General features: G+C 67.3%; 43 protein-coding genes (1 of these 43 only partly in view). 23 read left to right on the top strand and 20 right to left on the bottom strand.

Translation table 11 applies throughout. The features are described from left to right. The 3 genes from ACFOYU_RS25930 to ACFOYU_RS25920 all read left to right on the top strand — a co-directional run. Positions 1–129, top strand: a 129-nt coding sequence (locus ACFOYU_RS25930) for a cold-shock protein (protein WP_377033349.1), incomplete at its 5' end; no start/stop codon positions are given. A 93-nt stretch (positions 130–222) separates the two neighbouring features. Next, positions 223–447 (top strand): hypothetical protein, encoded by a 225-nt coding sequence (locus ACFOYU_RS25925; RefSeq protein ID WP_377035759.1) that lies wholly within the window; start codon positions 223–225, stop codon positions 445–447. A 3-nt stretch (positions 448–450) separates the two neighbouring features. After that, entirely contained in the window at positions 451–717 is a 267-nt protein-coding gene (locus ACFOYU_RS25920) for a hypothetical protein (protein WP_377035758.1), read from the top strand. Here the strand turns inward: ACFOYU_RS25920 and ligD are convergent. Beyond that, on the bottom strand, positions 701–3,265 hold the full coding sequence (gene ligD / locus ACFOYU_RS25915; protein ID WP_377035757.1) for a DNA ligase D: 2,565 nt from the start codon (positions 3,263–3,265) through the stop codon (positions 701–703). The genes ACFOYU_RS25920 and ligD overlap by 17 nt on opposite strands. 4 nt (positions 3,266–3,269) lie before the next feature. Continuing rightward, positions 3,270–4,163, bottom strand: coding sequence for a Ku protein (locus ACFOYU_RS25910; RefSeq protein ID WP_377035756.1), 894 nt, complete (start codon positions 4,161–4,163; stop codon positions 3,270–3,272). Positions 4,164–4,487: 324 nt separating this feature from the next. On the opposite strand from ACFOYU_RS25910, the gene ACFOYU_RS25905 reads away from it, so the two are divergent. Next, complete coding sequence (locus ACFOYU_RS25905; protein ID WP_377035755.1) at positions 4,488–5,666, top strand: NAD(P)/FAD-dependent oxidoreductase; 1,179 nt, start codon at positions 4,488–4,490, stop codon at positions 5,664–5,666. A gap of 37 nt (positions 5,667–5,703) precedes the next feature. On the opposite strand, the gene ACFOYU_RS25900 is transcribed toward ACFOYU_RS25905, so the two are convergent. Together ACFOYU_RS25900 and ACFOYU_RS25895 are read right to left on the bottom strand one after the other, a co-directional pair. After that, positions 5,704–5,952, bottom strand: a complete 249-nt coding sequence (locus ACFOYU_RS25900) for a DUF6894 family protein (protein ID WP_377035754.1) — start codon at positions 5,950–5,952, stop codon at positions 5,704–5,706. 5 nt (positions 5,953–5,957) lie between these two features. Then, positions 5,958–6,236, bottom strand: coding sequence for a hypothetical protein (locus ACFOYU_RS25895; protein ID WP_226739721.1), 279 nt, complete (start codon positions 6,234–6,236; stop codon positions 5,958–5,960). A 181-nt stretch (positions 6,237–6,417) separates the two neighbouring features. Between ACFOYU_RS25895 and ACFOYU_RS25890 the strand changes: the two genes are divergently transcribed. The 3 genes from ACFOYU_RS25890 to ACFOYU_RS25880 all read left to right on the top strand — a co-directional run bounded on the left by ACFOYU_RS25890 (position 6,418) and on the right by ACFOYU_RS25880 (position 10,132). Then, complete coding sequence (locus ACFOYU_RS25890) at positions 6,418–7,071, top strand: helix-turn-helix transcriptional regulator (protein WP_377035753.1); 654 nt, start codon at positions 6,418–6,420, stop codon at positions 7,069–7,071. A gap of 171 nt (positions 7,072–7,242) precedes the next feature. Next, entirely contained in the window at positions 7,243–8,625 is a 1,383-nt protein-coding gene (trkA, locus tag ACFOYU_RS25885; RefSeq protein ID WP_226739718.1) for a Trk system potassium transporter TrkA, read from the top strand. 7 nt (positions 8,626–8,632) lie between these two features. Further along, positions 8,633–10,132: a TrkH family potassium uptake protein gene (locus tag ACFOYU_RS25880; RefSeq protein ID WP_377035752.1), complete on the top strand. Its 1,500-nt coding sequence runs from the start codon at positions 8,633–8,635 to the stop codon at positions 10,130–10,132. Positions 10,133–10,138: 6 nt separating this feature from the next. Here the strand turns inward: ACFOYU_RS25880 and ACFOYU_RS25875 are convergent, their stop codons facing one another. Next, on the bottom strand, positions 10,139–12,607 hold the full coding sequence (locus ACFOYU_RS25875) for an ATP-binding protein (protein WP_377035751.1): 2,469 nt from the start codon (positions 12,605–12,607) through the stop codon (positions 10,139–10,141). Positions 12,608–12,997: 390 nt separating this feature from the next. On the opposite strand from ACFOYU_RS25875, the gene ACFOYU_RS25870 reads away from it, so the two are divergent. Both ACFOYU_RS25870 and ACFOYU_RS25865 read left to right on the top strand, forming a co-directional pair. After that, on the top strand, positions 12,998–13,375 hold the full coding sequence (locus tag ACFOYU_RS25870; RefSeq protein ID WP_377035750.1) for a hypothetical protein: 378 nt from the start codon (positions 12,998–13,000) through the stop codon (positions 13,373–13,375). A 163-nt stretch (positions 13,376–13,538) separates the two neighbouring features. After that, positions 13,539–14,543, top strand: a complete 1,005-nt coding sequence (locus ACFOYU_RS25865; protein WP_377035749.1) for a sensor histidine kinase — start codon at positions 13,539–13,541, stop codon at positions 14,541–14,543. A gap of 14 nt (positions 14,544–14,557) precedes the next feature. On the opposite strand, the gene ACFOYU_RS25860 is transcribed toward ACFOYU_RS25865, so the two are convergent. The 4 genes from ACFOYU_RS25860 to ACFOYU_RS25845 form a co-directional block, all read right to left on the bottom strand. Continuing rightward, entirely contained in the window at positions 14,558–15,769 is a 1,212-nt protein-coding gene (locus ACFOYU_RS25860) for an FAD-dependent monooxygenase (RefSeq protein ID WP_377035748.1), read from the bottom strand. A 152-nt stretch (positions 15,770–15,921) separates the two neighbouring features. Then, positions 15,922–17,778, bottom strand: coding sequence for a glycoside hydrolase family 15 protein (locus ACFOYU_RS25855; RefSeq protein ID WP_377035747.1), 1,857 nt, complete (start codon positions 17,776–17,778; stop codon positions 15,922–15,924). Beyond that, the gene (locus ACFOYU_RS25850) at positions 17,775–18,833 is read right to left on the bottom strand and encodes an SDR family oxidoreductase (protein WP_377035746.1); all 1,059 of its coding nucleotides are present in this window, start codon (positions 18,831–18,833) and stop codon (positions 17,775–17,777) included. The genes ACFOYU_RS25855 and ACFOYU_RS25850 overlap by 4 nt, the downstream gene beginning before the upstream one ends. Before the next feature lie 144 nt (positions 18,834–18,977). Next, the gene (locus ACFOYU_RS25845; RefSeq protein ID WP_377035745.1) at positions 18,978–20,420 is read right to left on the bottom strand and encodes an aldehyde dehydrogenase family protein; all 1,443 of its coding nucleotides are present in this window, start codon (positions 20,418–20,420) and stop codon (positions 18,978–18,980) included. A 200-nt stretch (positions 20,421–20,620) separates the two neighbouring features. On the opposite strand from ACFOYU_RS25845, the gene ACFOYU_RS25840 reads away from it, so the two are divergent. The 5 genes from ACFOYU_RS25840 (at position 20,621) to ACFOYU_RS25820 (ending at position 26,977) form a co-directional block, all read left to right on the top strand. Beyond that, the gene (locus tag ACFOYU_RS25840; protein WP_377035744.1) at positions 20,621–21,670 is read left to right on the top strand and encodes a phosphotransferase; all 1,050 of its coding nucleotides are present in this window, start codon (positions 20,621–20,623) and stop codon (positions 21,668–21,670) included. A gap of 5 nt (positions 21,671–21,675) precedes the next feature. Then, on the top strand, positions 21,676–23,004 hold the full coding sequence (locus ACFOYU_RS25835) for an aspartate aminotransferase family protein (RefSeq protein WP_377035767.1): 1,329 nt from the start codon (positions 21,676–21,678) through the stop codon (positions 23,002–23,004). A 96-nt stretch (positions 23,005–23,100) separates the two neighbouring features. Then, positions 23,101–24,654: an acetolactate synthase large subunit gene (locus tag ACFOYU_RS25830; RefSeq protein ID WP_377035743.1), complete on the top strand. Its 1,554-nt coding sequence runs from the start codon at positions 23,101–23,103 to the stop codon at positions 24,652–24,654. Between the two features lie 39 nt (positions 24,655–24,693). Further along, entirely contained in the window at positions 24,694–25,740 is a 1,047-nt protein-coding gene (locus tag ACFOYU_RS25825; protein ID WP_377035742.1) for a histone deacetylase family protein, read from the top strand. A gap of 127 nt (positions 25,741–25,867) precedes the next feature. Beyond that, complete coding sequence (locus ACFOYU_RS25820; protein ID WP_377035741.1) at positions 25,868–26,977, top strand: hypothetical protein; 1,110 nt, start codon at positions 25,868–25,870, stop codon at positions 26,975–26,977. Positions 26,978–27,058: 81 nt separating this feature from the next. On the opposite strand, the gene ACFOYU_RS25815 is transcribed toward ACFOYU_RS25820, so the two are convergent. The 3 genes from ACFOYU_RS25815 to ACFOYU_RS25805 form a co-directional block, all read right to left on the bottom strand. Further along, on the bottom strand, positions 27,059–28,660 hold the full coding sequence (locus ACFOYU_RS25815; protein WP_226739692.1) for a catalase: 1,602 nt from the start codon (positions 28,658–28,660) through the stop codon (positions 27,059–27,061). Positions 28,661–28,932: 272 nt separating this feature from the next. Beyond that, a complete protein-coding gene (locus ACFOYU_RS25810; protein WP_226739690.1) occupies positions 28,933–30,045 on the bottom strand; it encodes a site-2 protease family protein in 1,113 nt (370 codons plus the stop codon). A 78-nt stretch (positions 30,046–30,123) separates the two neighbouring features. Continuing rightward, complete coding sequence (locus tag ACFOYU_RS25805; RefSeq protein WP_377035766.1) at positions 30,124–31,482, bottom strand: NAD(P)/FAD-dependent oxidoreductase; 1,359 nt, start codon at positions 31,480–31,482, stop codon at positions 30,124–30,126. 221 nt (positions 31,483–31,703) lie between these two features. Here ACFOYU_RS25805 and ACFOYU_RS25800 point away from each other — a divergent pair, with 221 nt between their 5' ends. Continuing rightward, complete coding sequence (locus tag ACFOYU_RS25800) at positions 31,704–31,871, top strand: YqaE/Pmp3 family membrane protein (RefSeq protein ID WP_226739688.1); 168 nt, start codon at positions 31,704–31,706, stop codon at positions 31,869–31,871. 4 nt (positions 31,872–31,875) lie between these two features. Here ACFOYU_RS25800 and ACFOYU_RS25795 read toward each other — a convergent pair whose 3' ends face one another. From ACFOYU_RS25795 to ACFOYU_RS25760, 8 genes are all read right to left on the bottom strand, one after another. Next, a complete protein-coding gene (locus ACFOYU_RS25795; protein ID WP_226739686.1) occupies positions 31,876–32,586 on the bottom strand; it encodes a DUF502 domain-containing protein in 711 nt (236 codons plus the stop codon). A gap of 18 nt (positions 32,587–32,604) precedes the next feature. After that, entirely contained in the window at positions 32,605–33,003 is a 399-nt protein-coding gene (locus ACFOYU_RS25790; RefSeq protein ID WP_226739684.1) for a Na+/H+ antiporter subunit G, read from the bottom strand. 11 nt (positions 33,004–33,014) lie between these two features. Beyond that, entirely contained in the window at positions 33,015–33,284 is a 270-nt protein-coding gene (locus tag ACFOYU_RS25785; RefSeq protein ID WP_226739682.1) for a K+/H+ antiporter subunit F, read from the bottom strand. Then, a complete protein-coding gene (locus tag ACFOYU_RS25780) occupies positions 33,281–33,769 on the bottom strand; it encodes a Na+/H+ antiporter subunit E (RefSeq protein WP_226739680.1) in 489 nt (162 codons plus the stop codon). Before ACFOYU_RS25780 ends, ACFOYU_RS25785 begins: the two co-directional genes overlap by 4 nt. Continuing rightward, positions 33,766–35,304 carry a monovalent cation/H+ antiporter subunit D gene (locus ACFOYU_RS25775; RefSeq protein WP_377035740.1) on the bottom strand — a complete coding sequence of 513 codons (1,539 nt, stop codon included), beginning with the start codon at positions 35,302–35,304 and terminating at the stop codon, positions 33,766–33,768. The genes ACFOYU_RS25780 and ACFOYU_RS25775 overlap by 4 nt, the downstream gene beginning before the upstream one ends. Continuing rightward, positions 35,301–35,648, bottom strand: a complete 348-nt coding sequence (locus tag ACFOYU_RS25770) for a Na+/H+ antiporter subunit C (protein WP_377035739.1) — start codon at positions 35,646–35,648, stop codon at positions 35,301–35,303. Before ACFOYU_RS25770 ends, ACFOYU_RS25775 begins: the two co-directional genes overlap by 4 nt. Before the next feature lie 14 nt (positions 35,649–35,662). Continuing rightward, positions 35,663–38,533, bottom strand: coding sequence for a monovalent cation/H+ antiporter subunit A (locus ACFOYU_RS25765; protein ID WP_377035738.1), 2,871 nt, complete (start codon positions 38,531–38,533; stop codon positions 35,663–35,665). Positions 38,534–38,685: 152 nt separating this feature from the next. Then, positions 38,686–39,720 carry a patatin-like phospholipase family protein gene (locus ACFOYU_RS25760; RefSeq protein WP_377035737.1) on the bottom strand — a complete coding sequence of 345 codons (1,035 nt, stop codon included), beginning with the start codon at positions 39,718–39,720 and terminating at the stop codon, positions 38,686–38,688. Between the two features lie 158 nt (positions 39,721–39,878). Here ACFOYU_RS25760 and ACFOYU_RS25755 point away from each other — a divergent pair, with 158 nt between their 5' ends. The 8 genes from ACFOYU_RS25755 to ACFOYU_RS25720 all read left to right on the top strand — a co-directional run. After that, entirely contained in the window at positions 39,879–40,901 is a 1,023-nt protein-coding gene (locus tag ACFOYU_RS25755) for a phosphotransferase (protein ID WP_377035736.1), read from the top strand. Positions 40,902–41,105: 204 nt separating this feature from the next. Then, positions 41,106–42,533 carry a protein adenylyltransferase SelO gene (locus ACFOYU_RS25750; protein ID WP_377035735.1) on the top strand — a complete coding sequence of 476 codons (1,428 nt, stop codon included), beginning with the start codon at positions 41,106–41,108 and terminating at the stop codon, positions 42,531–42,533. Between the two features lie 58 nt (positions 42,534–42,591). After that, positions 42,592–43,572, top strand: a complete 981-nt coding sequence (locus ACFOYU_RS25745) for an aldo/keto reductase (RefSeq protein WP_377035734.1) — start codon at positions 42,592–42,594, stop codon at positions 43,570–43,572. 63 nt (positions 43,573–43,635) lie between these two features. Then, positions 43,636–44,418 carry an ion transporter gene (locus ACFOYU_RS25740; protein ID WP_377035733.1) on the top strand — a complete coding sequence of 261 codons (783 nt, stop codon included), beginning with the start codon at positions 43,636–43,638 and terminating at the stop codon, positions 44,416–44,418. Between the two features lie 119 nt (positions 44,419–44,537). Then, entirely contained in the window at positions 44,538–45,233 is a 696-nt protein-coding gene (locus ACFOYU_RS25735; RefSeq protein WP_377035732.1) for a PRC-barrel domain-containing protein, read from the top strand. A 139-nt stretch (positions 45,234–45,372) separates the two neighbouring features. Next, a complete protein-coding gene (locus ACFOYU_RS25730) occupies positions 45,373–46,704 on the top strand; it encodes a DUF2254 domain-containing protein (RefSeq protein WP_377035731.1) in 1,332 nt (443 codons plus the stop codon). Positions 46,705–46,810: 106 nt separating this feature from the next. Beyond that, positions 46,811–47,245 carry a hypothetical protein gene (locus ACFOYU_RS25725; protein WP_226739660.1) on the top strand — a complete coding sequence of 145 codons (435 nt, stop codon included), beginning with the start codon at positions 46,811–46,813 and terminating at the stop codon, positions 47,243–47,245. A 107-nt stretch (positions 47,246–47,352) separates the two neighbouring features. Further along, positions 47,353–47,453 carry the 5' end (the start) of a DUF3297 family protein gene (locus ACFOYU_RS25720; RefSeq protein ID WP_226739658.1) on the top strand. 139 nt of this gene lie beyond the right edge of the window, so the window shows 101 of its 240 coding nt (coding positions 1–101); the start codon lies at positions 47,353–47,355; its stop codon lies off the right edge, out of view.

Raw genomic sequence — 47,453 nt, 5'->3', positions numbered from 1 at the left:
TTCGTCCACGCCACCGCTCTCGAGCGCGCCGGCATCCGCGGCCTTCGCGAAGGCCAGAAGGTGTCCTTCGACACCGCCGAGGATCGTCGCAGCGGCAAGGTCGCCGTCAACAACATCCAGACGGCCTGAGCACGAACCGGCGTAGGTGATCTGCGCCATCTTCTGGAGCCGCCCCGTCAGGGGCGGCTTTTTGCTTGGCATGAGGCCGGTGAAACCCGCTTCATGTCACCCACGATTGAGGGTGTGATGTACACGTTCCACAAATCCGCTCCCGCGAAGTCGGTCATGTTCCTCGTCACCTACACGGACGGACGCACGGCCTATCTCTGGTCGGAAGGGCACAGCAAGGGGGTCGACGATCTGCGCGTGAGCCTCATCGCGAAGGAGCAGCAGGATCAGGGGCTCATTCCTGCGGGCGCCATCGCCAGCATCAAGCGCGTCCGCTGAGCGATGGCGACGCGCAGCGAGCGACTGAACGAATTCGTGACGGATCGCGACCCGCCCTCGGGATGCTTCGTCGAGCTGCTGTGCGAGGACCATGTGGGAACCTATCTCATTCCCTTTCCATGCGAGCGCGCCGACGGGAAATGGATCAACGGGCGAACCGGCGACGCGATCGAGGCGGAGGTTCTGGGCTGGCGCAATGCGCGCATTGCCGAGAGGCCCGCTTCACCCGACCGAAACCAAGCCGCAGAGAGCCCTACAGACGCCGGATGAGGCGTTCCGTCAGGGATTGCGAAACGGCCGTCAACTCGTGCCACGGGTCTTCGCCCATGTGCTGCAGGCGCCCGGCCAGGTTGGCGACGCGGTAGTGCGATCCGTTCTGCAGGCTCGGAAGCTCGCTCCAGGACAGGGGCGTCGATACGGGTGCGCCTGAGCGCGCCCGCGTGGAATAGGGCGCCACGGCCGTCGCCCCGCGACCGTTGCGGAGATAGTCGATGAAGATGCGGCCCTTACGGGCGCGCTTCGCCAGGCTCGCGGTGTAGCGATCCGGCGCATCCTTCGCCATGGCCAGGGCGAGGCGTTCGGCGAAGGCCTTCGTCGCATCCCAGCCGGCCCTGGGCTTCACGGGGACCACCACGTGCAGCCCCTTGCCGCCGGTCGTCTTCACGAAGCTTTCGAGGCCCAGATCCTTCAGGCGCTGGCGCACCTCCTGTGCTCCCTCCACCACCGCCGGCCACGCGACGTTCTCCCCCGGATCGAGATCGAAAACGATCCGGTCGGGCTTTTCGGCGGCTTTCAGCTTCGACCCCCAAGGGTGGATTTCAAGCACGCCGGCCTGCACCAGGGCGAGAAGGCCGCGCAGGTCGCGAATGGCAAGCACTTCGTCGTCGCCGATGCTCACCCGCTGCACGAGGCTTTCGTCCAGCCCGGCCCAGGCGTGCTTTTGGAAGAAGCATTCCTTGTGGGAGCCCGATGGGCAGCGCAGGAGCGAGAGCGGCCTGTCGACGATGTGCGGCAGGATCCAGTCCGCAATTTCGGTGTAGAATTCCGCCAGCCCCAGCTTGGTCAGGCCCTCGTCCTCCCACAATACGCGATCGGGATGGGTGAGCCGCGCCGATGCGAGCGCTGGCGATGAGGTCGCGGGAGGCGCGCTTACGGTCCCGTCCTCGCGCACCACCTCGCGCGGGTCCTTGTCCTCCCGCAGGCCCTTGAAGGCCGCATGACGCAGATGCCCGTCATGGGTCCATCCGCGATACTCGACCTCCGCCACGAGTTCGGGCCGCACCCACCGCACGTTGCGCCGTGCCTCCGCGGAGAGCCGTGCGTGGAATGGCGAAGCCTGCATTTCGAGGGCGCTGATCTGCGCCCAGAGCGAACGCGCGGTCGCGGCCGTGAAGCCGGTTCCGGTGCGGCCGACATGCACGAGGTCCTCGCCGTCGTAGTAGCCCAGGACCAGGGAGCCCACGGCCTTGCGGCTGGTGGAGGAGGGGACGTAGCCCGCAACGACGAATTCCTGCCGCTGGGTGCATTTGCTCTTGAGCCAATGCTCGCCGCGCCCGGATTTGTAGGGCTGGTCCGCCCGCTTGGAGACGATGCCCTCCAGCCCCATGCGGCAGGCGTGGCGGATGAGAGAGGCGCCGTCCTCGGCGATGTGTTCGCTGAACCGGATCGTGCCCCCTTCCGGCAGATCGTCGAGCGCAAGCTGCAGAAGCGCCTTGCGGTCCTGCAGCGGGACCTGACGCAGGTCCTGCCCGTCGAGATAGAGCAGGTCGAACGCGTAGAAGATCATGCGATCCGTGCGGCCGGTCGACAGGTCCTGCTGCAGGGCCGAGAAGTCGGAGACGCCGCTCTCGTCCTCCACCACGATCTCGCCGTCGATCAGCGCGGAGGGCAGGCGCAGTTCCTTCAGGGCTTCGGCGATGGGCGAGAACTTCCTCGTCCAGTCCAGTCCTCTGCGCGTGAGCAGGCGGACCTTGCCGCCGTCGATGCGCGCCTGGATGCGGTAGCCGTCGAACTTGATTTCGTGCAGCCAGTGCGGACCCGTGGGCGCGCTCGCCACCAGCTTGGCGAGGCTCGGTTCGACGAAGGGCGGCAGGATCGCCTTTCTGGCGCCGGCGATCTTCGCCGTCTTCCGCCTGGCGTCCGGCCGGGATGCCTCCACCTCGATGCGGTTGCGGTGATCGCTCCGCAATTCGCCCTCGCGCGCCAGCTCCTCGATGGTGCGCCCGGAACGGATCGACGCCGCTTCCTCCTCCACGATCTCGGGCGCGCCCGGCGCGCGGGCGTGTTCGTCCTCGGATTTCAGCAGCAGCCATTGCTCCTTCGCCTCGCGCGGTTTCGGGCGCGTGCGAACGAGATGCCAGCGACCTTTCAGGCGCCGGCCTTCGAGGGTGAAGGTCAGACGGCCCTCGGCGTAGGCCTTGAGTGGGTCGCCCTCGGGCAACCAGCGGCCTTCGTCCCAGACGATCATGGTGCCGCCGCCATACTGACCGGCGGGAATGACGCCCTCGAAGGTGAGGTATTCGAGGGGATGGTCCTCGGTATGGATCGACAGGCGCTTCTCGCCAGGGACGAGACTCGGGCCACGGGTGACGGCCCAGCTCTTCAGGACGCCGTCGAGTTCGAGGCGGAGATCGAAGTGCAGGCGTCGTGCCGCGTGTTTCTGCACCGCGAAGCGGTTGCCCTTCACCTTCGTTCGCTTCGCTCGCGGCTCGGTGGTGACGGAGAAGTCGCGCTTGGCGTCATAGGTCTTGAGCGAGCCCGGCTCATGCGCGCGCTTAGGCACCGCGCGCGGCCGCTTTGCGGAGTTGCCTTTCGCCATGAGGTCAGCTCGCGCGCTTCATGCTCTTGGAGCGACCTGCGCCCGAACGCGCCTTGGCGGAATTGCGCCCGCCGGGTGCCGCCTTCTTGCGTTCCGAGGGCTTTGCCTTCTTCGTCGCAGGCTTCTCGGCCTCGATGCTCTTGCGCAGGGCGTCCATCAGGTTGACCACGTTCGACGGCTTGGGCGCGGAGACGGCTTTCGTCCCATGACCGTCCTGCTTGGAGCGCACGAGCTCGATCAGCGCGTTCTCGTAGCGGTCCTCGAACATCTTCGGGTCGAAATGGGCGGTCTTGCCTTCGATGATGTGGGCCGCGAGGTCGCGCATCTCCTTCGGGTATTTGATCTCCGGGATCTCGTCGAAGATGCTGCTCTCGTCCCGGACCTCTGCCGCGGAATGCAGCGTGGTTCCCATCAGTCCCTGGTCGACGGGTTCCAGCAGAAGCAGCCTTTCGCGCCGCGCCATCACGAGGCGGCCGAGGCCCGCCATGCCCTTGTCGCGGATGGCGTCGCGGATGACCGCGAAGGCCTCCTGCGCCACCCGGTCGTCGGGGGCGATGTAGTAGGAGGTGTCGAGATAGCGCTCGTCCACCTCGTCGCGCGGAATGAAGGCCTCGATATCGATGGTATGCGTGCTCTCGAGCTTGAGCGCGTCGAGCTCCTCGTCCTCCACGAGGATGTAGCTGCCCTTGCCGACCTTGTAGCCCTTCACCTGATCTTCCGGCTCCACCGGCTCCCCGGTCTCGGAATCGATATATTGCCGCTGGACGCGATTGCCGGTCTTGCGGTTGAGGGTGTTGAAACGGATCCGGCTCGATGAATTGGTCGACGGATAGATGGCCACCGCGCAGGAAACCAGCGATAGCTTCAAGTAGCCTTTCCAGATTGCCCGTGCCGCCATAGTAATACTCCGAACTATACTTGGACACGAGAGTCGTTTCGACTCATCGCTGATTCAATCCGCCGCAGGTTCGAATCAAACGCGACTCTATTTGAGTCGTTCCGAATCATTTTTTCTTGCATTTTTGCTTTCAGCCCGAAGGAAGACGGCGGATCGGCCCGTTTCGGAAAACCTATATTCTGCGGGGGAAGACGCTCGATCGGCCGGTGCTGCGGCGGACGCATTGGCGCAGGCCGGATGCGCAAACTTGCAAGGTCGTCTTTCCCTGCATTACGGAACTCTCCCGTCCGGGGCCTGTGGGACGTCATTGAAGGAAGCTCTCTGGTGGATGTGTTCGATGTGGTGGTGATCGGGGCCGGCGCGGCCGGCATGATGTGCGCCATCGAGGCCGGAAAGCGCGGCCGTTCGGTGCTGGTCGTCGACCATGCCGCAAAGCCGGGCGAGAAGATCCGCATCTCCGGCGGGGGGCGGTGCAACTTCACCAACCTCCACGCCGCTCCGCAGAACTTCCTGTCGCAGAACCCGAGCTTCGCCATTTCGGCCCTGCGCCGCTACACCCAGCGGGACTTCATCGCCCTGGTGGAGCGCCACGGCATCGCCTATCACGAGAAGACCCTGGGCCAGCTCTTCTGCGACGGCCCCTCGATGCAGATCGTCAATCTGCTGCTGTCGGAGATGAAGCTCCACGGGGCGGAGCTGCGCCTTTCCACGCACGTGGAGACGGTCGAGAAGACGGCGGACGGATTCCGTCTCGGCCTTTCGCACGGAATGATCGGGTGCCGGTCCCTCGTGGTCGCCACCGGGGGCAAGTCCATTCCGAAGATGGGCGCGACCGGCTTCGGGTACGATCTCGCCGCGCAGTTCGGCCTGAAGGTCACGGAGACACGGCCGGCCCTCGTCCCCCTGACCCTGGAGCCCACCATGCTGGAGCGGCTCAAGCCCCTGGCGGGTGTGGCGGTGGACGCGGTGGTGGCCTGCGGCAAGACCCGCTTCGCGGAGGCGATGCTGTTCACGCACCGGGGCCTGAGCGGTCCGGCGATCCTGCAGATCTCGTCCTATTGGCGCGAGGGCGGGGAAATCACGGTTTCCATGCTGCCGCAGGTCGACCTGTTCGAGGAGCTGCGGGCCGCCCGCTCCCGCAACGGGCGTCAGGCCCTGCAGACCGCGCTCTCCGCCTTCCTGCCCAAGCGCCTGGCGCAGCTTATCGCCGAGGGCGAGCCGGGCCCCGCCAATCTCGCGGATTTTTCCGACAAGCATCTGCGGCGGATCGAGGGCGCCGTGAACCAGTGGCGCTTCAAACCGGCCGGGTCGGAAGGGTACCGCACGGCGGAGGTGACGCTGGGCGGCGTGGACACGCGCGAGCTCTACTCCCGCACCATGGAGGCCAAGGCCGTGCCGGGGCTCTATTTCATCGGCGAGGTGGTGGACGTGACCGGCTGGCTCGGCGGCTACAATTTCCAATGGGCCTGGTCGTCGGGCTGGTGCGCGGGGCAGGTGGCCTGAGGCCCCGGCCGCTGCGTTCGACGGGTGTTCCGCAGCGTCATTTGCCGGGCTGGCGGTGCGATTTCAGGACGAGGGTGAAGGGCAGGGTGGCGACGCGCCTGCGGTTCTCGTCCTCGATCTCGATGGACCAGCGCGCCCAGTTGCGGAAGCGTCCTTCCTTGGTGATCAGGTCGAGCACGGCGACGACGGCGTGCTCCAGCGCATCTCCCGGGTCCGAGCAGGTCTCGCCCCGCGAATCGAGGACATGGAGATGTCCGTATCGAAGATTGAAGAAGTAACGAGGCACGGATGCTACAGCGTGATGGGCCCCGCCGGTCCGTTGTAGAGAATGGAGAATCCCCGCGACCGCAATGCGTGGAGAAGCGCGTTGGACCTGACATGTCCGGCCACGAGCCCCGGCTTCTGGGGGGACGTTTCCGCCAGCCCGAATTCCGCCGCTGCAATGAGCTTTGCCTTCTGGGAGACGGGCTCGATCGTCCAAAGCGTCTCGGTGCTGCGGGAGACCTGGAAATCGATCTCGAGTCCGCTTCGTCCTGCAGCCGCCCTTGCCGGCTGGTCTTCTGCTCGCATGATACCCCTCGGATCGTTGTGACGCTGAAACCCTCGTGATGGGCATGGCCGATTCGAAAGTGCTACGTCTCAGCTTCCGCTGGGTTACGCCTAAGTTTCATCCCCCGTTTGGGATAAAAAGAGGGTTGCCGGCGTTGTTTGTTTACAAACCGGCAGTTGTCGGCCAAGCTTGGCCCGTCACATGTCAAATACGCGCTCTGCCCCGGTCGCGGCATCGACCTTGGATTGCTTCGGTCGCATCTTCGATGCGCTGGGCTTCGGCACTCTCGTGATCGGCCCCGATCTGCAGATCCTTCACTTCAACCGCTTGGCGAAGCAGCATTTCGGGGCAGGGTTGCACATCAAGGCAGGTGGCCTGGCGGCGAGCGATCCCGCATCCGACAAGGTGCTGCAGAACATCCTCAGGGAGCACCGGGACGGCGCCTCCGAGGCAAGGAGTGCCCTCGGCCTGGGCCGAATCGACAGAAGACCCCTGATCCTGCGGATCGTCGACATCGCTGGCGACATGCGGCCGGTCTTCGAGGGAGCCGCGCGGGTCGCCGTCCTTGTCGACCCCGAGACGTGCCCCGAGCCGTCGCCTGTCCTTCTCCAGCAGCTCTTCGGCCTGACCAGGAAAGAGGCCCGGGTGGCCACCCGGCTCATGTGCGGCCTTACGGTTCAGGAGATTGCGAAGGAGGCGGGCGTGAGCGTCGGCACGATCCGCGCACAGATCAAGGCGGTCTTCGCCAAGACCGGAACGAAGCGGCAGGCCGAGCTCGTCGGCCTCATGACCCGGCTCGCGGTCATCTCGAAGGACGTGGAACGGACGCTTTCCACAGGGACGAAGCCAGCCTGACAAGGCGCCGGAGGCTCTACGCTCCGGCTTCCAAGCTTGACCTTCGCGGGCACGGACGGGAAAAGGGAACATGATCCTTTCCCGTGCATCTTCGTATCGAGATACATTCCGGACGTGCCGGGAGTTCGTCGCCATGGGCGCTCCGACCGGAATCCAGCGAGGGGAGGCAGCATGAGGGTGATCGTGTGCGGTGCCGGCCAGGTCGGCTCGACCATTGCACGCCATCTCGCCACCGAAGGCATCGACGTCACCGTGCTCGACATCTCTCCGGAACAGGCACGGCGCGTCGACGAGTCCTACGACGTGCGCGGCATGGTGGGGCACGCCTCGCATCCCGAGGTGCTCGAGCGCGCAGGCGCCCGCGATGCCGACATGCTGATCGCGGTCACCCGCTCGGACGAGGTCAACATGGTGGCCTGCCAGGTCGCCTATTCCCTGTTCAAGGTCCGCCGCCGCATCGCCCGGGTGCGCTATCACGGCTATCTGGAGCCGATCTGGCAGGGGCTCTATGCCAGCGACCAGATGCCCATCGACGTCATCATCTCCCCCGAGGTGGAGGTGGCGAACGGCATCGTGCGGCGTCTCAGGACCCCCGGGGCGTTCGATACCGTCTCGCTGGCGGACGGGCGGGTGCAGCTCCTCGGCATCCACTGCAATTCGGGCAATTGCGCCATGGCGGGGCGCCGCCTGAGCGACCTTCCCGCCATGGGGGCGGAGCCGGGCTTCGTGGTGGTGGCGGTGGTGCGCGGCGGGCAGGGCTTCGTGCCGCGGGGACACGACCGGATCGAGCGTGGCGACGACGTCTACGTGGTGAGCGAGCCCCGCCGGGTCGAGGACGTGATGCGGCTGTTCGGGCATACGGAGCAGGTGGCCCGCCGCATCGTGATCATCGGCGGCGGCAATGTGGGCCTCAACCTTGCCAAGCGCCTCGCGGCCAAGGCGCCGGGCCTGTCCCTGAAGGTGGTCGAGCATTCCCGCGAGAGGGCGGAGTTCCTGGCCCGGGAACTCGGGGACATGGCGGTCGTCCTGCACGGGGACGCGCTCGACAAGGAGGTGCTCGCCGAGGCGAATGTGAGCGCCGCCGAGACGGTCGTCGCCGTGACCAACGACGACGAGACCAACATCTTCACGTCAGTCCTGGCCAAGCACGAGGGCTGCCCGCGCGCCGTGACGCTGGTCAACAAGACTTCCTACGAGCCTGTCCTGCCGGCTCTCGGGATCGACGCGGTGGTCAGCCCCAACGCCATCACCATTTCCAGCATCCTGCGCCATGTGCGGCATCGCTCGGTTGCGGCGCTCTACACCCTGCGCGAGGATTTCGGCGAGGTGATCGAGGCCGTGGCGCAGCCCGGCGCGCCACTCGTGCAGGGAACGCTGCGCGAGATCGGGTTGCCGGAAGGAATGCTGATCGGCGCCATCGTGCGCAGCAACGAAGTGATCATTCCGACCGGCGAGTCGCGGGTCCTTCCCGGCGACCGGGTCATCGCCATGGTGACCTACCGGGTCCTGCGCCGGGCCGAGGCGATGCTCGGCACCACGCGGGCCGAAGGTTGAGGCCCGTATGTCACGCCCGCTTCCCGTGAATTCCGTCTTCCGAACCTGGTCGCCGCCGAAGCTGCGTCCGGTGCTCTATCTGATCGGCGGTATGCTGGTCGCGCTCTCGACCGCCATGCTGCCGCCGATGATCGCCGACCTGATTGCGCGCAATCCCGATTGGCTGGCCTTCTTCGTGTCGAGCGGCCTGACCTTCGCCTGCGGTGCCGGGCTCCTCTACGGCGCCCGCTGCCAGCTCTCGGGCGGACTTACCCTGCGCCAGTCCTTCGTTCTCACGCCGCTCGCATGGTCCACCATTGCGCTGTTCGGAGCCATGCCGCTCTATTTCTCGGATTATGCGCAGCTGAAGGACAGTTTCACGAACGCGTTCTTCGAGTCCATGTCGGGCCTCACCACCACGGGCTCCACGGTGATCGTGGGGCTCGACGCCGCCCCTCCCGGCATTCTCCTGTGGCGCGCGCTGCTGCAATGGATGGGCGGCATCGGCATCGTCGCGACGGCCATCGCCATCCTCCCGGCGCTCGGGGTCGGCGGCATGCAGCTTTTCCGCACGGAATCCTCGGATCGTTCCGAAAAGGTCATGCCCCGCGTGCGCGAGATCGCAACCGCCATCGGCCTCGTCTATGTCGGTCTCACCGTCACCTGCGGCTTCCTCTACTGGCTTGCCGGAATGACGCCGTTCGAGGCGCTCGTGCACGGGCTCACGACGCTGTCGACCGGCGGCTATTCCACCTCGGACAGCTCCATGGGCAAGTTCGGTCCCGCGGCCCAATGGATCTGCACGGTGTTCATGCTCTGCGGCGGCATTCCGTTCGTGCTCTATGTCCGGATGCTGCAGGGCGAGCGCGACAGCTTGCGCGACAGCCAGGTCCGCAGCCTGCTCGCTCTCCTCGGCATCGTGATCTTCGGTCTTGCGATCTGGCTGATCGCGAACGGCCGCTACGGAATCGAGGAGGCCTTCCGTCAGGCGGCCTTCAACGTGGTTTCGGTGGTCACCACGACCGGGTTCGCGACGACGGATTACAGCCTGTGGGGCAACGTGGCGGTGGGGATCTTCTTCGGCCTGACCTTCGTGGGTGGTTGCACGGGCTCGACGGCCGGCGGCATCAAGATCTTCCGTTTCGAGGTGATGGCGACGCTCCTGCGCTCGCATGTGCGGCATCTCATCTACCCGCGAGGCGTCTTCCAGCGCGTCTATGCCGGGCGCGTGCTGCCCGACGACGTGGTGGCCTCGGTCGTCGTCTTCTTCGCTTTCTTCTTCATCTGCTACAGCGCCGTCACGATCATGCTGATGGCGCTCGACCTCGATTTCCTCACCAGTGCCAGCGCGGCGGTGACCGCACTGGCGAATGTGGGGCCCGGGCTTGGCCCCATCATCGGCCCGGCGGGCAATTTCGCCACCGTTCCGGATTCCGCGAAATGGATCCTGTCCTTCGCGATGCTGCTGGGCCGGCTCGAACTTTTCACGGTGCTGATCCTGTTCTTCCCGCATTTCTGGCGCGGATGATCCGCGCTATTCGGCGCTGCGCCACTCTTGAAGGGAAACGACCTTCGAGGAGGAATCCTGCGGCCCGACCAGGGCTCCGATCTGTGCGGCGAGCTGGTCCTGGGTGTAGGGCTTGGGCAGCCGGGGAAGATCGAGGGTTGCACCCTCCGGCAGGTCGGCATACCCGGTCGCGAGAAGGATCTTGAGGTCTGGCCGAAGCACCAGCGCGGCACGGGCGAGTTCGAGCCCGGTCATTCCCGGCATGGCATAGTCGGTCAGCAGAAGATCGACAGGCGGACCCGCCCTGAGCATCTCCAATGCCTTGGTTCCCGACTCGGTCTCGATCACGGTATGCCCCAGATCCTCGAGCATGCTGGCCGTGCTCATCAGGATGAGAGCGTCGTCGTCGACGAGAAGAATCGTCGAAGGAGCGGCGGCCGGAACGGCGGAGGCGGTGCGTCGTGGCGCCTCCATGGCCGCCTCCGTCACCGGCAGCCACAACTCCGCGGTCGTGCCTTTCCCAAGAGCGCTCGACAGGCGCAAGGCGCCGCCCGATTGCGCGGCAAGGCCGTAGACCATGGAGAGGCCGAGGCCGGTGCCCTTGCCGACGCCCTTGGTCGAGAAGAAGGGCTCGACGGCCCGCCTGAGCGTTTCCTCGTCCATGCCCGTCCCGGTATCGGTGACCCGCAGGCAGAGATAGCGGCCGGACTGCAGGCCCTCGATCCGGGCATCCGCAACCGCGACCTCGTCGAGTTCCACCGACAGCGAGCCGCCCATGGGCATTGCATCGCGGGCATTGACGGCGAGATTGAGCAGCGCCAGCTCGAGCTGGTTCGGGTCGATCTTCGCGGGGGAAAGACCCGACGGGAGGGAATAGCGGACCTTCACGCGCGGACCGAGCGAACGCTCCAGCAGATCCTTGATGCCCTCCACGAGTGTCGCCACATCGACCGCACGTGCCTGCAGATCCTGCCGTCGGGCGAAGGCGAGCAGACGCTGTGTGAGGGCGGCGCCGCGCTGCGCGCCCTGAAGGGCCCCGTCCAGATATCGCTGGGCGCGAGGATCCTCCGGAATGCGTTTGCGCAGCAGGTCGAGATTGCCGATCACGGCCATCAGAAGGTTGTTGAAGTCGTGCGCCACGCCGCCCGTGAGCTGGCCCACCGCTTCGATCTTCTGCATCTGGCGCACCTGCTCCTCGAGCTGGCGGGTCTGGGTGATGTCCATCGAGGTGCCGAGCAGCTTTCGCACCCGCCCCTGCGCATCCATGATCGGGATCACGATCACGCGCCGCGTGAACGGGCCATCGAAGCCTTCGCCGCTCGCCTCGTATTCGACGGGCTCCCTGCGCGAGACGCAGCGCGCATAGGCATCCTGAATGGTGCTGCCGAGTTCCCCCGGGAATGCGTCGCGCGGTGCCCGGCCGATGATGGCCTCGGGGGCGACGCCCAATGTGCGGCACAGGGCCGGGTTGATCTCCTCGAAGGCGAAGGAGCCGTCATCCCTGACCGTGGAAAGCAGCAGGCCCGTGGGCGATTGCTGGAACAGGGCCTCGTAGCGCGCCTCGCTCTCGCGCCAGCGGACGAAGACCTGACGCTCGTGCCGCGCGCGGCGCATGGCGACGGCGGTGACGCCGAGGAGCGCGAACAGCGCGGCGGCTGTCACCCCGCCGTAGAGCATCAGGTCCTTGTGCCACCTCGCGAGAATGGCGCTCACGGGATGCCCGAATGTTACGTAAAGCGGGTACGGGTCGAGCTTGCGGAACGCGTAGATCCGCTCCACTCCGTCCACCTGGGAGACGGTGCGGTAGAGGCCGTGACTGCCGTTCCGGATGGCGCGCATGAATGCGCTGTCCTGACTCAGGACGGAAGAATGCGAAAGGGACTCGGGCCCCCTGGCCAGCACCGTGCCGTCGCCGCGGATCAGGGATGTCGTGTCCTTGGGCGCGGAGATGAGAGGACGGTAGAAAGCCGCGAAATAGCTCGGCTGAAGCGACGTGACGATGATTCCGTCGAACGAGCCGTCGGGGGTCGAGCGGCGCCGCGCAATGTTGAAGAACACGCTGCCGGGATTCGAGCGCCCGGGATACGACTGTCCGATATAGATGCCCTCGTCCTTTTGCTTGAGGGCGACGAAGTAGTCGCGGTCGGGGACATAGGAGCTGGCCGGAGCCGGAAAGAAGTTGCTGCTGGCCCGTCCCCGCGCTTCGGGATCGATCAACCAGACATTGTCCACCTGATCGAGCTTTCCGTCGATGGCGCGCAGGTCCCGGTGGAGCTCTTCCGAGGCGGCGATTTCGGACCAGCTCATTCCGCGGATTCGCTCGTCCACCCGGTCCAGGACCAGGGATTGGGTCTCGAAGACTCTTCCGGCGTGTTCGCGCAGAACGTCGACTGTGCGGTGGACCAGCTGCTCCGCCTCCTGAAAGCGCTGGCTCCGGCTCTCCCAGGCGGCGACGAGGAACAGGGCGAGCGGAACCAGGACCGCCGCAACGGCCATCAGCCTCAGGGACTTGAGAGACGGGGGCGTAGGTTGGGGTCGCGACGACGTTGGATGGGACAAGCGGTGCTCACATAGTCTCGAGGGCCGGCACCGGCTGCCGGGCGTGACGAGATAGAATAGGGCGGCGGCGGCGATGACAAGAGCAACCGCAACTTCATCCGGAGTTGCCGACGCAGAGCCGGCTGATCTAGAGTGGTTGCGCCGTCGTATGCGTCATGCTCCTCCCGTGCCGGATCGCACGTTCCGGCGAGGGGCTGTACAGCGCGGTTCTGTCATGGAACCGTTTCGGAACGCACGGCAATGCGTGAGCGTCCGGGCTCGAAGAGCCCTGTCCGATTCTCGTCGTTTCCGGCGAGGATGCCGCTTTGCTATCTGGAGGATCGTACCATGGGCGACGACAGGGTGTTGCGCGAAGAAATCCGAATCATGCTGGATGACGCGCGCGCCCGGGTTCGCCGCTACACGGGGCTCTATCCCGACGAGAATCTGACCGAGGACGTTCTGAGCGTGTGCGATGCCGTCATCGCTTGGGACGACCTCAATCCCCGCCTGGAGGAGGCGAGGGCCGCCATCGAAGCGCGATGCTTGCGCCTGGCACAGGTGGCCGACCGCTTCGCCGAGCGCAATCTTGCGACGATCGCCAAGGCAAGGGCGCAGGCCATCGCTGCGATCGACATTCTGCAGGATGCCGTGGTCGATCTGCGCAGGAGCATCCGGCACCCCGTCTACAGCCCCGGCCCCGTGCTGAGACGGCGCAGCCCTTGATCGGGGCTGGATGAGGCCGGCTCGGCCATCATCCTTTTCGGTCCGTTTCTGACATTAATTGGATCAGTTACACTGAGTCCGGCAGCGTCTGTCCGGTGGAGCATGCCTAAAGTCTCGTAACCGAAGAGACGCATGACCCGGGCGGCTGGACCTCATGAACAGCATGGACAAAACCATCACCAAGGCCACTCTCCGGCAGGAGAAGGAGCGCCTTGCCGATCTCTTCCGGCAGGCGCCGGGCTTCATGGCCGTCATGCGCGGGCCCGATCACGTGTTCGAACTCGCCAATGCGGCCTTCCTCCAGTTCTCCGGCAACCGCGATCTCATCGGAAAGCCCGTGCGCGAGGCGAAGCCCGAACTGGCAGGGCAGGGTTTCTTCGAGCTGCTCGATCAGGTCTACGCGACGGGGATGCCCTTTGTGGGCCGGGAAGTGGCCATGAAGATCCAGAGGCGTCCCGATGCGCCTGCGGAGGATGTCTTCGTCGATTTCGTTTACCAGCCCATCATCGGCGCCGATGGAAACGTCACGGGCATCTTCATCGAGGGCAGCGACGTGACGGATCGGGTGCGTGCGGCCGAACACCAGCAGCTTCTGCTGCACGAGCTGAACCACCGGGTGAAGAACACACTCGCCACAGTCCAGTCGATCGTGTCCCAGACGCTCCGCACCGCACCGACGCCACCCGAGGCGCGCGCCGCCATCGAGCAGCGCATGATCGCGCTGTCGCGGGCCCATGATGTGCTGACCCGTCAGAGCTGGGATGGGGCGTCCCTGCGCGAGATCGTCGCGAATGCAATCGGACCCTTCCAGGTGCCTGGAGAGGGGCGGTTCCACATTCAGGGGCCGGATGTGAGGTTGTCGCCTCGCGTGGCCCTCGATCTGGCGATGGCGCTGCACGAGCTGGCGACCAATGCGGTGAAATACGGCGCGCTGTCAAACGATACGGGCCGCATCTTCCTGACCTGGTCGGTCGCTCACGACGTGGAACCGCCCCGCCTGTCGCTGCGATGGGAGGAGAAGGGCGGCCCGGCGGTGGAGCCGCCGAAGACGCGAGGATTCGGGACCCGGCTGATCGAGCGAAGCCTGGCACAGGCTCTCGGCGGCAGGGTGCAGGTCGATTTCGCTCCCACCGGATTGATCTGCACCATCGACGCTCCTGCCGCCTAGCGCCTGTCGGCAGCTTACGAATGCGACAGCCGGCGATGCAGCCCTGCGAGCTGTTCGACCCCCAACGCCGCCCAGCGATAGAGCATTCGGACGGGCGGGATGCGCTTCGCCCAATGGAGGCGGTAGTACAGCTTCGGGGGAATGCGCGAGACCAGACGGGACCGGCGGTCCAGCAGCAGCGCGAACAACTGCGGCGGCGCGAGATGGGCATAGCGCGGGATGTTCTCGAACCATGCCGCGCTGAGGCGTGCCTCCCGCTGCGGGCGCAGCATGGCGAGCTGCCGTTCCTGCTCATAGGCGGCGAGGGCGGTCTGCACGTCCTCGTGTCCATGCAGGTTAGCGGCCAGCGCAATCGCATCCTGAATCGCCAGCCGTGTACCCGAGCCGATGGAGAAGTGCGTGGTGTGCGCCGCATCGCCCAGGAGCGCGATGTTGTCCGCGTGCCACTTCTCGTTCGTCATGTTGCGGAAGTTGAGCCAGGGCAGGCTTTCCTGGCTGTCGGAATGGCTGAGCAGACGATGGCCGTTGAGATGGTCCTCGAAGAGATTCTCGAGGAGCGTGAGGCTCTGGGCGGAGTTCCGCCGGTCGAAGCCCAGGCCCTTCCATGTTTCCGGCGAGCACTCGACGATGAAGGTGCTCATGTCCTTGCTGTAGCCATAGGCGTGGAACCAGATCCAGCCGGCCTGCGTCGGCACGAGGCCGAAGGTGAAGGCCTCGAACACCCGCGGCGTGCCGAGCCACACGTATTTGTTGCGGCCCAGATCGATCCTGGTCCTGAACCGGTCCATGCGCAGGCGCCGGACCTGACTGCCGACGCCGTCGGCGGCCACGATCACGTCCGCATCCGGCAGTTGGGCCCCCTCCGCGATCTCGTGCTCGAACAGGATCTCGACGCCGAGATCCGTCGCACGCTCCCGCAGGATGGCGAGCAATGTCCGGCGACAGATGCCGAACCCCGTTCCACCGCCGCGCGCCGGCCTGCTGCCCTTCACGTCGACGACCTGATCGATCCACCCGAAGGAGCGGTCGAGAATCGCCTGCGCCGTCACGGGGTCGTTCGCCCGCAGATCGGCGACGAGATCGTCCCAGAACACGACACCCCATCCATGGGTCACCCCTTCCGGGTTACGCTCGTAGACGGTGATCTCGTGGCGCGGGTCGCGCAGCTTCATCAGGATCGCGAAATAGAGACCCGCCGGTCCCGCTCCGACGCATGCGATTTTCATGGGCGTGCCCGCTCTTCCCGCTTCCGGAAGGGGTGAGCGTACGGGAGGCTGCCGCACTTTGACATGCTCCCAAATGGGTAAGGCGTGGGACTTTCGAGAGACTTGCAAAAGACGCGGGAAGCTGCGCCCCAGATCGGGCCTGTTTTCCGCGTTCAGCGGCGCATTTCCGCCGCGCCCCCGTCATTGCCGCCGATGCGGGGTGCTTGCCGGTGCCGCGTCTCGCGCAGGGTGCGGTCGGCATAGGTGCCCCGCAGGGCCTCCGGTCCGCCCTCCCGGTAGAGATCCAGCACCAGGGCGGAGTGCAGGAATCCCAGATGGCTGAAAGCCTGCGGGAAATTGCCGAGAAAGCGGCCATCCTCGGCGATCTCCTCGGGATAGAGGCCGACATCGTTCGCAAGCTTCCGCAGATCCTCGAAGCGCCGCGCCGCCTCTTCTCCCCTGTCCAGCCATGCCAGGGCGTCGACCAACCAGAAGGCGCAGAGCAGGAAGGTTCCTTCGTGTCCCGGCAGACCGTCGTCGTTGAGATAGCGGTAGACCAGCGGCCCGCGGGCCAACTGCTCGATCACGGTGTCGACGGTGCGTGCGAAGACGTCATGATCGACGGGGAATCCGACCATGGGCGCAACGAGCACGGACGCATCCACCGCATCCTCCCCGAAAGCCTGGGTCAGGTAGCCGTGCTCGGGGTGAACTCCTTCGGTCTTGATGTCCTTCTCGATCGCGGTGCGGGCCTCGCACCATTCCCTCTTCTCGCCGAAGAGCGCGATGGCGCGGTCGAGAGCCGCCCAGTTCATGATCGCGGCATGCAGATAGCGCTTAGGTTCGAGGCGCGGCTCCCACAAGCCGTTGTCGGGCTTGCGCCATTCCCGCGCCACATGGTCGGCGAGGCAAGTTCCGGTGATCTTGGTTTTGTCGTCGAGGGCTCCGCCGAGGCGGACGTGCATGTACATGAGGTCGAGCACCTGACCGTAGGTGTCGATCTGGTGCTGCTCCGAGGCCTTGTTGCCGACGCGGACCGGAGCGCTTCCCTGCCAGCCCTCAAAATGATCGACGACCTTCTCGTGCATGTCGGCAACGCCGTCCACCGGATAGAGCGGCTTCAGGCTCACCTCCCGGCGATGCGCGATGTCGTTGATGAAGGAGAAGAAATCGCCGGCCTCCGCCACATAGCCGAATTTCTTGAGTGCATAGAAGGCCAGGCAGGAATCGCGCAGCCAGCAGAAGCGGTAATCCCAGTTCCTCACGCCGCCGACCACTTCCGGAAGAGAGGTGGTCGGCGCCGCGACCATCGCGCCCGTCGGCTGGTAAGTCAGGGCCTTGAGAACCAGCGCGCTGCGGATCAGCTCCTGTTCGAGCGGGCCGGCATAGTTTGCATCCTGCACCCAGTCGGACCAGCGCGTGCGGGCGTGCTGGAGCAACTCCGACGCGGAGGGGCACGAGATTTCGGACGCGTCCTCGTCGAAGAGGCAGAACACATGCTCGCTGCCCTCGTGTACATGCAGCCTCGCGCAGGCGGCTCCATCCTTCTCCGCGAACGGGGTATCCGAGAGGAATGCCGGGCATCCGGGGGCGCTCACCTTTTCCCCGTCGACGGCAAGAGGCGGGAAGGTCTGGGCGAAGCCGGCATGGGGACGATAGACCGCGCGCAGGGCAATCTCTCCCGCGAGGCCGGATACGAGGCGCACGAGGAGGGGCCTGGGCGAACCGTCATGCGGCATCAGCATGAAGTCCGTCAGCTTCGCCGTGCCGCCCGATGTCTTGAACGTCGTTTCGAGAATGTTGGTGCTGGGAAGATAGGCGCGCGAGACCTCGTGCGGCTCCTCAGGCACGATCTGGAAGAAGCCCCCGCGGATCCGGTCGAGCAGGCGCGAAAAGACGGGAGGAGCATCGAACCGCGTCAGGCAGCACCAGTCGATGGAGCCGTCCCGCGCGACCAGCGCGGAGCCGAAGCCGTTGCCGATCAGCGCGTAATCCTCGATCGGGCGGTAGGAGCGCTTGTCCGGCCTCATCTCATCGCGCGCCTCGCCGGCGGGCGAGGGAGACGGTTCCCGTTCCGGGCGCCGGCGCGGAGCGCGAAGCCTGCCCCGACGAGCGCGCCCACCACGACGCCGGCCAGGGCGAAGCGGGCCGCCGCGCCGGAGACGAGCACGGCCGAACCCTTCTCCTCATCCGCATAGGGCCCGCGCTCACGATCCACGCTTCCGACCGGCGTGAAGAGATTGTCCGGACGGTCCTCGTCGAGGCGGTCCGGGCCGAACTGTCCCTCATAGGCCGTCCAGGCCAGGAAGCGGTCGAGCAGGCCCGGCGCCACCATTCCGCCGAGGATGGCCTGCGCCGTCTGCAATCCGAGCCAGTAATCCCGGCGCGGGTTGCGGATGGCAGAGACGATGGCCTCGCCCGCCACCTCCGGTGCGACGGGCGTGCCGGCGGGACGCGGCTCGTAGTCGACATGCGCCCGCCCCCAGGCGAATTGCGGCGTGTTCACCGCCGGCAGATGCACGGCGGTGATGGTGATGGAGCTCTTCTCCTTGAGCAGTTCGCTCCTGAGCGAGTCGGTGAAGCCGACGATGGCGTGCTTGGCGCCGCAATAGGGGCTCTGCAGGGGGATCGACCGATAGGCGAGGGCGGAGCCGACCTGGAGGATGAGGCCCCGGTCGCGCGGGCGCATGTGCCTGAGGGCCGCGCGCGTGCCGTTGACCATGCCGAGATAGCAGACATTCGTCACGCGCGCATATTCGTCGGGTGCGATGTCCTCGAAGCGCGCGAACACCGTGGCCATCGCGCAATTCACCCAGATGTCGATCGGCCCCAGGGCTTCGGAGATCCGGTCGGCTGCGGCGATCATGCCCTCCGCATCCGCGACGTCGCAGGAGACGGGAGCGCATCTCACGCCGTGGCTCTCCACAAGGCGGGCGACCTCGGCGAGGCCTTCCTCGTGGCGGGCGATGACGCCCACATGGACGCCGGCTTCGGCCAGCGCGATGGCCGTGGCCCGGCCCACGCCGGCGGATGCGCCGGTCACCACCGCGACTCGGTTCTCCAGGTTCTGTCCGATTCCGTACAAATCCGCGTCTCCGGCTCGAGTTCACTCCTTTTGAAATTCGAAAGGACGCTGAAAGTTCAAAGACTTTAGTCCTCCAGAAAGAGAAAGACCGGCAGGGAGGTCGCCTCCCTGCCGGTCTGATCCGAATCGACCTGCGGTCCCGGTTCAGGCCGCCTGTCCGGCGCTCTGATAGCCGAACATGGACTTGACCTCGAGGTAGTCCTCGAAGCCGTAGCGGCCCCATTCGCGGCCGTTGCCGGACTGCTTGTAGCCGCCGAACGGCGCGGCGTTGTCGCCCCTGGAGCCGTTGATGTGCACCATGCCGGCGCGGATCTCCCGGGCGATGCGGCGCGCCCGCTCGGGATCGCCCGAGGTCACATAGCTCGACAGGCCGTAGATCGTGTCGTTGGCGATGGAGATCGCCTCCTCCTCCGACTCGTAGGGCAGGATCGACAGCACGGGGCCGAAGATCTCCTCGCGCGCGATGCGCATGTCGTTCGTCACATCGGCAAAGACCGTGGGCCGCACGTAGTAGCCCCGGTTCAGGCCTTCCGGACGGCCGAGGCCGCCGGTCACCAGCCGGGCACCTTCCTTGATGCCCGCATCGATGAGGTCCTGGATCCGGTTGAACTGCACTTCGCTCACCACGGGGCCGATGACCGTGTCCGCCGAGCGCGGGTCGCCCACGATGGTCGCCTCCGCGATCCGCTTGGCGATGGCCGCCACCTCGTCCTGCCGGGCGCGCGGCACGAGCAGGCGCGTCGGAGCGTTGCAGGACTGGCCGCTATTGTTGAAGCAGCCCTTGGCCCCGTGCGTGATCGCCGCTTCGAAATCGGCATCGTCGAGGATGATGTTGGGCGACTTGCCGCCGAGCTCCTGATGGACGCGCTTCACCGTGTCGGCCGCCGCCTTGGCGACGAGGATGCCCGCACGGGTGGAGCCGGTGAAGGACACCATGTCGATGTCGGGGTGGCTCGAGATCGCCGCGCCGACCGTCGGTCCGTCGCCGTTGACGAGGTTGAACACGCCCGCAGGCACCCCCGCCTCGTGCATGATCTCCGCGAAGACGATGGCGGAAATCGGCGAGACTTCGCTGGGCTTGAGCACCATGGTGCAGCCGGTTCCGAGGGCGGGCGCCACCTTGCAGGTGATCTGGTTGAGCGGCCAGTTCCAGGGGGTGATGAGGCCCACGACGCCGATGGGCTCGCGCACCACGAGGGTGTTGTTGATGAGCTCCTCGAATTCCATGGTCTTCAGGACCTCGATGCCCCGGCTGATATGGCCGACGCCGGCCGCGGCCTGGGCCTGCTTCGCCAGGGTCATGGGGGCGCCCATCTCCTGAGAGATCGCCTCGGCGATGTCGTCGATGCGCTTCTTGTAGGCGTCGAGGACGGAGCCGAGGAGATCCAGGCGCTCCTTGCGGCTCGTGCGGGAATAGGACGGGAAGGCGCGCTTGGCCGCGGCGACCGCGCTGTCCACGTCGGCGGCCGTGCCGAGGGCGATGCGCGCAAAAGGCTCTTCCGTGGCCGGATTGATGACGTCGAGGGTCTGGCGGCCTTCCGGCTGCACCCATTTGCCGTCGATGTAGAAGGAGAGATGCTCGTTCATGGTCTGGCCTGGTCCTTTGAGGTCGTGCTGCAAGGTGCGGGATCGTTCAGCTTCGTATTCCACATCCGGGGCCAAGGGAAAACCCGGGAATGGTCGAGATAGGGCGGCGGAACGGTCCCGGCGATATTCTTCGCGCATGGTGCGGACATGCGGCAAGGTATGGGCTAAGGTCGGGAAACGACGAAAGCCTGCCGATCATAATGTCGCAACAGAATATCGATCCGCTTCTCGCCACGGCCGCGCCGGACATTCCTGCCGGGGAAGCCCGGCGGCTCGCCGCCGCGTTCTACGGCCTCGACGCGGTGGCCGTGGAGCTCAAGGGCGAGCGGGACAGCAACTTCCACCTCCGGACCGGAGACGGTCGCCACTTCGTGCTGAAGGTCGGCAATCCGGCCGAGGACCCGGAGGTCACCCGCTTCCAGACGCAGGCGCTGCTGCACATCGAGAGCAGGGACGCATCGCTGCCGGTGCCGCGGGTCCTGCGAACGAAGGCGGGCGAGGCGGAGGTGGTCCTGACGCGGTCCGGCGAGCCGCCGCGCATCCTGCGCATTCTCACCTATCTCGAAGGGCAACCCCTCCACCGGGCCTCCCGCAGCGCCGCGCAGCAGCGCAATCTCGGAACATGCCTCGCCCGGCTCGACCGGGCGCTGCAGGGCTTCTCGCATCCCGCTTCCGGCCACGAGCTGATGTGGGACCTGAAGCACGCAAGCCGCGTGCGCCACCTGCTCGTTCACATCGCGGACGAAGGGCGGCGTGCGCTCGCCGCACGCTTTCTCGACGCCTTCGAGCGTCATGCCCTGCCGGCGATGCCGGGCCTGCGCGCTCAGGTGATCCACAACGACATGAACCCGCACAACGTTCTGGTGCCTCCCGACGCAACCGACGAGATCGCCGGCATCATCGATTTCGGCGATGCGGTTCACGCGCCTTTGGTGAACGACCTCGCCGTGGCGGCCGCGTATCAGCTGAACGAGGCAGGGCATCCGCTGGAGGGGCCCGGCGAAATGCTGGCGGGCTACCATGCGGTGCTCCCGCTGGCGCCGGAGGAGATCGACATCCTGTTCGACCTCCTGGCGACGCGTATGGTGCTGACGGTGGCGATCAGCGGCTGGCGCGCCGCGCGCTATCCCGAGAACCGGGACTATATTCTGCGCAACAATCCGAAGGCCTGGGCCGGACTGGAGAGGCTCTCGGGCCTCTCCCGCGAGGAGGCCCGCGCCTATCTGCACAACGTCTGCCGAGGGGAATGACCGACGTGTCGATGATCAACGCCTATGACGCGGGCGAGGATGCCGGCGTGGCCCTGCGCGAGAAGGAGATGATCGCCCGGAGGCAGCGCCTGCTCGGCCCGGCCTACCGGCTCTTCTATGCCAACCCGGTCCATGTGGTGCGAGGGGAGGGCGTGTGGCTCTACGATCCGGACGGGCGGGCCTATCTCGACATGTACAACAACGTCGCCTCCGTCGGGCACGGCCACCCCCATGTGGTGGCGGCCCTGTCGCGACAGGCGGCGATCCTCAACACCCACACGCGCTATCTGCACGACACGATCCTGGACTACGCGGAAAAGCTCCTCGGATATTTTCCGGCAGAGCTCTCCAACGTGATGTTCACCTGCACGGGCAGCGAGGCGAACGACCTCGCCCTGCGCGTCGCGAAAACCCACACGGGCGGCACGGGGGTGATCGTGACGCGGCTCGCCTATCACGGCACCACGGCCGCGACGGCGGAACTCTCACCCTCGCTCGGCCGCTCGATGACATTGGGCGAGCACGTCCGCACGGTGCCCGCGCCCGATGCCTACCGGGGCAACGGCGACGATGTGGGCGAGGTCTTCGCCCGCCAAGTCCGCGCCGCCGTCGCCGACATGGCGGCGAGCGGCATCAGACCGGCGGCGCTTCTGGTGGACACGATCTTCTCCAGCGACGGCGTCTATGCCGATCCGCCTGGGTTCCTGGCTCCTGCCGCCGCGGCGATCCGCGAGGCAGGCGGATTGTTCATCGCCGACGAGGTGCAGCCCGGCTTCGGCCGCACGGGCGGGCAGATGTGGGGCTTCGAACGCCATGGCCTCGTGCCCGACATCGTCACCCTCGGCAAGCCCATGGGCAACGGCCATCCCGTCGCCGGCATGGTGGCGCGGCCGGACGTGCTGGCCGAGTTCGGACAGCGCACCCGCTATTTCAACACCTTCGGCGGCAATCCCGTCTCCGCCGCCGTCGGCATGGCGGTGCTCGAGGTAATCGAGGAGGAGGGGCTCGTCGAGAATGCCCGCCCCGTGGGCGACTACCTGCGTGACGGCCTTCGGGCGCTGGCGCAACGCTGTCCGGTCATCGGCGATGTGCGTGGCGCGGGTCTCTTCATCGGCGTCGAGCTGGTGCGCGACCGCCCGACGAAGGAGCCTGCGACGGAGGAGACCGCGCGGCTCGTCAACGCCCTGCGGGAGCGGCAGATCCTCATCAGCGCCACGGGTCCTGCGGCGAATATCCTCAAGATCCGCCCTCCGCTCGTCTTCTCGACCGAGAACGCCGACCTGTTCCTCTCGGCCATGGACGATATCCTTCGAGCCGAAATGGGCGGTGGATGAGGACCTGTGCAGGGAATCCCTTCTGGAGCTTCGACGCCGCAGCGGGATAAGCTCTCCCGCGAACCTTCAGCCAACGGACGAAAGACGGAAAAATCGATGAACGGTGCCGACCGCCTGTGCGACGTGCTGCTTGCGAACGACGTGGATGTCTGTTTCGCCAATCCCGGCACTTCGGAGATGCATTTCGTGGCGGCCCTCGACCGCAAGCCGCGCATGCGCTGCGTGCTCGGTCTCTTCGAAGGCGTGGTGACGGCGGCGGCGGATGGCTATGCCCGCATGGCGGACAAGCCCGCCGCCACCCTCCTGCATCTGGGGCCCGGCCTCGCCAACGGTCTGGCCAATCTCCACAATGCGCGCCGGGCCTTCACGCCGATGATCAACGTGGTCGGCGACCATGCCAGCTACCATCTGCAGCACGATGCGCCGCTGACCAGCGACATCGAGAGCCTCGCCCGGCCCATGTCCCACTGGGTCCGGCGCATCGCGGATGCGGAGAGCGTCGGTCCCGACACGGCGGCAGCCTACGCGGCGGCCATGTCGCTGCCCGGGGTGACGACCCTGATCCTGCCCGCCGATGCCGCCTGGGGCGAGGCGTCGGACAAGCCGATCTCCCGCGCGGTCGTTCCGGACCCGCAGCCCGTCGCAGCGGAGGCGGTCAGGGCCGCGGCGGATGCCGTCCGCTCCGGGCGCCGCGCGGCGCTCTTCATGAGCGGGCGGGCTTTGCGCGCCGATGCGCTGGAAATCGCGGGGCGGATCGCCGAAGCCACGGGCGTCCGGCTCATGGCGCAGACCTCCAACGGGCGCATCGAGCGCGGCGTGGGCCGCGTACCCGTCACCAAGGTGCCGTACCCGGTCGATCAGGCCGTGGAGGCGCTCCGCGACATCGATGTCCTCATCGTCGTCGGCGCGAAGGTGCCGGTGGCGTTCTTCGCCTATCCCGGCAAGCCCGGGCGTCTCGTTCGCGACGATTGCCGGGTGGTGGAGCTCGCGCGGATGGGCGGCGATCTCAAGACGGCGCTCGCCTGGCTCGCCGACGAGCTCGGAGTGAAGCCCGGCGCGCCTGCCCCCGTCGTCCGGCCCGGCACGATCGACGAGGCCCTTCCGACCGGCCCGCTGACGCAGGACGCGATTTCGCTCGCCGTCGCGCGTCTCATTCCGGAAAACGCGATCGTCTGCGATGAATCCGTCACCTCGGGGCGGCGGTTCTTCGCTCTGTCGCAGCAGGCGGCGCCGCACGATTACCTGCAGCTCACGGGCGGCGCCATCGGCATCGGCATCCCCATGGCCGCCGGCGCCGCAGTGGCCTGCCCCGACCGCAAGGTGATCGGCCTCCAGGCGGACGGCAGCGGCATGTACACGATCCAGGGCTTGTGGACCCAGGCGCGCGAGAATCTCGACGTGGTCACCATCGTCTTCTCCAACCGCGCCTATGCCATTCTCCAGGGAGAGATGCGCAATGTCGGCGTCAACCGGTTCGGCCGCAACGCGGAGCGCATGCTCACCATCGACGAGCCGGCGCTCGACTGGGTGACGATGGCCAGGGGCATGGGCGTGGAGGCGGGACGCGCCACCACGGTGGAGGAGTTCGTGAGGCTCCTCGAAGGTGCGCTCTCGCGCCGCGGCCCGTTCCTGATCGAGGCCGTCCTTTAACGATCCGACTTTACGAAATTCTTGACGGGAGCCTGTCCGATGCGCGTCTTCTTCCATCCCGATCAGCACCTGCACGATCCGCAGCAATTCATGCAGGTCGGCAGGATCGTCGATCCGCAGGACCGTCCGAACCGGGTGGATGCGTTGCTTCGTGCCCTGTCGGCACGCGGCTTGCAGCCGGAGCAGCCCGAGGATTACGAGCTCGGTCCCGCCCTGACGGTTCATGCGGAACACTACCTGCAATTCCTCGCCACGGCCTACGAGCGCTGGCGCCAGATTCCGAATGCCGGAATCGAGGTGCTGCCCAATGTGGCGCCCTATTGGAGCGGGCGGCCCGACTGGCCGCACCGGCCGCCATGCCCGTCGCAATCCGTGGTGGCGCAGGCGGGGTATTATCTCGGCGGGCTTTCCGTGCCCGTCGGTCCGAACACCTGGCGCTCTTCGCTGAGGTCCAGCCACACGGCCATGGCCGCGGCGGACGCGGTGGTCGAAGGCGCGGGCGCGGTCTATGCGCTGTGCCGCCCGTCGGGGCACCATGCCCGCGCCGATCAGGCGAACGGCTTCTGCTATCTCAACAACTCGGCCATCGCCGCCCAGCACCTGCGCTCGCGCTTCGGCCGGGTGGCCGTTCTGGATGTGGATGCGCATCACGGCGACGGCACGCAGGAGATCTTCTATCGCCGCGCCGATGTGCTGACCGTGTCGATCCATGTGGATCCGAACTCCTATTATCCCTTCTTCACCGGCTATGCCCATGAGCGCGGCCACGGCGAAGGCGAGGGCTTCAACCTGAACATTCCGCTCCAGCCGAAATCCCGCGACGATGCCATGTTCCAGGCCGTCGAGCGCGGCCTCGAGACCATTCAGGCCTTCGGTGCGGAGGCCCTGGTGGTGGCCCTGGGCTATGACAGCCATCGGGAGGATCCCATCGGCCTCCTCGATGTCTCGACGGCGGCATTCCGCGGGATCGGCGCGCGCATCCGCTCCATCGGGCTTCCCACCGTGGTGGTGCAGGAAGGCGGCTATCAGGTCTCCGTCATCGGCGATTGCCTGGGGCAGTTCCTCGACGGCCTGCTGGCGGGGTGAGGACGGGTCGGATCCTTTCGGCTACCGCGTGAGTGCGTTGGTGGTAGCCGAACGTTCTACCCTTCTTAGTTAATTGACGCCCCCGCACGAGGGAGAGACGCTTCAAGGCACAGCTTGCGCGAGGGGCATGATGATCAAGCGTCTGTTGGCGGGATCCGTATTCGCTTTCACCTGCACGCCGGCCAGTGCCGACATCATCGTCGATCAGGCCATGATCACGGGCGGGGAGCTGCGCGTCGTCGGACGGTTGAGCAGGCCCCGCCAGACCGCCGTCACCCTCGATCAGAACCATCAGACGAGAACCGAGGCGAACGGGCGCTTCGTCTTTCGGCTCGCCTACCATCCTGATGACTGCGTCGTGACCCTGCAGGCGGACGACGAGCAGCGGGACGTGGTCGTCGGCTTCTGCGGACAGCGCGGTCCGGAAGGACCCCAGACCGCCGCCGCGGAGGCTCCGCAGCCCGTCGCGGGGGCGGACGGTCCTCCCGGGCCTCCGGGCCCGCCAGGACCCCAAGGAGAGCCGGGACCTCAGGGGCCGACGGGACCCAGCGGACCTCCCGGACCGGAAGGGCCGCAGGGCCAGGCCGGTCCGCCGGGACCTCAGGGTCCTCAGGGAGTGGCCGGACGCGACGGCGCCCCGGGCCCGCAGGGGCCAGCAGGACCGGCCGGACCTCCGGGGCCGCCCGGGCCTCCGGGTGAGCCGGGACAGGGTGCCTCCGGCGGCCAGTCCGGCCCGGCGGGTCCTCCCGGCGAAGCGGGGCCCGAAGGGCCTCCGGGACCGCCCGGCCCGCAGGGGCCGCAGGGCGTGGCGGGGCACCAGGGTCCTCAGGGGCCGCAGGGCCTGCAGGGCCCCCGGGGAGAGCCCGGGCCCGAAGGTCCGCCCGGTCCGGCGGGCGCCGATGGAGCGGACGGTCAGGCCGGACCTGCCGGCCCAGCGGGACCTCCGGGACCGCCCGGGCCTGTCGGGCAGGCGGGACCCGCAGGCCCTCCGGGGCCTCCCGGCCCGGCGGGGCCGGAGGGGAGGCCGGGAACGGCCGGGACGATCCTGCGGGTGCTGGTGCAGCAATGCGAGGCCCAGGGGCGCTGCGTGGCCCGCTGCGCCGAGGACGAGTATCCCGTGAACGGCACGTGCAATCGCGGCGACCGGATCGATATGGACGAGGTCGGCATCTACTGCTTCTCCACGAGCGACAATCCGAGCGGCATGTTCGCCCGCGCGATCTGCGCGAAGAAGTGACCCCTGCTGCGTATGGCGGGCTGAAACAGGACGAGCCGGGCGTGAGCCCGGCTCGCGGCGCTTCAGGATTCGTGGCGCGCCTTACTCGGCGGCCTCGGTCCGCGGCGAGGAGCCTTCGCGCTTGCCGCTGGTATAGGTGCTGCCCGGACGGTTCTGGCCCGGGGCGGGCTTGCCTTCCAGCGGCGGCAGTTCCAGCGCCTTCTTGAGGTCGATGCCCGCGCCCTCGGCGACACGGCGGCCGTAATCCTCGTCGCAGTGCCAGAAGTGCCAGACCATGCGGAGCGCGATGTGCTCCGGGCACTCCTTCATGTCGGCCACGAGGTTGTTGATCAGGTCGTCGCGCTCCCAATCCTCGAAGGTGCGGTAGCGGTCGCCGGCCTGCTTGTAGTCGTCGGCCGTGCGCGTGGTCTGGTACCGGCCGAGATGGCCCTCGACCCATTGGTGGTAGTCCTTCGCGGGCCGCGGCGCCTCGCGCAGGCCGCCCATGGAGCTCGGCTCGTAGTTCACGTGCTTGCTCTGATCGGGGCCACGGTCGACATAGAAGGTCATGAGGCCGTCCCGCTGGTTCGTCTGCGCCCGCGCCTGCTCCTGCGGGGCGTTGACCGGAAGCTGCAGATAGTTGGGGCCGACGCGGTAGCGCTGCGTGTCCGAATAGGACAGGGTCCGGCCCTGCAGCATCTTGTCGTCGGAGAAGTCGATGCCGTCCACCAGCACGCCCGTGCCGAAAGCCGATTGCTCCGTCTCGGCGAAGAAGTTGTCGGGGTTGCGGTCGAGGACGAGACGGCCCACCGGCAGCAGCGGGAACTGATCCTCCGGCCAGCGCTTCGTGTCGTCGAGCGGGTCGAAGTCGAGCTCCGGATGGTCGTCGTCCGACATGATCTGCACGCACATCTCCCACTCGGGATAGTCGCCGCGCTCGATGGCGTCGTAGAGGTCGCGGGTCGCATGGCCCACGTCCCGGCCCTGGATCTCGGCCGCCTGCTCGCTGGTGAGATTCTTCACGCCGAGCTTCGGCTCGAACGAGAACTTGACCAGCACCGCCTCGCCCCTGTCGTTGACGAGCTTGTAGGTGTTGACGCTCGAACCCTGCATGTGCCGGTAATCGGCCGGGATGCCCCACGGGCTCTTCACCCAGGTCACCATGTGCAGCGCCTCGGGGTGGTGCATCACGAAGTCGTAGAAGCGCCACGGCTCCTGGCGGTTCGAAACCGGATCGGGCTTGAAGGCGTGGATCATGTCGGGAAACTTGATCGCATCGCGAATGAAGAAGACCTTCAGGTTGTTGCCCACGAGGTCCCAGTTCCCGTCGACGGTCTTGAACTTGATCGCGAAGCCGCGCGGATCGCGGGCGGTCTCGGGAGAATCCTTCGAGCCGATCACGGTGGAGAAGCGCAGGAACACGGGGGTGCGCACGCCGGTCTGGGTCAGCACCTTGGCCCGGGTGTACTTGGATGCGGGCTCGTCGCCGATCTTGCCGTAGGCTTCGAAATAGCCGTGGGCGGCGGTGCCGCGGGCATGGACGACGCGCTCGGGAATCCGCTCGCGGTCGAAATGGGTGATCTTTTCGATGAACTGATAGTTTTCGAGCGTTGCTGGTCCACGCTCCCCCACGCTGCGCAGGCTCTGATTGTCAGAGACCGGATGTCCCTGTCGGGTGGTGAGGGTCGGGCGCTTGTCGGCCATGGAAGTCCCCTGTCGTTTGTGGGTTGTGGCAATGTGCATAGCCCCGGTCGACCGAAACAGACCGGGGCTATGGCGTTAACGTCACCGATGGCCAGACGTTTCAGCTTCGCCATGGCGTATCCGCGCGGCGTGCGCGAAGCGCGACGCTCCGGCAGGATGCATGGCGTTCCTCACCGGAACGATATAGCGGGAGAAGATGTGATCATTTCCCTCCCGCGTCCGGCGTGGAAGTTCGTTCCTTCGTGAAGATCCCGGACGCGTGCCGGGCTTTTCTATTTCGGGATGCGCTGCCAGGGCATGGGCGAGCGGCGCGGCGGACTGGCCGCGAGGACCATCATCATCTCTCCCACGTTCTCCGGCGTGATCAGGCCCACGAGCCGGGACTCCCTGTCGGTCACCCCGATGGCCGGAACACGGGACTGCTGCATGATCTGCAGGGCCTTCTCCAGCGGCTGCCGGTGGTGAACGAGAGGGATGTCGGCGCGCATCACTTCCATGACCGAGGTCTGAGGGCCTTGCTCGCGCAGGGCGCGGATCATGTCGTCGCGGGTGAGGACGCCGCGCAGGTGCCCGGCGCCGTCGACCACCGGAAAATCGTGCTGGGTGGTGTGGATCAGGCACTGCACCGCATCCTCGACGCTGCTGCCGGGGCGCAGGCTCTCGAACTTCGTGATCATCGCGTCCGCGACCAGCATCCCGCGGGACACCTGACGCATCTGGACCGCGTGGGCCTCCCCGGCCGCGCCGAGATAGACGAAGATCGCGATGAAGATCAGGAGCGGGTTGCCCATGAGGCCGAGCAGGCCGAGGCCAAAGGCCACGACCTGTCCCACCGATGCGGCAATCTGCGTGCCGCGTTGATAACCCAGGCGCGAGGCCAGAATGGCGCGCAGCACGCGCCCGCCGTCCATGGGAAAGGCCGGGATGAGATTGAACACCACCAGGAACACGTTCACCATCGCGAGGCGGGCCACCATGCTCGTGCCGGGGTTCTGGACGTCCATGCTGTCCGCGGGCACGAAGCCGCCGAGCACGGCGAACAGGATGGCCGCGATCACCACGTTCACCGCAGGGCCGGCGAGAGCCACAATCAACTCCTGCGACGGCTCCTCGGGGATGCGCTCCAGGCGCGCCACGCCGCCGATGGGCAGCAGCGTGATGTCGGGTGTCTGCACGCCGTAGCGCCGGGCCGCGAAGACATGGCCGAACTCGTGCAGCAGCACGCACAGGAACAGGAGGATGACGAAGGCCGTGCCTTCGATGGCCGCCTGGCGTCCGCCGCTCGCGTAATGCGACACCGCGATCCAGACGAGGAAGAGAATAAAGGTGAAATGGATCCGGATGACCGTGCCCTTCACCGTGCCGACGGGGATCGACCATCCCATGCTCAACCCTCGCCTTTCCCGGTTCGTGCAGGAACGTCCGTCCGGCGGGTCAAGATCCGGCTTAGACGCCCCGCGGCCTCAACTTCTCGCACGGTCCCGCAATTCCTCGCCATGAGATGCGTCAATGACAACCTCCGTTCTCGCCTCGTGCGAATGCCGCCGGGAAAGATCCTCGTCGATGATCCGGGACCCGAACTGGTGGGTGATGTAGGACCAGAGCCACCGCAGGCTGACCAGGAGCCGGTTCTGGAACCCCACGAGCAGGTAGACATGGGCGATGCCCCAGACGAGCCAGGCGGAAAAGCCCTTCAGCTTCACCGTGTCCCAATGCACCACGGCCTCGTTGCGGCCGATGACGGCGAGATTGCCCCGGCTGCGGAAGCGGAAGGGCTTCGGGGTCTCGCCCCGCAGAATGCGCGCCTGGAGAGCCTTCGCGAGATAATCGCCCTGCTGATGCGCCACCTGCGCCAGGCCCGGCAGGGGCTTGCCGTTCTCGTCGCGCGCCAGCGCGAGGTCGCCGAGAACATAGACGTTCTCGAGGCCGGGGACGGAGAGGTCGGGCCCAACCTCGACGCGGCCGGCCTTGTCCGTGCCGACATCCAGCCATTTGCCCGCGGGCGATGCGGTCACGCCCGCGGCCCAGACGACCGTCGCCGTCGGGACGAACTCGCCCCCGACGACGATGCCTCTCTCGTCGATGTTCTCCACGGGACGGCCGGTGAGGATGGTCACGCCGAGCCGCTCCAGCGCCCGTACGGCGTAGGTCGAGAGGTCCTCCGGAAACGGACCCAGGATCCGGGGAGCGGCCTCCACCAGGAGGATGCGCGCCTTCGTCGGATCGATATTGCGGAAGTCTCGGGCCAGGGCCTGTTTGGCGAGGCCCGCGATGGCGCCGGCCATCTCGACGCCCGTCGGTCCGCCGCCGATGACCGTGAAGGTCAGAAGCCGCTCGCGCTCGGCCGGGTCCTCCTCCAGCTCGGCAAGCTCGAAGGCCATCAGAACCTTGGCGCGAATGCGCCGGGCATCGTCCAGCGTCTTGAGGCCGGGGGCGAACCGCTCCCATTCCGGATGGCCGAAATAGCTGTGCGTCGCTCCCGTCGCGAGCACGAGAGTGTCGTAGGCCAGTCTCTCTCCGTCGATGCTGATCTCCTGCCGCCCGGTATCGATGCCGTCGACCTCGCCGAGCAGGACGCTCACGTTCTTGTGCCGCCTCAGGATGCGGCGGATCGGTTCGGCGGTCTCGCCCTGCGACAGGACGGCGGTCGCCACCTGATAGAGGAGGGGCTGGAACAGGTGGTAGTTGCGACGATCCACGAGCGTGATCCGCAGCGGCGTGCCGCCGAGGCCCTGGGCCAGGGACAGGCCGGCGAAGCCCGCCCCCACGACGACCACGTGATGCGGGCGCTCCCCAAGACTCGGCCCTGTGCTCCCGGCCATGGGCCGGGCCGGCACCTGGCCGCGCTCCTCATTTCCTCCCTGCAGAATGGTCATTCCAAATCCCGTCGCGAACCTCCAGGGGTGAACGACCGGAACAGGCAACGGTTCGACGGAAAAAGGCCCGCGACGGCCCGGCAATAGGGCCGCCGCGTCACAGGTTGAGGAACAGGCGGGACATGGATGCGTTCCTGCCATGCATCCCACCTTGACCAGAGCAGCCCATGAGCAATCTTCTTCGCGTCATCCTCGCCATCCTGCTGCCGCCGGTCGGCGTCTTCTTCACCGTGGGCTTCGGCGGCCAGTTCTGGCTCAACATCCTGCTCACGCTGCTCGGCTACATTCCCGGAATCGTGCACGCGGTCTGGATCATCGCGCGGCGGACGCACTGATCCCTCAGGTGGGCGAGGTCTCGCTCTCCCGCTCCCGCTCCGGCGCCACGAGGTCGTCCACGCTGGGAACGCGAGGCGGGGTCGGGTTCATCCGGATGCCGCTCGGCGTCATGGCGCCTCCCGAGACGATGAAGGACATGGCGTCGTTGACGCTCCAGTCGAGCCAGACCAGCCGCCGCGTGGGCACGATCTCCACGTAGCCGGAGGTCGGGTTCGGGGTCGTCGGCACGTAGACGGCGGCCAGTTCCTCCCCCGTGTCGCTGGCATGGAAGGTGGCCGTCACGAACCCGACCACGCGCATGTCAGGATGCGGGAATTCGATCAGGACCGCCCGCTGGCCGCCCTGCTGGCCACCCTTTACGGACTCGATCAGGGTGCGGGTCGCTCCGTAAATGGTCTTGGCGAGGGGCACCCGGTCGATGAGCCGGTCGACGAGGCGCAGGATGCGGCGGCCGATCACCGCGTTGGCGGTGGCGCCGATCATGTAGAGGGCCGCCAGGACGATGAGGATGGCGACGGCCTGCTGAAACCAGTCGAGGATGAGCAGGTCGGCCACGTCCTCCGCATAGGGGCGGATGGCGGCGGCCAGGGCGAAGACGAGGGGGCGGCCCAGATAGATGATGTAGTCCAGGATGAACCACATCATCCACACCGTGATCCAGAGAGGGATCACCGTCAGGAGACCGGCGAGAATATTGCGACGGAGGCGTTCCATGCCGGGCTCCAGAAACCCTTAGTCGATGGTCGTGTGCTGCACCGTCTCGGAGCACGCATCGGCCTGCGCCGCATCGAGCGTGGCCCATCCGACGGGGCGGCCGGTGCCGGGAAGCACCTCGTGAAGCTGTCTGGTGCGAAGGATATAGGCCTTGGCCACCATCTGGGCCGTCACCGGGGCGGTGAGGAACAGGAACAGGGTGATCAGAAGCTCGTGGATCGAGGGCTTGCCTTCGATGATCGCGAAATAGAGCATGGAGGCGATCAGCATGCTCCCGATGCCCAAGGTGGTCGCCTTGGTCGGCGCGTGCAGCCGCCGCATCAGGTCGGGCAGCTTGGCGAGGCCCAAGGAGCCGACGAGGAGAAAGAACGCTCCGATCAGAATGATGGCCGCGACGGCCGCTTCGGCGATGATCATGGACTTGAACCCTACTCGATCACGTTCCCGCGCAGGAGATACTTGCACAGGGCGACGGTGGTCAGGAAGCCCACCATGGCGAAGAGCAGGGCCGCCTCGAAATACATGGTGGAGCGGAACCAGAGGCCGACCACGACGATGAGGCCGATCGTGTTGATGACCAGGGTGTCGAGGGCCAGGATCCGGTCGACCACGTCTGGGCCGCGGGCCAGCCGGTAGAGGGTCAGCAGGCTCGCGGCGGCGATGGTGACGGTGGCGATGAGGCAGGCGACGTCGATCATTCGAAGATCTCCTTGAGACGGCGCTCGTAGCGGTCCTTGATCTGGGCGACGGTGGCGTCCGGATCGTCGGTTTCCAGGCAATGGACGAGGAGGGACCGCCCGTCGGCGGACAGGTCCGCGCTCACGGTGCCCGGGGTCATGGTGATGGTGCCCGCGAGCGCCGTGATGGCCTCGGCCGTGGTCAGATCGAGGGGAACGGTGACGAACCGGGACCGGAGGGAGTTTCCGCGACGGAACAGCACCCAATAGGCGACCTGGATGTTCGAGACCACGATGTCCCACAGGACGATGCCCATATAGGCGATCACCGCGCCCGGGCGCCTGATGCGCGGGCGGTCGGGCCAGTAGGGGCTCGTCAGCTTGGGAATGGCCCAGCCCAGGAAGATCCCGATGACGATCTGACCGGCCGTGATTTCGTTCACGAGCAGGATCCAGACGATGGCGATGACGACGCTCAGGATCGGGTGGGGAAAGAGGCGGGTCATGGCTGCGGCTCCGAGAGCTGCGCCTGGGGCGGGGCGCCGAGTACGGCCTCCACATAGGCCCTGGGGTCGACGAGCTGCCGTGCGGTCGCCTCCAGGTGACGCGTCACCGGGCCCGCCCACAGGGAGAGGAGCACGGTTCCGGCCACCAGGGCCGCCGCCGCCATGACGGGCATGGCCCGGGCCGGCTGAGGCATCGGTTCGGGCTCGCCCGCAACGGCCTCGCTCTTCCAGAACAGGGTCGTGCCCGCACGGCTGAAGCCGAGGATGACGACAAGGCTGGTGGCGAGCACCACGGCCCAGATCCAGCCGACGGCGCCCGAGGGCCGCGTCGCGTCCAGGATCATGATCTTGCCGATGAAGCCGGACAGGGGCGGCAGGCCGCTCATGGCGATGGCCGCCAGGAAGAACAGGGCCCCCATCAGCGGCGCCTGGGCCATGACGGGGCTCGGCTCCAGGTCGTCCCGCCAGCGGCCGCGGCGGCGGGCGATGAGGTCGCTGAGCAGGAAGAGGGCGGCGCCGATCAGGGTGGAGTGCAGGGTGTAATAGAGCGCGGCCGTGAGCCCCGTGACGTCGAACAGCGCGACCGCCACGAGGAGCGAGCCCATGGACCAGACGATGGCGAAGCACACGAGGTCCACCAGCACCCGGCTCGCCAGCACGCCCACCGCGCCGATGGCCAGGGTGGCGAGGGCGGCCGGCATGATCCACGGGGCGGCGATGTTCGCCGCGAAGCCCGCGTCCGGCCCGAAGACGAGGGTGAAGACGCGGATGATGGAATAGGCGCCCACCTTGGTCATGATGGCGAAGAGCGCGGCCGAAGGCGCGGGCGCCGCCGCATAGGCGGTGGGCAGCCACCAGTGGAGCGGCACCAGCGCGGCCTTGATGGCGAAGACCAGGAACAGCAGGAGCGCTCCCGTGCGCAGGAGCGCCGCGTCGGCGGCCGGAACCTGCGCTACCTTGCCAGCGAGATCCGCCATGTTGAGGGTGCCGGTGACGCCGTAGATCAGGCCGACCGCGAAGAGGAAGAGGGTCGAGCCGATGAGGTTGATCGCCACGTATTGGAAGCCGGCTCCGAGACGGCGCGGCCCGCCGCCGTGCAGGAGCAGCCCGTAGGAGGCGATCAGCATGACCTCGAAGAACACGAACAGGTTGAACACGTCGCCCGTGAGGAAGGCTCCGTTGATCCCCATGAGCTGGAACTGGAGGATCGGGTGGAAATGGTGTCCCTTCTCGTCCCAGCCGTTCGAGGCGTAGATCGCCACCGCCGAGGCCAGAACCGCCGTCAGGAGCACCATGGTGGCGGACAGCCGGTCGAGCACGAGCACGATGCCGAACGGGGCGGGCCAGTCGCCGAGGCGATAGGAGCGCACCACACCGTCGGTGGCGAGCATGAAGACGCCGATGCTCGCGACCAGCAGGAGCGCAACCGCGGCCAGGGACGTCCGGCGCTGCAGGTTGGGCGCGCGTCGGGTCAGCAGCAGCAGCGGCGCCGTCAGGGCCGGGATCAGGATGGGGGCGACGATCCAGGAACTCATGAGGTCAGCCGCTCCTCGGCCGGCTCCATCTTGGGCACGCCCTGGTCGACCCGGTCGGACCCGGTCTCCAGGTAGCCGCGCAGGGCCAGCACGACGATCAGCGCCGTCATGCCGAACGAGATCACGATGGCGGTCAGCACCAGAGCCTGCGGCAGCGGATCGGTGTAGCGCGCCGCGTCGTAGGCGATGATCGGGGGCTCGTCGACCGCCAGCCTGCCCATGACGAACAGGAACACGTTCACCGCATAGGAGAGGAAGGTGAGCCCGATGATCACGGGAAAGCTGCGTCCGCGCAGGATCAGGTAGATGCCGGCGGCGCTCAGGAAGCCGATGCTGCTTGCCATGAGGATTTCCACGGTCAGTCCTCCTTTCCGTAGGCGGGGGTGGGGGCGTTGAAGACGCGCACCGGCGGCAGCCGGATGTCCGAGGGGCCCTCCGGCACGGGCTTGCGCTCGGCCCGTGCCTGCACGCGCGAGATCTGGGCCAGGGACAGGAGCACCGTTCCCACCACGGCGAAGAAGACGCCGGTGTCGAAGGCCATCGCGGAGGCCAGCTCGAACTCGCCGATGACCGGCAGGTGGAAGTAGCCGAAGGTGCTCGTGAGGAAGGGGCGCGCGAAGAGCAGGGCGGCAAGGCCGGTGAGGCCGGCGATCAGGACGCCGAGGCCCAGCATGGTGTGGGCGTTCAGGTGCAGGCGGTTCGCCGTCCAGGTGTACCCGCTCGCCATCGCCTGCATGAGAAGCGCGATGGCGACCACGAGACCGGCGATGAAGCCGCCGCCCGGCTGGTTGTGGCCGCGCAGGAAGATGAAGACGCCGACCGTCAGCGCGAGTGGCAGCAGCACGCGCGTCACGATCACGAGCATGAGCGGATGAGCGTCGGCGGCTTCCGTATCCTGGCGCATGGCGGCGAGGCGCTGCGCGGCGGCGCCCCGGAGCGAGCTGTCGAGCAGGGCGTAGATCGCCAGCGCCGCGATGCACAGCACGATGATTTCGCCGAAGGTGTCGAAGCCGCGGAAATCCACCAGGATCACGTTGACCACGTTCGTGCCGCCGCCGCCCGGCTTGGACTGGGCCAGGTGGTATTCGGAGATCGACTGGAAATTGCGCGTCATGACCGCGTAGGACAGGCCGCCGAGCCCCAGTCCCGCCACGCAGGCCACGACGCCGTCCCTGATCCGGCGAATCCGTCCGGATTCCCGCGGGGTCGTGCGCGGCAGGAGGTTGAGGGCGAGCAGCATCAGGATCGTCATCACGACCTCGACCGAGATCTGCGTCAGGGCCAGGTCGGGAGCCGAGAACTGGATGAAGGCCAGGGAGACGACGAGGCCGACGATGCTGGTCAGGATGAGGGTGAGAAGCCGGTTCGCGTGGAGCACCACCACGGCGAGGCAGGTCGCCACCAGCGAGATCCAGATGATCAGGGCCGGCAGGTTGACCGGCAGGAGAGGCCTGTCGCCCGCCTCGTAGGGGCCCGTGAAGAAGCCCACCATGCCGACCGCGACGATGGACACCACGATGACGGCGAAGTAGCGCGTCAGGGATTCCGTGTGCAGCGCCCCGATCAGATCGCGCGCGCCTTCGACGGCGGCGTTCACCGTCGCGTCGAAGAGGCGCTTGGCCTCCGGGCGCGGGACGGACAGGCGCAGGCGGTCGAAGAGGCCGAAGGCGGCCAGCACGGCCCCGCCGCCGATGAAGGCCACGATGCTCATGAAGAGCGCGGGCGTGACCCCGTGCCAGAGCGCGAGGTAGTAGGAGGGCAGGGGCGCGCCCACGACCGCGAGCGCCGTGCGCTCGACCACCGGGCCCGCGAAGAAGGCCGGCAGGAGCCCGATGGCGATCACCGGCACCACGAGGATCGCCACCGGCAGCCAGAGGCCCACCGGGGGATCGTGCGGGTGGTGCGGATAGTCGTGGCGCACGGGGCCGAGATAGACCAGCATCGCCAGCCGGGCCGAATAGGCGACGGAGAGCAGGGCGCCCGCGGTCGCGAGGGTCGGCAGGATCCAGTAATTGCCCGCATAGGTCGTGTGGCCGACGGTTTCGAGCATCATCTCCTTGGAGAGGAAGCCGTTGAGAAGCGGCAGGCCCGCCATGGAGCCCGTGGCCACGAGGGCGAGCGAGGCGCTGATCGGCATGAGGCGCAGCAGCCCGCCGAGCCGCTTCACGTCCCGCGTGCCGGTCTCGTGGTCGACGATGCCGACGCTCATGAAGAGCGCCGCCTTGAAGGTGGCATGGTTGAGGATGTGGAACACCGCGCCCACCGCCGCCAGGGGCGTGCCGATGCCCAGCATCATGGTCATGAGGCCGAGATGGCTGACCGTCGAATAGGCGAGGATGGCCTTGAGGTCGTCCTTGAACAGGGCGATCCACGCGCCGACCAGCATGGTGACGAGGCCGGTCAGGGTGACGATGAGGAACCAGGCCTCGGTGCCGGCGAGCACCGGCCACAGGCGGGCCAGGAGGAACACGCCGGCCTTCACCATGGTGGCGGAGTGCAGGTAGGCCGAGACCGGCGTCGGCGCGGCCATGGCGTGCGGCAGCCAGAAATGGAACGGGAACTGGGCCGACTTGGTGAAGGCGCCGCCGAGGATCAGCAGCAGCATCGGCAGGTAGAGCGGGGAGTTCTTGATCACGTCGCCGCGCTGAAGGATCTCCGTCAGCTCGTATGAGCCCGCGATCTGGCCGAGCAGCAGGACGCCCGCCATCAGCATAAGGCCGCCGCCGCCCGTGACCACGAGGGCCATGCGTGCGCCCTGCCGCCCTTCCGGGACGGCGCGCCAGTAGCCGATCAGCAGGAAGGAGCTGAGGCTCGTGAGTTCCCAGAACACCGTCAGCAGGAGGACGTTGTCGCTGACGACGACGCCCACCATCGCCCCCTGGAACAGGAGGAGATAGGTGTAGAAGCGCCCCATGGGATCGTTGGGGCTCAGGTAGTAGCGCGAATAGACGATCACCAGCAGGCCGATCGCCAGGATCATGGCCGCGAAGAAAAAGCCCAGCCCGTCTAGGAACACGCTGAACGACAGGCCGATCTGCGGCAGCCATTCGTAGCGCGCGGTGAGGACCTCGCCGCCATAGATCCTGGGCGCGGCGGCCGCCAGGAGGAACAGCGCCGCAACCGTCGGCACCGCCGCCACGATGGCGGAGATGGTCCGCCCCGACTTGATCGCCAGCGAGGGAAGAAAGGCGGCAAGGAGCGGCAGGACTGGAAGCAGGGCAATGTTCATCGGTGTCGGATCTGTCTCGCTCTTGCTACGGAAAATGGGTCTTCACGTCCGCCGCTAACTAGGGTGTGCAGTGCCTCGAACCAGATTGCATCAGGGCTTGTCAATGGCCGATGGTCAACCGTCGCGCCAGCGAAAAGCGTGCGGACGCATGGTCATTCGTCCAGCAGAGCATCGAGATCGAGGCTCGAATCCCGGCCGAGCCGGCCCGCGTCGTTCTGCAGGAATGTCTCCGCCGAGCGGCGTCCGGCGTCCCGCAGATGGCAGAGAAAATCCCACTCCGCGTTCAGTTTCGAGGAATAGCCCAGATCCGCCATCTCCGGGCTGGCGATGCGGTGGACGCGCATCTTCGCCCACAGGGCCCCCTCGCAATTGCCGGGATCCGCCACCTGCCGCAGCAGGGCGATCATCCGCAGTTCCTTCAGCAGGCTGGAGTTGAAGGATACTTCGTTCACCCGGTTCACGATTTCGCGGGCGCTGCGCGGCGTGCCGGGACGCTCGACCGGATTGACCTGCACGATGATGACGTCGTCCGATCCGCATTCCTTCACCAGGGGCGTGATCGCCGGATTGCCCGTATAGCCGCCGTCCCAATAGGGCTCGCCGTCGATTTCGACCGCCTGGAACAGGAAAGGCAGGCAGGCGGAGGCGAGCAGCGCGTCCGGCGTGATGCCGGGATTCCGGAAGATCCGGCCCTGGCCTGTATGGACGTTCGTGGCGGTGACGAAGAGCTTGATCGGCGCATCGGCGAGACGGCCGAAATCGATGGTCGCCTCCAGAATGTCCCGCAGAGGATTGTTCTCCTTCAGGATGTTCAGGTCGTAGGGCGAGACCAGACGCGCCACGATGTCGTAGGCGACGAAGGCCGGGGAATAGTCCAGCGACCAGCGGCCGAGCAGGATGTCCAGCGGCGTGCGGCGAAAGGGGCTGAGCAGGGCCACCTCGGAAACCCGCCGCCAGAACCGTTCCAGGGCGGCCCGCGCGCCCTCGGGCCCGCCTTCGGCATAGCCGCCCACGAGGACCGCCGCGTTCATGGCCCCGGCGGAGGTGCCGGAAATACCGTCGAAGGTGAGCCAGGGCTCCTCCAGCAGCCGATCGAGGACGCCCCAGGTGAACGCGCCGTGCGCACCGCCGCCCTGGAGGGCGAGATCGACCGGGATGGTGGCGCGGCGCGCGGTGGATTTCGGCATCTGGATTCTCACCTCGTCAGGACAATTGTCTCGGGAAGGGTCCGTGCCCCCAAGATGTGCCGCCGAACCGAGCGGGGCAAGCCGGTCGGCGATGCAGGCCAGCCTGACAATATCGGGAGCAGGGTTGAGGCCACTCGGGCCGGGGCCATCATTTGGGCATGACGACGACGCTCGAACGCCAGGACCCCGTCAGGACGATGCTCGTCCGCATCGCCGGCGAACAGATGCTGCAGGCGCAGGTGGATCGGCAACCCTTCGGCGGCGGCATGGAGGCCTCCCAGGTGGAGCTGGTGACCGCCCGCTACCGTGAAGGCGGGCTCCCGAGGCTTCTGCGCGTGGTCATGAAGCGGCTCCAGGGACGGCCCGCACGCGAGGCCGCGATCTACGAAGGACTCGTGGCGCACTGCGCCAGCCGGATCTCGCCGCGTCTGCTCGCGGTCGAGCATTCCGACGATTCAGTTCTTCTGTGCCTCGAAGCCATTCGCAGAACCGCATCCTGGCCATGGCGGAACCTGTCCGCCGGGAGCGAGCTGCTCGTGCGTCTCGCGCATTTCCACCGGATTGCCGGGGAGGCGGATGCGGAAATCCCGGCATGGGACTACGAGGCGGAGCTCGGCCTGCTGGCCGAGGCCACATGGACGGCGCTCGACCGGTGCCGGAGCCAGCCCGGCCTGTCGGCTCTGGCCAGGGACCTGCCCGCCCTGAGGCGCATCGTGCTGGAGCGGGTGCGCCTGCGCGAGCAGCTCCTGGCCGAGCACCCGTTCGGATGCCGGCCGATCCATGGCGACGTTCATCCCGGGAATGTGCTGGTGTGCCGGAGGGGGCAGGGCGCCGAGCCGGTTCTCCTGGATTGGGGGCGGGCGCGCCTCGGCTCTCCGCTCGAGGATGCGAGCTCCTGGCTGCAATCGCTCCGCGTCTGGGAGCCCGAGGCGGGGCGCCGGCACGACACGCTGCTCGCGGCCTACCTGTCCGCTTTCGGAGCGGACGGGGGCCTCACCTCGTCGGTCCGTGACGCTTACTGGATTGCGGGAGCGTCGAACGCCCTGTCCGGAGCCCTGCTCCACCATCTCCAGCGGGCCCAGGAGCCGGCTCTGTGCGCGCGTCGGCGGGCGGCCGCGTTCACGGCCGCCCGCGACTGGCTTCGCGTGCTGCGCCGCGCGAGCGCTAGCGCCGGCGCTTGATGAGCTTCCAGGCCTGCCGGAGGATGAAGAAATTGCGAATGAGCTTGAACATGGCGTGTTTCCTGCAAATGATCTGAAGGGACAACCCGGACCGGGCCGTTCGGGTTCACACGCGGTATGCGAGATATGCCGACAGAGCTCCGCCTGCGCCGAAACGGCGCCTGATGCGTTGAACCTTTTCGACTGCAGCGCGATTGGTTCCCGATGCCCGTTTCAACCGCCGTTCGCCCCTCGACGCGCCACGCGAGCCTCGGCTCCGATTTCTACGACGTGGTCGCGCCCGCCTCGTTCCCGCAGCACATCCTGCGCTACCGCAACCGGCGCTGGGCGGCCAGGGTCGGACTCGACACGCTGACGGATGAGGAGTGGATCGCCCATTTCGGGCGCTTCGAGCCGCTTGCGGGGAGCCTGCGGGAGCCGCTGGCGCTGCGCTATCACGGCCACCAGTTCCGGACCTACAATCCCCATCTCGGCGACGGGCGCGGCTTTCTCTTCGCGCAGCTGCACGACCTCGCGGACGGGCGGCTGCTCGATCTCGCCACCAAGGGCAGCGGCCAGACGCCCTGGTCGCGCCACGCGGACGGACGGCTGACCCTGAAGGGCGGGGTGCGCGAGGTGCTGGCGACGGAGATGCTGGAGGCGCTCGGCGTCGAAACCTCCAAGACCTTCAGCCTGATCGAGACCGGGGAGGAGCTGGAGCGCGGCGACGAGCCTTCCCCCACGCGCTCCTCGGTGCTGGTGCGCCTGAGCCATTCCCACATCCGCATCGGGACGTTTCAGCGCTTCCTCTATCTCGACGAGACGGACAACATCCGCACGCTCCTCGACTACACCGTCGAGACCTACATGCCCGATGCGCGGCGCGAGGACGAGCCCGCCCGTGCGGCGGCCTTTCTCGAGGAGGTCTGCCGGAGGGTGGCGCGCATGGGCGCGCAGTGGATGGCGGCGGGCTTCGTGCACGGGGTGCTCAACACCGACAACATCAACGTCACCGGCGAGAGCTTCGACTACGGCCCCTGGCGCTTCATTCCCGCCTACGATCCGGCCTTCACCGCCGCCTATTTCGACGAGACCGGGCTTTACGCCTTCGGCCGCCAGCCCGATGCGCTGCTGTGGAATCTCTTCCGGCTGGCGGAATGCCTTCTGCCGCTCGCGCCGCAGGCGGAGCTCGAAAAGGCGCTTCAGGTTTTCGAGCCCGCCCTGCACCGGGAGTTTCCGGCCGCGCTCCTGCGCCGTCTCGGCCTGGCTTCGGCGGGGTTCGAGCGCGACGGCAGGCTCGCCCGGGCGCTCTGGACCTTCCTGCACGAGACGAAGGCGCCCTTCGAGCAGACCCTGTTCGACTGGCGCGGCGGATGGGCGAGCGAGCAGCGGGCCGCGCGAAGCCCCTCGGCTGCGTTCTATGCGCAGCCCGCCTTCCGTCCCGTGCACGCGGCGATGGAGGGCTTCGAGCCTGCGCCGGATGCGCGGCTGGACCATCCCTATTTCGCCCGTACGAGCCCCTGCACCATGCTCGTCGAGGATGTGGAGGCGGCCTGGGCCCCCATTGCCGATCGCGACGACTGGACCATCTTCACCGCGAAGCTGGACGACATCGCCACGATGGCCGACGCCTACGGCACCATGCCCTCGTGAGGGAATCGGGTGCGCCGCGGTGTGTTCAGGCCGAACCTTCCAACCCAGGAGATTTCCCATGCAGCAGCGTCGACTCGGTCAGTTGCAGGTATCCGCCATCGGTCTCGGCTGCATGGGTATGTCGGACTTCTACGGCGGCCGTGACGAGGACGAGGCCATCGCCACGATCCACCGGGCCGTCGAGCTCGGCGTCACCTTCCTCGACACGGCGGACATGTACGGCGTCGGGCGCAACGAGGAGCTCGTCGGCCGCGCCGTCCGCGACCGGCGCGACCGGGTCGTGCTCGCCACCAAGTTCGGCAACATGCGCGCGCCGGATGGGACCTTCCTGGGCATCAACGGCAAGCCCGACTACGTGCGCCAGGCCTGCGAGGCGAGCCTGAAGCGGCTTGAGGTCGAGACCATCGACCTCTACTACCAGCACCGGGTCGATCCCGAGACGCCCATCGAGGACACGGTCGGCGCCATGGCCGACCTCGTGCGCGAGGGCAAGGTTCGCTATCTCGGCCTGTCGGAAGCCGGTCCCCAGACCATCCGCCGCGCCCATTCGGTGCATCCGATCACGGCGCTGCAGACCGAGTATTCCCTGTGGAGCCGCGACCCGGAGGACGAGATCCTGGGCGTGGTGCGCGAACTCGGCATCGGCTTTGTGCCCTACAGCCCCCTGGGGCGCGGGTTTCTCACGGGGCAGATCAAGAGCCTGGACGATCTCGACCCTGACGACTGGCGGCGCAACGGCCCGCGCTTCCAGGGCGAGAACTTCCAGAAGAACCTCGACCTCGTGCGCGAGATCGAGGCCATGGCGCGCGAGAAGGATTGTACGCCCGCCCAGCTTGCCCTGGCCTGGGTGCTGGCCCAGGGCGAGGACATCGTGCCGATCCCCGGCACCAAGCGCCGGCGCTATCTGGAGGAGAACGTGGGCGCCCTCGACGTGCTGCTGACGCAGGAGGACATGGAGCGCATCGACCGGATCATCCCGCCCGGCGCCGCCGCCGGCACCCGCTACGCGGCGCAGGCCATGCAGGCGCTCGGGCGGTGACTTCGTCCGCGCGATTGCCGGGAACCGAAAGGAGGGCAGGCTGAAGCGGAGGAGGAGCGAGCGGTGAGCGATCCGAACCAGGCGCCGGAGGCCGAGCGCGAGGAGCGCTGGCAGGTCCTGACCCAGCTCGAGGAGTGGCTCGAGACCCCGATGCTGGTGCTCAGCTTCGTCTGGCTCTCCCTGGTCCTCGTCGAGCTGGTCTGGGGCACGTCCGGCGTGTTCGAGCTTCTCGGCACGATCATCTGGATCGTCTTCATCGCCGAGTTCGTCCTGCGCCTCGTCCTGGCCCCGGACAAGCTGAACTTCCTGCGCCGCAACCCGATCACCATCGTGGCCCTGCTCGCGCCCGCCTTCCGCATGTTCTACGTCCTGCGCTTCCTGCGCCTGGCGCGGGGCCTGCGCCTCGTGCGCATCGTCGGCACGGCCAACCGAGGGCTGAACGCCCTGCGCAAGAGCTTCGGCCGGCGCGGCCTCGGCTACGTGCTCGGCGCCACCGTTCTCGTGACGGTGCTCGGCGCGGCCGGGATGCTGGCCTTCGAATCCGCGCGGGAGGTGGAGGGCGGGTTCGAGAGCTATGGCGACGCCCTGTGGTGGACCGCCATGCTGGTCACCACCATGGGATCGGATTTCTGGCCCAAGACGGCCGAGGGGCGGCTTCTGACCCTGCTGATCTCGCTCTACGGCTTCGCCGTGTTCGGCTACATCACCGCCAGCTTCGCCACCTTCTTCATCGGCCAGGAGGCGAAATCCCGGGAAAGCGACGTCGCCGGCGTCGGGGACCTGGCCGCCCTGCGCGAGGAAATCGCCCTGCTGCGGAAGGAACTGCAGGGGCGGCGCCCGGACTGAAGCGCGCTGCCGAACAGGGGCCTTGCTGCAATCCGCGGCGCCCCGACTGAACCAAGCCGGGCAGTATACGTTCTCCTTCGGGATCAAGTGGGATCTCATTCGACAGAATGGAGAGACTTATGCTGAAACGCCATATGGCGGCATGCCTTGCCGCTTCCGCCCTGTTCGCGGCGCCGGCCCTGGCCCAGACGTCCCCGACGGCCCCGGCGACGAACACGGCTCCCGTGACGACCCCGGCCGGACCGGCCGGTTCCACCATGGGGGCGAACCCCAACGCGGCCATGGGCGCCAACTCCTTCATCACCCAGCGCGAGCCCGGCATGTACCGCGCCTCCGAGCTGATCGGCACCGATGTCCGTGGCGCCAACAACGAGGATATCGGCGAGGTCGGCGACGTCCTGATCGACAGCAGCGGCCGGGCCCGCGCCGTGGTCGTGGACATCGGCGGCTTCCTCGGCATCGGCGAGACGCACGTTGCCATTCCGATGGACGCGGTCCAGTTCGGCGGTCAGCAGAATGCCACCGCCACGGGCTCCGTCGGCGGGACCGCCGGCACGACCGGAACCACGACGGGTGGCGCCACCACCATGGGCGGCGCCGGTCAGAACACGGCCGCCCGGACGGGCAACAACCAGCAGGGCATGGCCGGGGGTGCCAATGCCAGCGCGCCGGACATGATCGTGGTCGTCATGACCAAGGAGCAGCTCCAGAACGCGCCGAAGTTCGAGGAGAGCAACCGCGGATCGGGCGCCGGCACGACCGGCACGACCGGCACCGGTACGACCGGAACGGGCACGACGGCTCCGCGTCCGTAACGAATCGTGGGGAGGACCTCGGTCCTCCCCATTTCGCCCATACGCTTGGCCGACCGGCCTATAGCCTCTCACCGAAAGGCTGCAGCGCAAGCGGACGGCCTCCCATGGATCCTCCGGGCCTGCTCAAGGTTGACCATTCATGGATCGGGTCCGCAACATCCTCGCTCTCCTGCGCGCGCAGCTCTGGATCATTCCGCTGGTCATCAGCGTCCTGTCCATGGCCTTCGCCTTGTGGGTCCTCAATTCGGGCGCCGTGCTCTTCGCATCCTGGGACGACGGCAAGCTCTGGTGGCTCTACAGCGGCGATGCCAGCAGCGCCCGGGATCTCCTGTCGAGCCAGCTCTCGGGCCTGATGACGATGATTTCCCTCATCGTCTCGGTCACCTTCGTGATCCTCACCCTGTCGGCGAACCAGCTCGGGCCGCGCCTCATCAGCACCTTCATGGCCGACCGGCAGATCCAGGTGGTTCTCGGCCTCTTCCTGGGCACCATTCTCTACGTGCTCGTGGTGCTGCGCACCCTCGACGAGGATCTCGGCTCCGAGGGGGTGCCGCATATCGCGGTGACCCTCGGCAGCGGGCTCACCATCGTCTGCCTCTTCGCGCTGCTCTTCTACGTGCACAAGATCGCCCGCTCGATCATCGCCGACAACATCGTCGCGCGGGTGGCGAGCGATCTCTACGGCGACATTTGCGAGATGCTGCCCGATGAGGCGGACGGGACGGAGCGTGCCGTGCCGGACGTGACGATGCGGAAAGCCTGCACGATTTCGCTCGGCCGGAGCGGGTACATCCAGGTGATCGATTACGACGAGCTCGTCGCCGTCGCCTGCCGCGAGATGGCGCTCCTCGAGGTGAAGGTGCGGGCAGGGCACTTCGTCATGAAGAGCGGCGAGCACGTGGTCGTTCATGGCGAGCGCCCGCTCGAGCCCGACGCCGCCGAGGCGGTGCGGCGCGCCTTCGTGATCGACAGCCAGCGCAGCCCGGCGCAGGACCTGGAATACGGATTGCGTCAGCTCGTCGAGATTGCCCTGCGGGCCCTCTCGCCGGGCATCAACGATCCCTTCACGGCGATCGCGGTCATCAACCGTCTGGGAGCCGCCCTGGAGGAGATCTTCGGGCGGCAGCTCCAACCGAGGGTGCTGCGGGACAAGGAAGGGGCGATGCGCGTCATCGCCCAGCGCTCGGACGTCGAGGGGCTAGCCGACGCGGCCTTCGACGCCATCCGCCAGGCGGCCCGCGGGCATCCCGCCGTGCTCATCCGGATGGCCGACGTGCTGGGGCAGCTCGCGCCCGCCGCGAAGACCGACGCCATGCGCGAGGCCGTGACGCTGCAGCTCGCCAAGCTGGCGGAGACGGTCGGAGAGGCCGGTCTCGCGCCCAGCGACCGGACGGCGGTTCTGGTTCGCATCGAGCAGGCGAAGGTCGCCGTCAGCGCCCGGCCGAAGGAAGGGCTCCTCCACGCTCTCTGAACGACGCGGCAGCGGCTGCCCTTTGGTCCGTCTCGGAAAAGGCGATGTCGTCTGATATGGTGTCTCCCTGCCCATCCCCTGCGGATGGATTGGAGCGGAGGCGGCGATGGTCGAGGTGGAGAATCTCTGGCGGAACCTCTGGCCCGAGCTGCTTCGCTGGGGCGAGCAGCTCACCGAGATGCTCCGCACCCTGGATCCGGTGCTCCTGGCGATCCTGGCGGCGCCGGCGATCCTGGCGCTCCTGTTCCGCAGCTTCACCGCCTTTCTTCTCACGCTCGTTCTGGCCGCCATCGCACTCTTCAGCTTCCAGGTCGGGACGGACCCGCTCTTCCGCTGGGCGCTCACGGCGCTCACGGTCCTGGCGGGGCTTCTGGCGGTGGTGTTGGCCGCCATGCTGCGCCGGAGGCGACGGCAGGTGCATCGCATGGATCTGCGTCTGGGCGAGCTCCGCCGCGAACTCGACGATCTGCGCGAAAAATACGACGGCGAGATCTATTGGCGCCGGGCCACCGAGCGGGTGGCGGCGGGCGAAACCGGCTGAGGCTGCCGGGGCAGGGGATACTCCGTTTCCGGGCGATTGGCAGCGCGGCCGTCTGCGGCTAGGTTGCGCCGCAAATCAAACCAGGAACGAGAGTGAGCCGCAGAGCCATGACCGACACGCCCCCCGACCGCCTGTCCGTGAATCCCAGCAGCCCCTACTACGACGAGGCCCTCCTCTCGCGCGGCATCGGCATCCGCTTCAACGGGGC

Source organism: Microvirga sp. GCM10011540 (assembly GCF_042650665.1).
GTDB classification, from domain to species: domain Bacteria; phylum Pseudomonadota; class Alphaproteobacteria; order Rhizobiales; family Beijerinckiaceae; genus Microvirga; species Microvirga lenta.
This window is presented reverse-complemented; position numbering and strand designations above follow the sequence as displayed.

Bases quoted from the DNA above. Each gene is read 5' to 3' on its own strand.
- ACFOYU_RS25870 (WP_377035750.1), top strand. From the start codon at position 12,998: ATGGGCGACGACAGGGTGTTGCGCGAAGAAATCCGAATCATGCTGGAT.
- ACFOYU_RS25745 (WP_377035734.1), top strand. From the start codon at position 42,592: ATGCAGCAGCGTCGACTCGGTCAGTTGCAGGTATCCGCCATCGGTCTC.
- ACFOYU_RS25880 (WP_377035752.1), top strand. From the start codon at position 8,633: ATGTCACGCCCGCTTCCCGTGAATTCCGTCTTCCGAACCTGGTCGCCG.
- ACFOYU_RS25750 (WP_377035735.1), top strand. From the start codon at position 41,106: ATGCCCGTTTCAACCGCCGTTCGCCCCTCGACGCGCCACGCGAGCCTC.
- ACFOYU_RS25785 (WP_226739682.1), bottom strand. From the start codon at position 33,284: ATGATCGACGTCGCCTGCCTCATCGCCACCGTCACCATCGCCGCCGCG.
- ACFOYU_RS25840 (WP_377035744.1), top strand. From the start codon at position 20,621: ATGTCGCAACAGAATATCGATCCGCTTCTCGCCACGGCCGCGCCGGAC.
- ACFOYU_RS25830 (WP_377035743.1), top strand. From the start codon at position 23,101: ATGAACGGTGCCGACCGCCTGTGCGACGTGCTGCTTGCGAACGACGTG.
- ACFOYU_RS25890 (WP_377035753.1), top strand. From the start codon at position 6,418: ATGTCAAATACGCGCTCTGCCCCGGTCGCGGCATCGACCTTGGATTGC.
- ACFOYU_RS25920 (WP_377035758.1), top strand. From the start codon at position 451: ATGGCGACGCGCAGCGAGCGACTGAACGAATTCGTGACGGATCGCGAC.
- ACFOYU_RS25795 (WP_226739686.1), bottom strand. From the start codon at position 32,586: ATGGAACGCCTCCGTCGCAATATTCTCGCCGGTCTCCTGACGGTGATC.
- ACFOYU_RS25800 (WP_226739688.1), top strand. From the start codon at position 31,704: ATGAGCAATCTTCTTCGCGTCATCCTCGCCATCCTGCTGCCGCCGGTC.
- ACFOYU_RS25730 (WP_377035731.1), top strand. From the start codon at position 45,373: ATGGATCGGGTCCGCAACATCCTCGCTCTCCTGCGCGCGCAGCTCTGG.
- ACFOYU_RS25770 (WP_377035739.1), bottom strand. From the start codon at position 35,648: ATGGCAAGCAGCATCGGCTTCCTGAGCGCCGCCGGCATCTACCTGATC.
- ACFOYU_RS25820 (WP_377035741.1), top strand. From the start codon at position 25,868: ATGATGATCAAGCGTCTGTTGGCGGGATCCGTATTCGCTTTCACCTGC.
- trkA (WP_226739718.1), top strand. From the start codon at position 7,243: ATGAGGGTGATCGTGTGCGGTGCCGGCCAGGTCGGCTCGACCATTGCA.
- ACFOYU_RS25735 (WP_377035732.1), top strand. From the start codon at position 44,538: ATGCTGAAACGCCATATGGCGGCATGCCTTGCCGCTTCCGCCCTGTTC.
- ACFOYU_RS25755 (WP_377035736.1), top strand. From the start codon at position 39,879: ATGACGACGACGCTCGAACGCCAGGACCCCGTCAGGACGATGCTCGTC.
- ACFOYU_RS25910 (WP_377035756.1), bottom strand. From the start codon at position 4,163: ATGGCGGCACGGGCAATCTGGAAAGGCTACTTGAAGCTATCGCTGGTT.
- ACFOYU_RS25775 (WP_377035740.1), bottom strand. From the start codon at position 35,304: ATGAGTTCCTGGATCGTCGCCCCCATCCTGATCCCGGCCCTGACGGCG.
- ACFOYU_RS25860 (WP_377035748.1), bottom strand. From the start codon at position 15,769: ATGAAAATCGCATGCGTCGGAGCGGGACCGGCGGGTCTCTATTTCGCG.
- ACFOYU_RS25815 (WP_226739692.1), bottom strand. From the start codon at position 28,660: ATGGCCGACAAGCGCCCGACCCTCACCACCCGACAGGGACATCCGGTC.
- ACFOYU_RS25810 (WP_226739690.1), bottom strand. From the start codon at position 30,045: ATGGGATGGTCGATCCCCGTCGGCACGGTGAAGGGCACGGTCATCCGG.
- ACFOYU_RS25925 (WP_377035759.1), top strand. From the start codon at position 223: ATGTCACCCACGATTGAGGGTGTGATGTACACGTTCCACAAATCCGCT.
- ACFOYU_RS25845 (WP_377035745.1), bottom strand. From the start codon at position 20,420: ATGAACGAGCATCTCTCCTTCTACATCGACGGCAAATGGGTGCAGCCG.
- ACFOYU_RS25725 (WP_226739660.1), top strand. From the start codon at position 46,811: ATGGTCGAGGTGGAGAATCTCTGGCGGAACCTCTGGCCCGAGCTGCTT.
- ACFOYU_RS25825 (WP_377035742.1), top strand. From the start codon at position 24,694: ATGCGCGTCTTCTTCCATCCCGATCAGCACCTGCACGATCCGCAGCAA.
- ACFOYU_RS25865 (WP_377035749.1), top strand. From the start codon at position 13,539: ATGGACAAAACCATCACCAAGGCCACTCTCCGGCAGGAGAAGGAGCGC.
- ACFOYU_RS25805 (WP_377035766.1), bottom strand. From the start codon at position 31,482: ATGGCCGGGAGCACAGGGCCGAGTCTTGGGGAGCGCCCGCATCACGTG.
- ACFOYU_RS25895 (WP_226739721.1), bottom strand. From the start codon at position 6,236: ATGCGAGCAGAAGACCAGCCGGCAAGGGCGGCTGCAGGACGAAGCGGA.
- ACFOYU_RS25790 (WP_226739684.1), bottom strand. From the start codon at position 33,003: ATGATCATCGCCGAAGCGGCCGTCGCGGCCATCATTCTGATCGGAGCG.
- ACFOYU_RS25780 (WP_226739680.1), bottom strand. From the start codon at position 33,769: ATGACCCGCCTCTTTCCCCACCCGATCCTGAGCGTCGTCATCGCCATC.
- ACFOYU_RS25875 (WP_377035751.1), bottom strand. From the start codon at position 12,607: ATGGCCGTTGCGGCGGTCCTGGTTCCGCTCGCCCTGTTCCTCGTCGCC.
- ACFOYU_RS25760 (WP_377035737.1), bottom strand. From the start codon at position 39,720: ATGCCGAAATCCACCGCGCGCCGCGCCACCATCCCGGTCGATCTCGCC.
- ligD (WP_377035757.1), bottom strand. From the start codon at position 3,265: ATGGCGAAAGGCAACTCCGCAAAGCGGCCGCGCGCGGTGCCTAAGCGC.
- ACFOYU_RS25855 (WP_377035747.1), bottom strand. From the start codon at position 17,778: ATGAGGCCGGACAAGCGCTCCTACCGCCCGATCGAGGATTACGCGCTG.
- ACFOYU_RS25765 (WP_377035738.1), bottom strand. From the start codon at position 38,533: ATGAACATTGCCCTGCTTCCAGTCCTGCCGCTCCTTGCCGCCTTTCTT.